Source organism: Rivibacter subsaxonicus (assembly GCF_004217215.1).
Lineage (GTDB): Bacteria > Pseudomonadota > Gammaproteobacteria > Burkholderiales > Burkholderiaceae_C > Rivibacter > Rivibacter subsaxonicus.
On record NZ_SHKP01000007.1, the window covers coordinates 279,411 to 335,729 of the forward strand.

Below are 56,319 nucleotides of genomic sequence, written 5' to 3' on the forward strand. Positions count from 1 at the left end.
GACGGCACCGCGATGCCGAAGATCGAACTCAGCGCGTGCAGTGCCTGCGCGGTGTCGCGCGCGGAGCTCTGGTAGCCCGAGCCGGTGACGGCGCCGGAGCCGGTCGCCATGTAGCCACCACCGCGCACCGAGTCGCGTGCCAGGTCGTTGCCGGGACCCTCGACCGTGCGCAGCGCCAGGTCGACCGGCTCGACGCCACGCGCCTTGAGGTCATCGATGATGGCCCGGTAGCAGGGGCGCATCAGCGGCGACAGCGTGTGGCCGAGCTCGCGCAGTAGCAGGCGACGGACGTCGGCATCGCGGCTGGCTACATCCATCGCGCGAAACAGCGCGCGCCCGATGATCTCGGGCCGCAGCGGATTGCGCTCGTGGTCGGGGCGACCGAAGGCGAGCAGCGAGCCGACCAGGCTGTCGAGCTCGCGCAGCTCCCACTCGCAGTCCTGCTCGATCTCCGAGGACAGCCGGTGCGCGGTGACGCGCTCGTCCTCGCTGTGGTCGTCGACCAGGCTCAGCGCCTCGAAGGTGGTGCTGGCCAGCGAGCGCGTGCTGTTGAGCGGGCGCGACTCGCTGTTGATGGTGTCGCGCAGCGTCTGGCTGAACTGCAGGTTGAAGCCGCCGACATTGATCTGCCAGTCCATCTGGGCGCGCCCGACCTCCATGCGCGGCAGGCGCTTGCACAGCTCGGTGGCCGGCGGCGCGAGCTGCTCGAGCAGGCGCTGCCCGGCCGCGCCGACGGCGGACTGGATCAGCAGCGCCGCGGCCTGCAGCGCATTCTGGGCAATCAGTGGGTTCACGGCGCCAACGACATTCGACGAGGGGGCTGCGGGCCGCGCTCCGCAGCACGCCAGCCCCGCATTATTTCTTTACGGCCAGCGCGTCGCGGATCTCGCGCAGCAGCAGCACGTCTTCGGCCGGTTCCGCTGGTGGCGCGGGTGGTTCGGCGCGCTTGAGCCGGTTGATCTGCTTGACCATCATGAAGATGATGAAGGCCAGGATGACGAAGTTGATCGCCACCGTGATGAAGCTGCCGTAGGCGAGCACCGCGCCGCCCTTGCGCGCCGCTTCGAGCGTGGTCTCGGTCTGTCCGGCGAGCGGGATGAAGTAGTTGGAATAGTCGAGGCCGCCGACGATCCTGGTGACCAGCGGCATGATGACGTCGCTGACCAGGGAATCGACGATCTTGCCGAAGGCGCCACCGATGATGACGGCGACCGCGAGGTCGACCACGTTGCCCTTGACGGCGAACTCCCTGAACTCGGTCATGAATCCCATGCTGGCTCCTGCGCGCGCAAACGATCTTCCGGCCGAGATGGCGCGGACCGGTCGAGTATTCCAGCGCGGGTCGCCAAGTCAAGCGGCGTGCTGTTGCCAATCGCGTCCGAGCGGCGGCCGAGTCACGATTACGCGGCGCGCCGGTCGAACCCGCCTTGGCGTCCATTAGAATCGCGGGTTGCCCCTGACTACGAAGCCAGTTCGAAGGATCCCGCCTCATGAGTGAACAGCAACTCGACCCGTCAAAGCGTACGTGGCTGATCGCAACAACCTGTGCCGGTGTCGCCGGCGGGGCGGTGGTCGCGGTGCCCTTTGTCAGTACCTTCGCGCCGTCCGAGCGCGCCCGCGCCGCCGGTGCACCGGTCGAGGCCGACATCAGTGGCCTCAAGGCGGGCGAGATGATGACGGTCGAGTGGCGCGGCAAGCCGGTCTGGATCGTGCGCCGCACGCCGGAGCAGCTCGAATCGCTGAACAAGACCGAGAACCTGGTGGCCGACCCGCGCTCCGAGCGCAAGGCCTCCGAGGTCACGCCGATGCCCGAGACGCGCAACCAGCATCGCTCGATCAAGCCCGAGGTTTTCGTCACGGTCGGCATCTGCTCGCACCTGGGCTGCTCGCCGAGCGAGCGCTTCACGCCTGGCGCGCAACCCTCGCTGCCGGGCGACTGGCAGGGCGGCTTCCTGTGCCCCTGCCACGGCTCGACCTTCGACATGGCGGGCCGGGTGTTCAAGAACAAGCCGGCGCCTGACAACCTCGAGGTTCCGCCCCACACCTTCCTCTCCGACAGCCGCTTGCTGATCGGTGAAGCGAAGAAGGCCTGATCGAGCGGAGCAGAGGACCATCATGGCTGATTTCAAGGAACTCCCCGCCGACGCACCGACCTCGGAAAAGGTGACGGTGTGGTTCGAGAACCGGTTCCCGACCGCGTTCGACGAGTACAAGAAGCACCTGACCGAGTACTACGCGCCGAAGAACTTCAACTTCTGGTACTTCTTCGGTTCGCTGGCGCTGCTGGTTCTGGTGATCCAGATCGTCACCGGCATCTTCCTGGTGATGAACTACAAGCCCGACGCGGCGATGGCTTTCGCCTCGGTCGAGTACATCATGCGCGACGTGCCCTGGGGCTGGTTGGTGCGCTACATGCACTCGACCGGCGCCAGCGCGTTCTTCGTCGTCATCTACCTGCACATGTTCCGCGGGCTGATGTACGGCTCGTACCGCAAGCCGCGCGAACTGGTCTGGATCTTCGGCTGCCTGATCTTCCTGTGCCTGATGGCCGAGGCCTTCATGGGCTACCTGCTGCCCTGGGGCCAGATGAGCTACTGGGGCGCGCAGGTGATCGTCAACCTGTTCGCCGCCGTGCCCTTCATCGGCCCCGACCTCGCGCTGCTGATCCGCGGCGACTACGTCGTCTCCGACGCCACGCTGAACCGCTTCTTCGCGTTTCACGTGATCGCGCTGCCGCTGGTGCTGATCGGCCTGGTCGTCGCGCACTTGCTGGCGCTGCACGACGTCGGCTCGAACAATCCCGACGGCATCGAGATCAAGGCCAAGAAGGACGCCAACGGCAAGCCGCTCGACGGCATCCCGTTCCATCCGTACTACACGGTGCACGACCTGGTCGGCGTCGGCGTGTTCCTGATGATCTTCACCGCGGTGATCTTCTTCGCGCCGGAACTCGGCGGCTACTTCCTCGAGTACAACAACTTCATTCCGGCCGACCCGCTGAAGACCCCCGCGCACATCGCGCCGGTCTGGTACTTCACGCCCTTCTACTCGATGCTGCGCGCGACCACCGACGTGATGGTCAACGTGCTGGCCGTGCTGACCGGCATCGGCGCGCTGCTGGCCATCGTGCGCGGCGGCTTCGGCGGCAAGGGCAAGGCGGCCATCGCGATCGGTGCGATCGTCGCGATCGCGCTACTCAAGGTGTTCGAGGCCAAGTTCTGGGGCGTGGTCGTGATGGGCGGCGCCGTCATCATCCTGTTCTTCCTGCCCTGGCTCGACCGCAGCCCGGTCAAGTCGATCCGCTATCGGCCGGGCTGGCACAAGATCGTCTATGGCGTGTTCGTGCTGTTCTTCGTCGTGCTCGGCTACCTCGGCATCCAGCCGCCGTCGCCGACCGGTGAACTGGTTGCCCAGATCGGCACCCTGGTCTACTTCGGCTTCTTCCTGCTGATGCCGTGGTGGACGCGTCTGGGCGAGTTCAAGCCGGTCCCCGACCGCGTGACCTTCGCCGCCCACTGACGAGCCGCTGGAGCACAACAACATGATCAAGAAACTGATTGCCGGCCTGCTCGCGGCCTTTGCCCTGGTCGGTGCGGTGCGCGCCGCCGAAGGTGGCATCGAGTGGGACCGTTTCCCCCAGGCCAAGCTCAACGACATGGCGGCGCTGCAGAACGGCGCGCGCCTGTTCGTCAACCACTGCCTGAACTGCCACTCGGCGGCCTACATGCGCTTCAATCGCCTCGGCGATATCGGGCTGAGCGACCAGCAGATCAAGGACAACCTCATGTTCACGACCGACAGGGTCGGCGAGACCATGAAGGCCAGCATCGATCCGAAGCAGGCCAAGGAATGGTTCGGTGGCGTGCCGCCCGACCTGACCGTGATCGCCCGCTCGCGCGCCGCGGCCGGCAAGGGCAGTGGCTCCGACTACCTCTACACCTTCCTGCGCACCTTCTATCGCGACGACACCAAGGCCACCGGCTGGAACAACCTGGCGTTCCCGAGCGTCGGCATGCCGCATGTGCTGTGGGAACTGCAGGGCCAGCGCAGTGCGCGCTTCGTCGAGGCCAAGGATGCGCACGACCCGAACCTCACGGTGCATCGCTTCGACGGCTTCGAGCAACTCACGCCGGGCCAGCTCTCGCCGCTCGAGTTCGACGAGGCGATCGGCGACCTGGTCGCCTACCTCACGTGGATGGCGGAGCCGGCCCAGGGCCAGCGCGTGCGCGTCGGCGTCTGGGTGCTGATCTTCCTGGCCTTCTTCACGCTGATCGCGTGGCGCCTGAACGCCGCGTACTGGAAAGACATCAAGTAACGAGCCACGCGCCAGGCCCCGTGGGGCCGGCGCCGTGCGGAGCGGGCTGCAAGGCACCCGCTCCGTTTTGCATTTTGTAGCCCGAGCCCAAGCTCAACACAGGAGCCCGCCGCCATGATGGTGCTTTACTCCGGAACGACCGACCCCTACTCGCACCGCTGCCGCTTCGTGTTGTTCGAGAAGGGCATGGACTTCGAGATCCGCGACGTGGATCTCTTCGCCAAGCCCGAAGACATCGCGCTGATGAACCCGTACAACGAGGTGCCGATCCTGGTCGAACGCGACCTGATCCTGTACGAGTCGCACATCATCAACGAGTACATCGACGAGCGCTTCCCGCACCCGCAGCTGATGCCGGGCGACCCGGTCGCACGCGCCCGCGTGCGCCTGTTCCTCTTCAACTTCGAGAAGGAACTGTTCGCCCACGTCAACGTGCTCGAGGGTCGCGGCATCAAGGCCACCGACAAGCTGCTCGAGAAGGCACGCAGCCAGATCCGCGACCGCCTCACGCAGCTGGCGCCGATCTTCCTGAAGAACAAGTACATGCTCGGCGACGACTTCTCGATGCTCGACGTCGCGATCGCGCCGCTGCTGTGGCGCCTCGACTACTACGGCATCGACCTGTCGAAGAACGCGCTGCCGCTGCTTAAGTACGCCGAGCGCATCTTCTCGCGCCCGGCCTACATCGAGGCGCTGACGCCGTCCGAGAAGGTGATGCGCAAGTAATGCAGTCGCCGGTGATCGCATGACCAACTCGGTGATGCCGCCGCCCGAGGCGCAAGGCACCTCGACGCGGCCGTACCTGATCCGTGCGCTGCACGACTGGTGCACCGACAACGGCTTCACGCCGTACCTGGCGGTCTACGTGGACGCCAGCGTCAAGGTGCCGCTCGAGTACGTGAAGAACAACGAGATCGTGCTCAACACCAGCTTCGACGCGACCAGCGGCCTGCAGCTGGGCAATGATTTCGTCAGCTTCAAGGCTCGCTTCGGCGGCGTGCCGCGCGAGATCGTGGTCCCGATCGATCACGTGATCGCCATTTACGCCCGCGAGAACGGCCAGGGCATGGCCTTTCCGGCGCCGACCGATGCCGCCACCACCGCGCCAACCGGTCCGCAGCCGGTCGCTGCGGCGCCGGCGGCCGAGGCCGCAACCGATGGGCGTCCGGCAACGCCGGCTCGCGCCGGTGGTGGCGGCCTGCGGTTGGCCACGCCACCTGCGGCAGCCGAGGTGCCCGAGCCGTCCGCGGCGCCTGCCGACGAGCCGCCCGAGCCACCCGAACCACCGGGTGGTGGCTCGCGGCCGACGCTCAAACGCGTCAAGTAGCTGCCGGGGCGAGGCGTGGCAGCGTGTTGCGGATGCCTCGCCTGCCCGCCTTGCTCCGTCATTCGCTGCCGGCCGTTGCGCTGGCCGGCTCGCTGATCGTGGGCTGCGCCGGCCTGCCGCCGCGCACCCCCGATCCGCCTTCCGAGGTGGCGGCGGTCGAGACGGCGCCCGAGGCCTCGCCGGCACGGGCACTGGAGGCACCGGCCGCCGACGAGGCCAGGGCTTCGCGCGTGCTCGCACTCGATGACGGGCTCGACGCCTTCGTCGCGCGGGTGGCGCTGGTCAGGCTGGCGAAGTCGCGCCTGGACCTGCAGTACTACATCTGGCGCGACGACGTCACCGGCGGCCTGCTCTGGCACGAACTGCTGCAGGCGGCCGATCGCGGGGTGCGGGTGCGGGCCTTGCTCGACGACCTGAACCAGCCCGGCGACGAACTGCTGGCTGCGCTCGACGCGCATCCGAATCTCGAGCTTCGGCTGTTCAACCCCTTTGCCCACCGCAACGCGCGCTGGATCGACGGTCTCACCGACTTCGGTCGCATCAATCGGCGCATGCACAACAAGCTGGTGCTGGCCGACGGCCGGCTCGCGATCACCGGTGGCCGCAACGTCGGCGACGACTACTTCGGCGCCGATCCCGACCTGGCCTTTGCCGACCTGGACGCGCTGCTCGCCGGCGCGGTGCTGCCCGAGTTCCAGGCCAACTTCGATGCCTTCTGGCACAGCCCGCACAGCTATCCGCTGGCGGCGCTTGGCCTGCCGGCGGCCGCGGCCGAGGCGCTCGCGGGGCAGCGGGAGCGGCTGGAGAAGCTGGCCGCATCGCCGGAAGCCGCACGCTACGTGGCTGCGTTGCAGCAGGCGCCACTGGCGGTGGCGCTGCGCGAGCGCGACGCGCGGGCCCTGGAGCGGGCGCCGGTCAGCGCCGTCAACGACCGGCCCGACAAGATCGACCAGCGGCCCGACCGGGCGCTGGCCGCCGGCATGCTGCCGCGCCTGATCGGCGCGCTCAAGCCCTTCGAGCGCGAGCTGTGCATTGTCTCGCCGTACTTCGTGCCGGGCGAGACCGGCGTCGCCGAACTCGCTCGCCTGGTCGGCTCGGGCGTGCGGGTGCGCGTGCTGACCAACTCGCTGGCGGCCACCGACGTGGCCGCGGTGCATGCGGCCTATGCGCCGTACCGGCGAGCGCTGCTGGCGGCCGGGGTCGAACTGTGGGAACTGCGACCCGACGCCGATCGTGGCCCGGCGTTGCAGCGTCCACGCACGCTCGGCGGTTCGTCGCGCGCCAGCCTGCACGCCAAGACCATCGCGGTCGACTCGGAGCGCGTCTTCGTGGGCTCCTTCAATCTCGACCCGCGCTCGGCGATGCTCAACACCGAGGGGGGCGCGGTGATCGAGGCGCGCGCCCCGGCCGCGCGCCTGTGCCGCTGGTTCGACGAGCAGGCGCCAAAGCAGGCCTGGCGCCTGCAACTGGCGACCGACGGCGGCCTCGAATGGGTCGGGCCCGACGCCGGCTACCGCAGTGATCCGCAGGCCGGCTGGTGGCGGCGCGCGCTCAGCCGCGTGCTGTCCTGGCTGCCGATCGAGGGCATGATGTAGCGCCTGCCGCGTCGGGAGCGCGCGTATCCGGAGAACCGCCATGTTCAAGCCACGTCATGCGATTTCGCTTCTGCTGCTTCTGCCGCCGCTGCTGGCCGTCGCCGGCAACTACAGCTTCATGGCCGATACGCCGATCTCGCGCTTCAACGATGCCGACCGTGCGTTGTACAAGGCGGCGATCGACAAGGCGCTGACAACCGACGCGCTCGGCCAGCCGGTCGAATGGAAGAACGACAAGACCGGCAGCAGCGGCAGCGTCACGCCGAAGGCGGCAGATGGTGAATGCCGGCTGCTGGCAGTCAGCACGCGCCACGCGGCGCTGCACAACGAGGGTGAGCACAAGCTCTGCCGGGTCAACGGCAAGTGGAAAGTCGCCAAATAGGGTGCTCGCGGGCGCGGCCTGCCGCTGGAGTCGAGGCTACAGCCGGTGACAAGTCCGTGACGGGCCCGCGCCTACAATTCCTGGCTCGCGCCGGCTTAGCTCAGTTGGTAGAGCAACTGTCTTGTAAACAGTAGGTCATCCGTTCGATTCGGATAGCCGGCACCAACCGCCACCTGCGCCGCGCCTTGCGCGCCGCGACATTCAACCGGCCTGGACCTTGATGCGGATCACCGCCGGCAACAGCCCGGCCTCCTTCAACGCGGCCTCGAGCCGCGGTTGCCAGTGACGCAGCTTGGCCGCCACCGGCGGGCTGGAGGCGAGCAGCACCCAGTTGCCGCTTTCGGCGTCGACCGGGCCGGCGCTGACGGCCCTCGCCAGCGGCGCGGGCAGCAACGGCCGCACGACGTCGAGCCGGGCCCGCGAGGCGGCGAGCATCGAGGCCAGGTGGGCCAGGGGCGCGCTGCGCCGCATCGCCTCGTCGAGGCTGAGCGGGGCGGGCACGGACGGGCCCTCGGCGGGGCTGCGGACGGGAGGCCTCATCGGCACGGGCGGCAGGGTGAAACGCGATCGGCCATGGAGCAGACCAGATGCAGATCATTGTGACCCACGAAGGCGCGGCGTCGGCCCGCGTCATGCAGTTCAGCCCGGCTCAGATGGCGCTCGCGGCGGTGGCGCTGCTGCTGTTCCTGCTGTCCATCTCGGGAGCGGTCTATCACTTCGTGTTCCTCAAGGCCGCGCGCGAGGGCTGGCCCGTGGTGAGCCAGATCGTGCGCCTGGTGGTGCGCGACGAGATCGCCCAGCGCGACCGCGTGATGCGCGACAACCTCGACGCCATGGCGCAGCGGGTCGGCGAGATGCAGGGCAAGCTGCTGAAGCTCGAGGCCGTGGGCGAGCGCGCCGCGGCGATGGCCGGCCTCAAGGCCGAGGACCTGCGCGGCATCGACCGCGTACCCGCACCGGCCGCGCCGGCGTCGGCGGCCGCGGCGCGCGCCGGCAACAGTGGCGGTGTCTACCTGCCGGCCGAGCCGCCGCTGGTGGCGGCCGGCGGTGCGGTGTCGGCGGCGGCACTGGAGCGCGCGCTCGAGAGCTTCGAGGCCCGCGCCGACTGGCAGGCCGACCTGTGGACGCTGGTCGAATCGCGCCTGCTCGAGAAGCGGCTGCGCGGCATGATGGTGCCGAGCATCGCGCCGGTCGACACCACGGTCGGCTCCGGCTTCGGCTTCCGGCTCGATCCCTTCACCGGCCGCAGTGCGCTGCATACCGGCCTCGACTTCCCGGCCGATTCCGGCACCCAGATCATGGCCGCGGCCGGCGGCGTGGTCGTGCGCGCCGAACCGCACGCCCAGTACGGTCTCACCGTCGAGCTCGACCACGGCGGCGGCCTGCTGACCCGCTACGCGCACGCCTCCAAGACCCTGGTCAAGGTCGGCGACCTGGTGCGACGCTCGCAGCCGATCGCCGAGGTCGGCAGCTCCGGCCGCTCGACCGGGCCGCATCTGCACTTCGAAGTGCTGGTCGAGGGCGTGCCGCAGGACCCGGCGCGCTTCCTGGCCCAGAACGCGGCGCCGGCGGCGGGCTCCTCGCGCCGGCGCTAGCGCTACCCGGCGGCGACCGGCTCGCGCACACCCGCTCGGTTAAACTGCAGGGTTTGATTCGGCAGCCGCGTCCCCATCTGGAAGGGAACCCTCGGCTGCCAGCCGGACGAAGCGCTCGTCCGGCCGACCGGCTCCTCATGCTCGGCCCCGCGCCGCCCCCAATTTCTGCTGCCGCGTCCCATGCTGCCCTCGCTTCTCACTTCGATCTTCGGTAGCCGCAACGAGCGCCTGCTCAAGCAGTTGCGCGCCTCCGTCGCCAAGATCAACGCGCTCGAACCCAGGTTCGAACAACTCTCCGACGACGAGCTGCGCGCCAAGACCGAGGAGTTCAAGCAGCGCCACGCCAAGGGCGAGAGCCTGGATGCGCTGCTGCCCGAGGCCTTTGCCGTGGTGCGCGAGGGTGGCAAGCGGGCGCTCAAGATGCGCCACTTCGACGTGCAGCTGATCGGCGGCATGGCGCTGCACAACCGCAAGATCACCGAAATGCGCACCGGCGAGGGCAAGACCCTGGTCGCGACGCTGCCGGTGTACCTGAACGCGCTGACGGGCAACGGCGTGCACGTGGTCACGGTCAACGACTACCTGGCCCGGCGCGACGCCGAGTGGATGGGCAAGCTCTACGGCTTCCTCGGCATGACGGTCGGTGTCAACGTGCCGGGCATGGGGCGCGAGGAGAAGCAGGCCGCCTACCGCGCCGATATCACCTACGGCACCAACAACGAGTTCGGCTTCGACTATCTGCGCGACAACATGGTCTACGAGGTCGAGGACCGCGTGCAGCGCGGCCTGGCCTTCGCGATCGTCGACGAGGTCGACTCGATCCTGATCGACGAGGCGCGCACGCCGCTGATCATCAGCGGCCAGGCCGAGGACCAGACCGAGCTCTATCTCAAGATCAACGCGGTCGTGCCGCACCTCAAGAAGCAGATAGGCGAGGCCGACACCCGCACCGGCGAGGGCGTGATCGACCCGGGCGACTTCACTGCCGACGAGAAGACGCACCAGGTCTACCTGACCGAGGCCGGCCACGAGAACGCCGAGGGACTGCTGACCCAGGCCGGGCTGCTGCCCGAGGGCGCCAGCCTCTACGACGCCGCCTACATCACGCTGGTGCACCACCTGTACGCGTCGCTGCGCGCGCACCACCTGTTCCACAAGGACCAGCATTACGTGGTGCAGAACGGCGAGGTGATCATCGTCGACGAGTTCACCGGCCGCCTGATGACGGGCCGCCGCTGGAGCGACGGCCTGCACCAGGCCACCGAGGCCAAGGAAGGCGTCGCGATCCAGGCCGAGAACCAGACCCTGGCCTCGATCACCTTCCAGAACTACTTCCGCATGTACGGCAAGCTGGCCGGCATGACCGGCACCGCCGACACCGAGGCCTACGAGTTCCAGGAGATCTACGGCCTCGAGACCGTGGTGATCCCGCCCAACAAGCCGACCCAGCGCCGCGACGAGCTCGACCTGGTCTACAAGACCTCGAAGGAGCGCTACGCCGCGGCGGTGGCCGACATCCGCGATTGCCACGAGCGCGGCCAGCCGGTGCTGGTCGGCACCACCTCGATCGAGAACTCGGAGCTGATCGCCCAGCTGCTCGAGCAGGCCAAGCTGCCACACCAGGTGCTCAACGCCAAGCAGCATGCACGCGAGGCCGAGATCATTGCCCAGGCCGGCCGGCCGGGCGTGATCACGATCGCCACTAACATGGCGGGTCGGGGAACCGACATCGTGCTCGGCGGCAACGTCGAGAAGCAGGTCCAGCTGATCGAGGCCGACGACAGCATCGCGCTTCAGGACAAGATCGTCCGCATCGCCAAGCTGCAGGGCGAATGGGCCGGGCTGAACCAGCAGGTCAAGTCGCTCGGCGGGCTGCGCATCGTCGCCACCGAGCGCCATGAGAGTCGTCGCATCGACAACCAGTTGCGCGGCCGCTCGGGCCGCCAGGGCGATCCGGGCAGTTCGCGCTTCTACCTTTCGCTGGAAGACCCGCTGATGCGCATCTTCGCCGGCGACCGCGTCAAGGCGATCATGGAGCGGCTGAAGATGCCCGATGGCGAGGCGATCGAGGCCGGCATCGTGACGCGCAGCATCGAGAGCGCGCAGCGCAAGGTCGAGGCGCGCAACTTCGACATCCGCAAGCAGCTGCTCGAGTACGACGACGTCAGCAACGACCAGCGCAAGGTCATCTACGCCCAGCGCAACGAGATCCTCGAGCAGAAGGACATCGGCGAGCAGATCGCCCACCTGCGTCGCGGCTGCATGGAAGATGTGGTGCGCACCTACGTGCCGGCCGAAAGCGTCGAGGAACAGTGGGATATCCCGGCGCTCGAGAAGACGCTGGCCGAGGAGTGGATGCTCGAGCTGCCGCTCAAGGCCAAGATCGAGAAGAGCGAATCGATCACCGACGACGAGATCGTCGAGACGGTGGCCGTGGCGGCCTCGGTCAGCTACAACGCCAAGGTCGAGACCGCCGGCCGCGACCAGTTCGCAAGCTTCGAGCGCATGGTGCTGCTGCAGTCGATGGACACGCACTGGCGCGAGCATCTTTCGGCGCTCGACTACCTGCGCCAGGGCATCCACCTGCGCGGCTACGCGCAGAAGAACCCGAAGCAGGAATACAAGCGCGAGGCCTTCGAGCTCTTCTCGCAGCTGCTCGACGTGGTCAAGCTCAACGTCACCAAGCTGCTGATGACGGTGCGCGTGCGCAGCGAGGAAGAGATCGCGCAGGCGGCCGAGGCCATCGAGGAGAAGGCCGAGCAGATCGCCAACGTGACCTACATCCATCCCAACGAGGACGGCTCGGTCTCGCAGGACACCGACCCCGCCACGCTGGTGGCCAAGTCGATGGCGGGCGACGTGCCGCGCGTGGGTCGCAACGATCCCTGCCCCTGCGGCAGCGGCAAGAAGTACAAGCTCTGCCACGGCAAGCTGGCCTGAAGCGGCCGATGTGAACGCGCAGGACCTGATCGGTGCCCCGCGCGAGTTGCAGACACCGCGCTTGCTGCTGCGTGCGCCGCGGCAGGACTTCGCGGCCGCCTTCGTCGAGAGCCTGAACCGGTCCTTGCCCGGCCTGCGCTGGATCGGCTGGGGCCAGTCGGCACAGACCGTCGAATGGGGTCGCGCGTTCATGGACAAGGGCCTCGCCTTCGTCGAGCGCGGCGACGGCCTGATCTTCTATGTCTTCGAGAAGGCGGACGGCGCCTACGTCGGCCGGATCGACCTGCACAGCTGGGATTTCGAGGCGCCGCGCTGCGAGGTCGGCTACGTCGGCGATGTGCGCAGCGCTGGCCGAGGGCTGATGCGCGAGGCGGTGCTCGCCTGCGTCGATCTGGCCTTCGCGCTTGGCGCCGCCCGCGTGCAGGCGCTCAGCGACGCCGGCAACGACGCGGCCTTGCGCTTTGTCGAGCAGGCTCTGGGCTTCACGCGTGAGGGCGTGCTTCGCTTCTACGAGCGCGACGCGCAGGGCCGGCTCGGCGAGCAGCTGATGTTCGCTGCCTACAATCCGGCGGCGCATTGAACAGCAGCAGGAAGTAGCGACCGCCATGCCCGTGAATCTGCAAGCACCCAAGGCCGAAGACCTGCACCCGGTGCCCGGCGTCGAGCTCGGCATCGCGATGGCCGGCGTGCGCAAGGCCAACCGGCGCGACCTGATGGTGCTGCGTCTGGCCGAAGGCTCGGCGGTGGCCGGCGTGTTCACGCAGAACCGCTTCTGCGCGGCACCGGTGCAGCTGTGCCGCAGTCATCTGCAGGGCGGCATGCCGATTCGCGCGCTGCTGGTCAACACCGGCAACGCCAACGCCGGCACCGGCGAAGACGGCCTGGCGCGCGCGCGCGCCACCTGCATCGCGCTGGCGCAACATCTCAAGGTCACGCCCGCGCAGGTGCTGCCGTTCTCGACCGGCGTGATCATGGAGACGCTGCCGGTCGATCGCATCGAGGCCGGGCTGCCGGCGGCGATCGCCGACCTCAAGCTCGCCAACTGGGCGCATGCGGCCGAGGCCATCATGACCACCGACACGCTGCCGAAGGCGGCCTCGCGCCAGATCACGATCGGTGGTGCGCGGGTCACCATCACCGGCATCGCCAAGGGCGCCGGCATGATCCGGCCGAACATGGCGACGATGCTCGGCTTCGTCGCCACCGACGCCAACATCGCGCCGGCGGCGCTGCAGGCGCTGGTGCGCGAGGCGGCCGACGCCTCCTTCAACCGCATCACGATCGACGGCGACACCTCGACCAACGACAGTTTCTTGCTGATCGCCAGCCGACGTGCTGCGCACGCCGAGATCGCCAGCCTCGATTCGGCCGAAGGTCGCGCGCTGCGCGAGGCGGTGATCGCGGTCTCGCAGCAACTGGCGCAGGCGATCGTGCGTGACGGGGAGGGCGCCACCAAGTTCATCAGCGTTGAGGTCGAGGGCGGTCGCGACGAGCACGAATGCCGCCAGGCGGCCTATGCGATCGCCCATTCGCCGCTGGTGAAGACGGCGTTCTTTGCCAGCGATCCGAACCTGGGCCGCATCCTCGCGGCGGTGGGCTATGCCGGCATCGGCGACCTCGACCAGTCGCTGATCGACCTGTGGCTCGACGATGTCCACGTCGCCACGCGTGGCGGTCGACATCCGGCCTATCGCGAGGAGGATGGCCAGCGGGTGATGAAGCAGAGCGAGATCACGGTGCGGGTCGGGCTTGGCCGGGGTGCTGCGTCGACGACCGTGTGGACCTGCGACCTGAGCCACGACTACGTGTCGATCAACGCGGACTACCGGAGCTGAGTTTTCTTCGGCGGCCGCCGAGGCCTAGGAGCGCAACGCCTCCCGCGCCGCCTCGATCGTCGCCTCGATATCCGCCGCCGTGTGCGCCGCGCTGACGAAGCCGGCCTCGTACAAGGCCGGCGCCAGATACACGCCGCGATCAAGCATCGCGTGGAAGAAGCGGTTGAAGCGCTCCTTGTCTGTGGCCATCACGACGTTGTAGTCCTGCGGTAGCGCGTCGGCGAAGAAGAAGCCGAACATGCCGCCCTCGCTGTCGCCCACCAGCGGCACCCCGGCGTCACGCGCGGCGGCGACGAGGCCGTCGACCAGCGTGCGGGTCGAAGCCGTCAGCGCCTCGAAGAAGCCCGGCCGCTGGATCTGGCGCAGCGTCTCGAGCCCGCAGGCGGTGGCGACCGGGTTGCCGCTCAGCGTGCCGGCCTGGTAGACCGGGCCCAGCGGCGCCAGATGGCGCATGACCTCGCGCGGACCGGCAAAGGCCGCCAGCGGCATGCCGCCGCCGATGACCTTGCCGAACACGCTGAGATCGGGTGCGAAGCCGGGAATCGCCTTGGCATAGACGCTCTGGGCGCCGCCGAGCGCGACCCGGAAGCCGGTCATCACCTCGTCGAACACCAGCAGCGCCCGGTGCTCGGTGCACAGCTCGCGCAGCCGGCGCATGAACGGCACCTGGGTCCGCACGAAGTTCATATTGCCGGCGATCGGCTCGATCATGACGCAGGCCAGCTCGGTGCCATGCGTCTCGAAGGCCTGCTCCAGCGCGGCGATGTCGTTGAACGGCAGCACGATCGTGTGCTGCACCACCTCGGGCGGCACGCCGGCGCTGGTCGGGTGGCCGAAGGTCGCCAGCCCCGAGCCCGCCTTGACCAGCAGCGCGTCGGCATGGCCGTGGTAGCAGCCCTCGAACTTGATCAGCTTGGGACGTCCGGTGAAGCCGCGCGCCAGGCGGATCGCGCTCATCGCGGCCTCGGTGCCGCTACTGACCAGGCGCACCTGCTGCGCCGAGGGCACCAGCTTGAGGATCTCCTCGGCCAGTTCGATCTCGCGCTCGGTCGGCGCGCCGAAGCTGAAGCCCTCGCGCACCGCCTTCTGTACTGCCTCGAGCACGGCTGGGTGGCCGTGGCCGAGGATCATCGGGCCCCAGCTGCCGATGTAGTCGATGTAGCGCTTGCCCTCTGCGTCCCAGAGATAAGCACCCTCGGCGCGGGCAATGAAGCGCGGCGTGCCGCCGACCGCGCGGAAGGCGCGCACCGGCGAGTTGACGCCGCCGGGAATGGATTGCTGGGCTCGTTCGAACAGGCTGGCGTTGGACATGAGTCGGGTCGGTTCAAGGTTTGCTGCGGCGGGCGTGCGCGAGTCGCGGGGCTCGCGTCCCGCGGCCCGTTGCGTGTCGAGTCGAGTGACCGGCCCGCGGGCCGCGGACGACTCTCAGTGCATTCGTCGCGACGGGGCTGCGGGCGCGCTTTGCGCCGCCTCGGGCGCGGGCTCGGCGTCCGTCGGCGGCTCGCCGTCTTCACCGGGCTCCTCGCCCTCGGGCGGCGGCAGCGCCCAGAAGAAGCGGTCGGGCACCACGTTGCCCATGCCGGGCCGGAAGCCCGCGTCGAGCGACTGGTCGAGGAAGTTCAGTGCCTCGCCGACCGCGAGGTGCAGTTCCTCGCCGCTGGCCATCAGCGCGGCGAGCGCGGCCGAGAGGGTGTCGCCGGCGCCGATGAAGGCGGTCTCGAAGCGCTCGAACTTCTCGCCGGTGATCGCGCCTTGCGGCGAGGCCAGGATGTTGTCGACAAAGCCCTCGGCGCCCTTGACGCCGGGCAGCTGCACGCCGGTGACCAGCACGAAGCGGGTGCCGTGCTCGCCGGCCGCGACCGCGAGCTCGCGCGCCGAGGGCGGGCGCTCGTTGTCCCAGTCGGGCAGCAGGAAGTCGACCAGCGTCTGCTGGTTGCCGACCAGCACCTCGGCCGCCGGCAGGATCAGCTCGCGCCAGGCCTCGTGGTAGGCCTGTTGCTCTTCCTCGTCGAGCCAGGTGATCGGCGCCAGGTAGGCCACCAGCGGCACTTCGGTGTAGTCGCTGAGCACCTCGGCGGCGGCGGCCACGCCATCGGCGCTGCCGAGGAAGCCGACCTTCCAGGCACTGATCGTCACGTCCTCGAGGATCGTGCGGGCCTGCTCGACGATCACGTCGGCATCGATGGTCGAGGACTCGAAGATCTCGGCGGTGTCGCGCAGCACGATGGCGGTGACTACCGGCAGCGGGTGGGCGCCCATCGCCGCGATGGTCGAGATGTCGCCGGCGATGCCGCCGGCGCCGCTCGGGTCGGTGGCGTTGAAGCTCATCACGCACGCCGGCGAGGTGGGTTCTTCGGCGTTGTCGGCGGGCGTGCCGACCATCGCGGAATCGGCCGTTGGGTTGCTCATGCGCAGGCTGGAAAGGAGGAAGGTGGAGGCGAAGGAGTGCACAAGCGCGAACGCTGTCACGCATGCAGGACGATCGTGCGGTGAAGGTGCGTAGATCGTGCAGAAATCGATGCGATTGTGGTGCCAGTGCCCACAACGGCTGTAGTCGGCGAGTTAGCGCTGGCTACAATCATTTGTCATTGTAGTGAGCCGATCGAACAAGGTGACTGATTCACGTACTTGGATGTGCCTGATTTGCGGGTGGATGTACGACGAGGCCGCTGGCGATCCTGAGCATGGCATCAAGCCGGGCACTGCCTGGGCCGACGTGCCGATGAACTGGGTCTGTCCGGAGTGCGGTGCCCGCAAAGAAGACTTCGAGATGGTGCAGATCTAGCTCGCCAGACGTTATTCGTTGGGAGGTCCTCCGTGAGTGAGGTAGTGGTGTCCGGGGCCCTGGGAGGCCCGCGTGTGCTGGTCATCGACGACAGCAACACGATCCGCCGCAGTGCGGAGATCTTCCTCAAGCAGGGTGGCTACACGGTCATGCTGGCCGAGGATGGCTTCGATGCGCTGGCCAAGGTCAGCGATCACGAGCCTGACCTGATCTTCTGCGACATCCTGATGCCGCGGCTGGATGGCTATCAGACCTGCGCCATCATCAAGCGCAACCCGAAGTTCGCCGGCGTGCCGGTGATCATGCTTTCCTCGAAGGATGGCCTGTTCGACAAGGCGCGCGGCCGCATGGTCGGCTCCGAGGACTACCTGACCAAGCCCTTCACCAAGGATCAGTTGCTGCAGGCCGTGCAGCAACACCGGCGCAGCGCCTGAGCGGCGCGCGATCCGGATCCCCGTACCGCAAGCAGCGGGCCCATCGTCGTTGATCGATGACGGGCGCGCGCAAGGAAGCTCCAAGATGACGATCGAGAAAATTCTGCTGGTTGACGACTCGAAGACCGAACTGCACTTCCTCACCGAACTGCTGAGCAAGCGCGGCTTCAAGGTGCGTACCGCCGAGAACGCCGAAGAGGCGATGAAGCGCCTGTCCGAGGAAAAGCCCGACCTGATCCTGATGGACGTGGTGATGCCGGGCCAGAACGGCTTCCAGCTCACGCGTGCCATCACCCGCGACCCGGCCTTCGCCGACGTGCCGGTGATCATGTGCACCAGCAAGAACCAGGAGACCGACAAGGTCTGGGGCATGCGCCAGGGCGCGCGCGACTACGTGGTCAAGCCGGTCGATCCCGACGAGCTGATCGCCAAGATCCGCGCCTTCGGCTGATCGCGGTCGCTCAACCCTTCTCAGGACCGAGCAGGCATGGCTAACAAGGAAGCGCTGCGCGAGTTGCAGACCCGGCTGGCGCGACGTCTGCAGGGCGCGCGCGAGCAGGCCGACACCGCCGCCAGCTGGCTGGCGGTCGAGTGTGCCGGCCAGGGTTTCCTGCTGCCGCTCGCGCAGGCGGGCGAGATCTTTCCGTGGGCGCCGGTGGTGCCGGTTCCGCACTCGCGCAACTGGTTCCTGGGCGTTGCCAACCTGCGCGGACGGCTGCACGGCGTGATCGACCTGGCCGGCTTCTTCGGCCTGCGCGGCGCCGATCCGGTGCGTGATCCGGTGCGCATGGTGGCGTTCAACCCGGCGCTGGGCATCAATGCCGCGCTGCTGGTCGAGCGCCTCGCGGGCCTGCGCTCGAGCGAGCAGCTCAAGCCCCACGCCGACAACGAACCGCGGCCGGCCTTCGTGGGCGGCCGCTATGCCGACGCGCAAGGGCGTGTCTGGCACGAACTTCAACTGGCCACCCTGGCCGAAGACGAGATGTTTCTGCGCATCGCGCACTGACGGGCCACCGGTCCGACGCAACGCAGCAACCCAGCAAGACGACACCGACAGGACGAAGAGGGATCTATGAGCTTTCTGAGCAAGTTCAAGCAGCGCGGCTCGCGCCAGGGCGTGGGCAAAGGCGACTCGCAGTCCTTCGACGACGCCTTCGACGGCGCCGATCTGGCGTTGCCGGGTGGCGGCGGCACGATCACGCTCGACACCGCAGCGATGGTGACCACGATGGGAACGCACGAGGCCAGTTCGATCATCTCGGAGGTCGCACCCTCCGAGCTGCCGGGCGACTTCAGCGAGACCCGCGTGCAGGAGGGCGATAGCGGCGCCGCCGCCGCTTCCGCTGCCGGCAGCGGCCTGCCGCTGATCGGCGGCTGGCCGATCGCCGACCAGCAGCGCGCGCTCGGCGGCCTGCTGTTCCTCGGCCTGATCGGCCTGGTCACGGTGGCCGTGATCTCGCTGAACTCGGCAACCCGCGGCGCGACCCAGGTGGCCGCCAGCGGCCAGGCGCTGACGCAGTCGCAGCGACTGGCGAAATCGGTCTCGCAGGCGCTGATCGGCAACGCCGCCGCCTTCCCCGAGGTCAAGGAAAGCGCCAGCATGCTGGCCAGCAACGTGCGCGGCCTGCAGGGTGGCAGCGACACCGTGGCCGCGGTGGCGGGTGCGGTGCAGGCCAGCCTCGAGCCGGTCGCGCCGCTGGTCGATCGCGCCGAGAAGAACGCCAACACCGTGCTCGGCCAGGAAAAGATCCTGACCCAGGTCGGACAGGCGCTGCGCACCATCAACCGCCAGTCCTCCGACCTGCTCGAAGTGGCCGAGACCGTCGCTTCGCTCAAGCTGCAGCAGGATGCCTCCGCGGCCGAGATCTCGGCCGCCGGCCAGCTGGTGATGCTGACCCAGCGCATCGGCAAGAGCGCCAACGAATTCCTGACCGTCGAAGGTGTGTCGCCCGAGGCGGTGTTCCTGCTCGGCAAGGACCTCAACGCCTTCCGCGAGATCGCCAAGGGCCTGCGCGACGGCAACCCCGAACTGCGCCTGCCGGCAGCCAAGGACCCGGCCACCAAGGAGCGCCTGGACGCGCTGCTCAAGCTCTACGACGAGACCCGCGAACAGGCCGGCGCCATTCTCGGCAACCTGCAGGGCCTGGTTTCCGCGCGCGAGGCGCAGGACGCGATCATCAAGGACAGCGAACCGCTGCGCCTCGGCCTCGAGACGGTGCAGACCGACATCCAGTCGCGCGCCGGCGTCTCGACCTTCAACGTGGCGCTGATGCTGATCTCGCTGGCCCTGGCCGGTCTCGGTGTCGCCGGCCTGGTGTCGGTCTCGTTCCGCGACCAGCGCCAGCGCGCCCGGGTTGCCGAATCGCAGCGCCATGAAGCGGAGCGCCAGGAGCAGGAAGCCAAGCGCGTCAACGACGCCAACCAGGCCGCCATTCTCCGGCTGATGAACGAACTGCAGACGGTGGCCGAAGGCGACCTGACGCAGCAGGCGACCGTGACCGAGGACATCACCGGCGCGATCGCCGACTCGGTGAACTACACGGTGGAAGAGCTCCGGATGCTGGTGTCTCAGGTGCAGGGCACGGTGGCCCGCGTGACCGAGACCACGCAGCAGGTGGAAGCGACCTCGACCGAGCTGCTCGCAGCCTCGGACGAGCAGCTGCGCGAGATTCGCGAAACCGGCGAATCGGTGCTGCAGATGGCGGGTCGAATCAACGACGTGTCGGCCCAGGCGCAACAGACCGCCGACGTGGCGCGCCAGTCGCTGAACGCCGCCGAATCCGGCCTGACCGCGGTGCAGAACACCATCGGCGGCATGAACACCCTGCGCGAGCAGATCCAGGACACCTCCAAGCGAATCAAGCGCCTGGGCGAGTCCTCGCAAGAGATCGGCGAAATCACCGAACTGATCTCGGACATTACCGAGCAGACCAACGTGCTGGCGCTCAACGCCGCCATCCAGGCCGCCTCGGCCGGCGACGCAGGCCGCGGCTTCTCGGTGGTTGCCGAGGAAGTGCAGCGACTGGCCGAACGCTCGGCCGACGCGACCAAGCAGATTGCCGCACTGGTGAAGACCATTCAGACCGACACCCAGGACGCCGTGGCCGCCATGGAGCGCTCGACGCAGGGCGTGGTCGAGAACGCCAGGCTGTCCGACAACGCCGGTTCGGCGCTTGGCGAGATCGACCGCGTGTCGCGCCAACTCGCCGAGCTGATCGCGCACATCTCGAACCAGGCCTCGCAGGAAGCGGTCTCCGCCAACGTGGTGGCGGCCAACATCCAGCACATCTTCGCGGTGACCGAACAGACCGGCGAAGGTACCCGTTCGACCGCACAGCTCGTGCGCGAACTCTCCAAGTCAGCCGAAGAACTGCGCACCTCGGTGGCGCGATTCAAGGTCAGCTGAGCGGTCCCGCTCGCCACTAGCCCGCAGCGACGGAACCCCTCCGGATGGACAACCGCAGCCCGAACGCGACCTCCCACGACGACCTGAGCGCATTGGCTTGGGTCCAGGAAGAACTGCGCAAGTCACTCGATGCCGCCCACAAGGGCCTGCGTCGCGCGCTGAAGGACGCCGAGGCCGCGAGCGGCTCCGATGTCGATGCGGTCGAGGCCGCGCCACTGCGCCAGGCGCGCACCCAGCTGCACCAGGCAGCCGGCGTGCTCGAGCTGGTCGGCCTGCCGGCAGGCGCCGCCGTGCTGCAGGCCGCCGAGGCGGCAGTGCAGCGCTACGTGGCCAAGCCGCACAAGCTCGACGCGGCCGCGGTCGACAGCGTCGAGCATGGCTCCTTCGCGGTGCTCGATTTCGTGGCCCGACGCCTGGCCGGACGCCAGGTTTCGCCGGTCGCGCTGTTCCCGCAGTACCGCGCCTTGCAGGTGCTGGCCGGCGCCGAGCGCGTGCACCCGGCCGATCTCTGGACCATCGACTGGCAATGGCACCGGCTGCCGGCGCAGACCGCCGCGCCGCGTGCGGTCGACGCCGCCGTCACCACCGAGTTCGAATCGCAGGTGCTGGCGCTGATGCGCGGCGGCGGCCCCAAGGTCGCGCGCCAACTCGCCGATCTCTGCGCCGGCCTGGCCGCCGGTGCCGAGGCCACCGACGTCGCCACGCTGTGGTCGCTCGGTGCCGCCTTCCACGAAGCGCTCGCGCTCGATCTGCTGCAGCCCGACATCTACGGCAAGCGCGTCACCGCGAGCCTGCTGGCCCAGCTGCGCACGCTGCAGCGCGGCGACAGCGCCGTCTCCGAACGGCTCGGCCAGGACCTGGCCTTCTTCTGCGCGATGGCACGTCCGGCTGCCGCGGCCGATGCGCCGCATCTGGCCGCCGCGCGCAGCGCCTACCAGCTCGATGACGCCGGCCTGCCAGCGCGCTACGACGAGCCCGCGCTGGGCCGCTTCGATCCGACGTCGGTGAGCCAGGCCGTCAAGCGGGTGGCTGGCGCCAAGGATGGCTGGTCGGCCGTGGCCGGCGGCGAGATGCACCGCCTCTCGGGCCTGAACGAACAGTTCTCGCTGGTGGCCGACTCGATCAAGCGCCTGCTGCCTTCCGGCGAGGCGCTGGCCGACGCGCTGAGCCAGTCGGCGGCGCTGACCGTTCAGCAGAAGGCCGCGCCGGCGCCGACGCTGGCAATGGAATGCGCCACCAGCCTGCTGTGGCTGGAAGCGATGCTCGAGGACGGCAGCTTCGACGCGCCGGAACAGGCTCCGCGCGTGCGGCGCCTGGCCGAACGCATCGACGCCGTGCGTGGCGGCGCCCAGCCGCAGCCGCTCGAGACGTGGATGGAGGAGCTCTATCGCCGCGTCGCCGATCGCCAGACGATGGGCAGCGTGGTGCAGGAGCTGCGCGGCTCGCTGAGCGAATCCGAGAAGCTGATCGACCAGTTCTTCCGTGCGCCCGACGATCCGCAGGTGCTGATGCCGGTGCCGGCGCAATTGCAGGCGATGCGTGGCGTGCTGTCGGTGCTGGGCCTCGACCCGGCCACGCACGCGGTGCTGCGCATGCGCGACGACGTCGACGCGCTGATCGCCGCCGGCCCTGCCGCGCGCGACGCGCACGCCGTCTTCGATCGCCTGGCCGGCAACCTGTCGGCCCTGAGTTTCATGATCGACCTGATCGGCGTGCAGCCGCAGGCCGCCAAGTCGCTGTTCGCCTTCGACGCCGCCAGCGGCCAGCTGCGCTCGCTGGTGGGTCAGCGCCGGCAGCCGGTGGCCGCGGCCGCTGTGGCCGACGCGCCCGCGATCGAGCAGGCACAACGCCTGGCCGATGCCGCGGTGCGCTCCGACGCGCCGCTGGCCGACATCTCGCGCGAGCTCGACCGCCTGGCCGCCGAGGCCTCTCCGGCCCTGGCCGCGACGCTGTCCGAGGCCCAGAGCGCGCTCGCCGACGCCGCCGAAACCACGCCCAACCTTGCGGGCGAATGGGCGGTGCGCGAGCAGGTCGGCGAGGCGCTGGCCGATTTCGTGGCCACTGCCTCGGGCCCGATCGGGCTCGACGAACTGCCCGCCGCCTCCTCGGCCCCGGTGCCGCTGATGTCGCTGGCGCCGATGCCGCCGCTCTCGCCGCCGACCCCGGCGCCGCAGGCCACCGGCCTCGAGGGCGACGACGAGATGCGCGAGATCTTCCTCGAGGAAGCGCGCGAGGTCATCGAAGGCGCCCGCGCGGCGCTCGCCGCGCTGGCTGCCGATCCGGCCGACAGCGAGGCGATGGTCACCGTCCGTCGTGCCTTCCACACGCTCAAGGGCAGTTCGCGGATGGTCGGCCTCACCGAGTTCGGTGAAGGCGCCTGGGCCTGCGAGCAACTGTTCAACACCTGGCTCGCCGGCCAGCAGCCGGCCAGTGCCGAACTGCTGCGTCATGCCGACGAGGCCATGGCCTGGTTCGAGCCCGCGGTCGACGAGATCGCCGCCGGCCGCAACGACGCCAGCAGCAGCCTGGCGCTGCGCCGCGCCGCCGACGCGCTGCGCATCGACGGCATCTACATCCCGGTTGCGGCCTCGGTCGCCGCGTCGGCACCCGAAGCCGTCAGCGCGCCGGTGCCGCTGGCCATCGAAACCCTGCTGCCGCCGGCGAGCGAGCTCGAGTTCGCGCCGACACCGGTCGTCGAGGCGCCCGCCGTGGCCGCAGCGGCACCGCTGGCCTTCGACTTCAACCTCTCCGCCGTGGCGCCGGAACCGGCCGCGCCGGTTGCGCCCAGCGCCGAGCCACTGCCCGAGTTCACGCTCGACCTCGCGGCCTTCGAAGCGCCCTTCGAGGTGGCTGCAGCGCCGGCAGAAGCGGTTCCCGCCGAGCCGATCGTGCTGGACAGCCTCGCGGCCTTCGACAGCCTGGAACTGGCAGTCACCGACGATGCATCGGCGCCGGCAGCGGAACTGCCCTCGCTCGACGAGGTGGTGGCCGAGGCAAGCCGCGACGAGCACGCGTTGACCGAACCGCTGGCGCTCGACTCGGTTGCGGCCGTGCTCGACGAGACGGTGATCAAGACCATCGAGCTGGACCTGCCGGCGCCGCCGGCCCCGGGCGTCGGCACCGAGTTCAGCGACACCGCCTTCGACGCCGAGGACCAGGGCTTTGCCCGTACCGATGCCGGCGCACTCGCGGCCGCCGCCGCGGTATCGCGCCCGATCGCGCTCGACATCGCGCCGGCCACGGCCGCCAACGACGAGCCCGAACCCGATCTGGACCAGGTCAAGGTCATCGGCGAGCTGCGCATCTCGATCCAGCTCTTCAACATCTACCTCAACGAGGCCGACGAGCTCTCGCGCCGCCTGGCGACCGAGCTTTCGGAATGGGCGCTCGAACTGCATCGCCCGGTCGGCGAGACCGCCGTCGCGCTGGCCCATTCGCTGGCCGGCAGTTCGGCGACGGTCGGCTTTGCCGACCTGTCGGGCCTGGCGCGCCAGCTCGAGCACGCGCTGATGCGCTCGCAGTCGCTGCGTCGCGGCACCAAGGCCGATGCGGCCCTGTTTGCCGAGGCCGGCGACGAGATCCGACGCCTGCTGCACCAGTTCGCGGCCGGATTCCTGAAGTCGCCGCCGCCGGAGTTGCTGGAAGCGCTGGTCGCCTTCGAGCATGCCGCCAGCGCGCGACTGCAGTCCGAAGGCAGCCACGATTCGGCCGACCTCGAGAGTGCGCTCGAGTCGGCGGTGGCCGATGCCGAAGACGGGATCGATGCCGGCTTCGCGGCCGAAGTGGCGCATGTCGAGGAACCGGTCGTCGAACCGGCCGTTGTGATCGAGCCTGTCGAGGCTGCGAGCGAGAACGCGGCGATCGTGACGATCCCGGCCGAACTGGCCGACGAGATCGCGGCACCCGTTGCCGCCGAGGCAGCGCCGGCGCTCGACGCTGGCGTCACCGTCGACGCAGTGGCCGAGGAAGTGCCGGTGGCCGACGTGCTGCCGGCGACCGAGACCGCGCTGATGGCCTTCGAGGTCGGCAGCGCCTTCGCCGATCTCGGCCAGGCCGAGTTCAAGACGCTGGCGCCGCTGGCCGCCGAGCCGGCCCGCGCGGTCGCGACCGTCGGCTTCGACGATGACGAGGACATCGACGCCGAGGATGCGGTCGACCCCGACCTGTTCCCGATCTTCGAGGAAGAAGCGCTCGAACTGCTGCCGGTGCTGGCCGGCCAGCTGCGCGACTGGAGCCAGCGTCCGGCCGACGATGGCCCGGCCAATGGCGCGATGCGCACGCTGCACACCTTCAAGGGCGGTGCCCGCCTGGCCGGCGCGATGCGCGTCGGCGAACTGGCGCACCGACTCGAGTCCTCGGTCGAGCGCCTGCTGGCGCGCGACGACCGCGGCGCGCACGAGGTCGAGACGCTGCTGGCGCGGGCCGATGCGCTGAGCACGGCCTTCGAGGCGGTGCGCCAGCGCGATGCCGCCGCCTACGAGGCGGCCAACCGCGAAGCCAGTGCCCACCAGGGCTTCGTCGACGCCGCGATCTCGGCGCCGATGCCGCTGCAGGCCGAGTTCCACACCTCGCTGCCGGCTCCGCTCGATGGACCGGTGCTGCTGCCCGCCTTCGAGCCGCTGCCTTCGCTGGCGCTGCCGACCGAAGCGGTGGCGGCGAGCGGCTCCTCGCTGCCCGATGGCCCGGCCGCCGCGCGCGGCTCGGCGGTCGACTGGTCGCGCTTTGCGCGCGCCGACGGCAGCGTGGCACCACGTTCGGTCAGTGGACTGGTCGGCGCCGCGCTGCGCACGATGAGCTCGGCCGCGGTGCGCGTGCGCGCCGCGCTGCTCGATCGCCTGGTCAACCAGGCCGGCGAGGTGAGCATCACGCGGGCGCGTCTGGAGACCGACGTCACCCAGATGCGCAGCGCGCTCAACGACCTGACCGACAACCTGGAGCGCCTGCGCGGCCAGCTGCGCGACATCGAACTGCAGGCCGAGACCCAGATGGGCTCGCGCATCGAGGCGGCCAAGATGGCTGCTCAGCAGTTCGACCCGCTCGAGTTCGACCGCTACACGCGCTTCCAGGAACTGACGCGGATGATGGCGGAGTCGGTCAACGACGTCGCCACCGTGCAGCGCAGCCTGCTGCGCACGCTCGAGTCGGCCGAGGACGAGCTCGCCGCGCAGGGCCGCCTCACGCGCGACCTGCAGGACGACCTGCTGCGTACCCGCATGGTCGAGTTCGAGGGCCTGTCCGATCGCCTCTACCGCGTGGTGCGCCAGGCGGCCAAGGAGACCGGCAAGCAGGTGCGCCTGGACATCGTCGGCGGCGCGATCGAAGTCGACCGCGGCGTGCTGGACCGCATGACCGGCTCCTTCGAGCACCTTCTGCGCAACAGCGTGACGCACGGCATCGAGTCGCCGCAGCAGCGCGTGGCGGCCGGCAAGGAAGCGATCGGCGAGGTCGTCGTGGCCCTGCACCAGGAGGGCAACGAAGTCGCCATCGAGTTCCGGGACGACGGTGCCGGTCTCGACTTCGAGCGCATCCGCGCCAAGGGCGTGGCGCTCGGGCTGCTGCCCGCCGACTCGCAGGCAGGCGAGGCCGAGCTGGCCAACCTGATCTTCGCCGCCGGTTTCTCGACCGCCGAATCGGTGACCGAGCTGGCCGGTCGTGGCGTCGGCATGGACGTGGTCAAGAACGACGTCAACGCGCTCGGTGGCCGCATCGAGACCGCGAGCGCGCCCGGTCGCGGCACCAGCTTCAAGCTGGTGCTGCCGCTGACCACCGCGGTGACGCAGGTCGTGATGCTGCGCTGTGGCGAGCAGACCGTGGCGGTACCGGCCACGCTGATCGAGATCGTGCGCCGCGCCACGGCCGTCGAGGTCGAGGCTTCCTACCGCAGCGGCGCCTACGTCTGGGCCGACCAGAGCCTGCCGTTCTTCTGGCTGGGTGCCTTGCTCTCGAGCAGCGCGCGCGGCGTCGAGATGGGCGGTCGTTCGCTGCCGGTGGTGGTGATCCGCTCGGCCCAGCAGCGCATCGCGCTGCACGTCGACGAAGTGCTCGGCAGCCAGGAAGTCGTGGTCAAGAACCTCGGTCCGCAGCTCTCGCGCCTGCCCGGCCTGGCCGGCATGACGCTGCTGGCCTCGGGCTCGGTGGCGCTGATCTACAACCCGGTCGCGCTGGCAACGGTCTACGGCGAAGGCGCACGAAGCGCGACGCTGGCGGCGCTGCATCACGCGCAGCACGGCACGCAGGCACAGCGCGAGGCGGCATCGGTCATCAACACCGCTCCGGTGGTGCCGCAGGCGCCGCTGATCCTGGTGGTCGACGACTCGCTGACCGTGCGTCGCGTGACCCAGCGCCTGCTGCAGCGCGAAGGCTATCGCGTGGCACTCGCCAAGGACGGCCTGGACGGCCTCGAGCGCCTGGCCGAGGAACGCCCGGCGGTGCTGCTGTCGGACATCGAGATGCCGCGCATGGACGGCTTCGACTTGGTGCGCAACGTGCGCGGCGACGCCAAGCTGCGCGACCTGCCGGTGATCATGATCACCTCGCGCATCGCGCAGAAGCATCGCGACTACGCGGTCGAACTCGGCGTCAACCACTACCTCGGCAAGCCCTACAGCGAAGAAGAGCTGCTCGGCCTGATCGCGCAGTACTGCGCAACGGTGGACGTGGTCTAGGGCCTCTCTGGGCTCCCCTTCGACGCGGCACTTCGGTGCCGCGTCGCGTTTGTGGGCCGGCTCGACGGGCCAAGCCCGCCGTTGCGGTCCAGGGCGGCACCCGTGCGGGTTCAGTCGGGTGCTTCTGGGGCTGCTGTTGGATCGGGCTTGCGGGCATCCAGTCCGGACGCCATCCAGTCTTCACCGAAGAGTTCGGACGGATGCAGCGCTACGACGCTCTTGCCGAGCGTCGCCGCCGCCAAGCTCGCCAGCTGGTGGCTGGCGGCTTGGCTGCTGGCGGGCGGCTGGCGTCGCATGGGCGCCGAGGTGCTGCTGTCCTTCGTCGGCAACCTGCGGCTTGGAGCTGGCGACCGCTGGCCTGCTGAACTTCAATGCACCGATCGCCTGTGCGTGAACCAGCTGCAGGACGATCAGCGCCGTGCCGGCGTCGGCCGGGTGCTGTGGGCACTGGCCCTGGTCGCGCTCGCCGCCGGGACTGGGTCCTGGCCATCGCGACCGGGAGACCGCGATTGGCTTGGAGCCAAGACGGCCGCACGAACCCACCATGCGACGAAGGCATCAACGTTGAGCACGTGTTCGCGCTCGAGGCAGCCGTAGAGGAACCAGGTCAGATGGTGGCAGCGCTGGGCCTGGTGGAGCGTCAGGTTGATCCAGGGCGTGATGGGCGAGATCATGGGAGCCTCCTGGACAAGGAACGTTCGGCGGTCTCGGGCCACTGGGCAGGTGTCAATGCTCCTGCGAGGGCTGCGGCACTTCGCGCGAGGGCGGCGGTGTCCACTTGTCCTGCCGGCTCTGCCAGCCGCATCTGCGGCGACGTGGCATGCGCAAGAGGCTTCTTGCAAGGTTGCGGGACGATCAGCATGTCGCAACTGGACTCGGCCAGGACGCGGCGGCTGACGCTGCCCAGAAGGAATTCGCCGAGGGTCGATCGGCCCTGCTTGCCGGCAACGATAAGGTCAGCGCCGAGCCAGCGAGCATGCCTCAGAGTCGACCACACCGGATGGCCGTGGGCCACGGCAAAGCCCATCCTGGTGCTGTCCAGGCCGAGTCTTGCGGCCTGGCGGCGCATGCGCGCGATGGTGCCGGCATCCCGCCGCAGGCGGGACTCGCGGATGACGTGCTCGGGCATGTCGGTTTCGCGCAGCACGGCTTCCCGGTGAGAGTTGATCGAATGAAAGACATGCATGCTGCTGTCGCGCGCCAACCGGGCCGCGACCTGGACTGCGGCGAGCGAGGGAGCCGTAAAGTCGACCGGCACCAGCACGCGCCGATACGCCCCCTCGACCGACGTCTTAACGACGAGCACCGGGCGCCGGCAGGTCCTGAGCAAACGATCCACGGTCCGGCCGACCAGCAAGGCCTGGAAGCGGCTGTGACCGCGCCGGCCGAGGACCAGCAACTCCGCGCGCTCCGACGCCTGCATCAAGGATTCGAGCAGCTCGCCGACCACCACCTCGACGGTTGCGGTCACGTCGTAGCGGCCGGCGATCTCGACAGCGAAGCGGCGCAGCGACTCCCGTGCCTGCGCGGCCTTGAGGTCTATGTCGATCGAAGGTGAAAACCAGTCCCGCAGCGGCTTGCATCCGGTCGGGTCCAGCACGTGGACGAGCTTCAGCCGCGCGCCGTGTTCGTGTGCCAGCAGCGCCGCCCGGCGCACGGCGTTGTTTCCATCGATCGAGAAGTCGGTGGCCACCACTATGGATGTGATCGGTGTCATCTGCGTTGCCCTCATGACCAGGGTTGTTCGGGAGGCGCCGGACGAACATGTGCATCGACTGCAGGGCCGGTCGCACTTGAGCGAAGGCTCTTGGAGGCGCTGGTTGTGTGTCGTGCAGCGCCCGCTGGCTGCACGCGCCGGCTACATCGCGTAGTCGCCGCTGGCCTCGGGCTGGAAGAGGATGGCCAGGATCTCGGCCGCCCGCGCCTCTCCCGCCGGGGTGGACCAGCGCGTCACGCACCCGACCCTCAGTCCGAGCAGGCTGGCGCCCACGGGTGACAGCACCGACACGAATCCCGCCGCGGGCTCCGCGTCCGCCGGGTAGCACAGCGTGAGCTTGCTGCGCAGGCCAGTGTCGAGGTCCTGCAGCACTACCTGCGAGTACATGGTCACCACGTCGGGCGGGGCCTGGCGGGATGCCACGATGGCGCAGGCGTCGAGGACATGCTCGATCGCCAGTCGAGGTGCGGAGGAGCCGTCGCTGCGCCTGTCGCGGCGCACGAGGTTCAGGAGTCGAACATGGTCGAGTTCAGTGAGCGTACGCTCGTGTGCTAGGACTTCCACGAGGCATTCCTTCAGTCGTCGGGCACCTGCCGGCCAGTCGCCGACACACGCCATCGCGCGGGCTGTGGGCCCGGCGATCTGAGGTTTGCGCAAAGAGGGTGGAAGTGATCGCCGGGCTTAGTGATGTGCGGCCGGCAGACAGGTGCGTGTCCCCGCCCGGGCCCGCAGGGCGGGCCTATGCAGCCAGCAAACGACCGAGGTGGCCGCTTGGCAAGGTGCACCGCGAAGGGCGGCTGTGAGGAGGATCGAACCCATGCTGAGACTCTAGTGGTATCTCTTCAATCGTGCATTGCATGGACGGCAAGTCGCACTGCAGCGTGGGCGTATTGCGTGAACAGGGCCGCAGTTTGGGCACGACGCACCCGGCAGATTCATGGGTCTTGACGGCTCGAAGGCTGAGTGCCAACAGCGCCGCCTCGGACATCATCGAGCGGTCCGGAGGTGCGTCGAGCACGACGTCCACGGCAGCTTCGCCCAGGTGCGGCCGGGCCAGCAACTTGTCGCAAACTTTGTCGGTGATTCAACAGATTTGAGCGGGGCGATCACCAGCTTCCTGCACCCCGGTTCGACAATGGAGTCTTGATGGTGGTGTGTTCCCCTGCGGCGCGGAGCATCACAGAGTCACAGCCCGACCGCGCCGCGCAGCGACCAGATGGCGCGGTGCCCGGAGCTCGGATGGGCTGAATGTGGGCGTTTGCCATGCGAGCGTCTGCTGTCAAGCCTCCCGGTCTGACGCGCCTGGTGCCTGGTACTTCTTCGGGTCGCAAACAGGCAGCGCCACCCGCTAGGCTCCGCCCGCGTAGCCCAACTGGCGCCAGGCCTCGAACACCGCGACCGCGACCGCGTTGCTCAGGTTCAGGCTGCGCTGGCCGGCGCGCATCGGCAGCCGCACGCGCCGGTCTTCGCTGAACACGATGTCGCGCAGCGCCGGAGCTAGCCCCTTGCTCTCGCTGCCGAACACCAGCCAGTCGCCGGGCTGCCAGCTCACTTCGGCCAGCGGCCGGCTGCCGCGCGTGGTGAATGCGAACAGCCGCGCCGGATCGGGCGCAGCGTCGGCGACGAAGGCCGCCCACGAGGCATGGCGCTGCACCTGCGCGTACTCGTGGTAGTCGAGGCCGGCGCGCTGCAGCAGCTTGTCGTCCATCGAGAAGCCCAGCGGCTCGACCAGGTGCAGCGTGCAGCCGGTGTTGGCGGCGAGCCGGATCACGTTGCCCGTGTTGGGCGGAATCTCGGGTTCGACGAGGACGATGTTGAACATGGCGGGCGCGATGCTAGCGGAGCCCAGGGCCGCGGCTGCGCTGCCGCTCACGGCGTGCGCGCGAGCACCCAGACCTGCACCTCGCTCGCGCCGGCGGCCAGCAGCACCCGGCTCGCCTCGGCCAGCGTGGCGCCGGTGGTGAGCACGTCGTCGACCAGGGCAACGTGGCGCCCCTGCAGCTCGCCGCGCACCGCGGCGGCGACGCCGAAGGCGCCGCGCATGTTGGCCGCGCGCCGATCGCGCGGCAGCGTGATCTGGTGCGGGGTGTCGATCAGGCGCTCGAGCAGGCCGGGCCGCGCCGACAGCGCCAGTTCACGCGCGATGCCGCGGGCGAGTTCCCAAGCCTGGTTGTAGCCGCGCTCGCGCAGCCGGGTCGTGGCCAGCGGCACCGGCAGCACGAGGTCGACGGCCGGGGCCGGCTGCGCGCGCACCGCGTCGGCCAGCATGCGGCTGGCCCACGGCAGCAGGTCGAGCCCGTCGTGGAACTTCAGCGCGGACAGCAGCGCGTCCCATGGGTAGTCGTAGTCCAGCGCCGCGACCGCCGAGACCCAGGGTGGCGGCGCGCGCAGGCAGCGTCCGCACCGCACTGCCGCGTCGGTGCCGGCGGCGGCCACGTCCTGCAATCCGATCGCGCAGCCACGGCAGCGCAGGCGCAGTGGGGCAAAGCGCGCGCTGCAATCGACGCAGACGCGACCACTGCGGCCGCGACTGCTCGCAGCGCAGACCGCGCATCGGTTGGGCCACGCCGACAGCAGCGGCGGTCGCGGCAGCGTCATCGCGGGTGGGCGGGGCGGAGCATGCCGCGCTTGTCGCATGCCATCGGCGCGCCGCGCCATCCACGGTGCACGGGGTCGGTCGTGGCACGCTCCCTATACTCGCGCGCCGCGAGCGCCTGCCTGACGGCGCGATGCCCGACCCCTTGCCATTCCCGCGACCGTGAGCGCTGCCGCCGATCCCCGTCACCCCGATCCCGCCGCGCTGGACGCGGGGCTGCGCCGCGCGCAGCGGCAGCCCGAGCCCGCCTGGCTGCATCGCGAGGTCGCCCGGCGCATGGCCGAGCGGCTGGCACTGATCCGCAACCCGCCGACGCTGGTGCTCGACTGGCGGGCCGCGACCAGCGGCTCGCGCGAGTTGCTGGCGGCGCGCTATCCGGCCGCGCGCATCGATGCGGTCGAGGCCAGCACGGCGCTGGCTGCGCGCAGCGAGGAACAGCTGCGCGCGCCCTGGTGGCGGCGGCTGCGCGGCACGCCAGCGCAGGTCTGGCGCGAGGATGCGGTGCCGCCCGACGCGGCCGGCATGCTGTGGGCGAACATGGTGCTGCACCAGGCCAGCGACCCGGCGCTGGCGATCGCGCGCTGGCACGCGGCGCTGGCGGTCGACGGCTTCCTGATGTTCTCGACCTTCGGCCCCGACACGCTGCGCGAACTGCGCGCGCTCTACGCCCGTCTCGGCTGGGGCGCGCCGGGGCCTGAGTTCGTCGACATGCACGACATCGGCGATGCGTTGGTGCACGCCGGCCTTGCCGATCCGGTGATGGACATGGAGCGGTTGACGCTGAGCTGGCCCGATGCCGATGCGCTGCTGGCCGAGTTGCGCACGCTCGGCGGCAACGCCGCGCGTGCGCGCTTTGCGGGTCTGCGCACGCCGCGCTGGAAGGCGCGACTGGTCGCGGCACTGCGCGAGGAACTGGCCGGCGACGACGGGCTCCTGCGACTGAGCTTCGAGATCGTCTACGGCCATGCCTTCAAGCCGCTGCCACGCCTGCGCGTGGCGCCGACCACCACGGTCGGCGTCGAGCAATTGCGACAGCTTGCGCGTCGTCCTCGCGCCACTATGGCGCCTGGCAAGTCCGGGCCTCGGGATTGAGCCGGACCCTCGGCTAGAATCCCGCGGCTTTGTCACTCTCTCGGCGCGGTCCCGGTGGTACCGCGAAGGGTGGGCAGACGGGCTGGCGTGAGGAGCAGTCGCGACATGTCAGCACCCCCTTCGGCGTCCAACGCACCGGTCCGGCTTCGCTTCGGCCGCTGGCGCGCGGTCTCCGACGATCGATCGACAGCCGGTGTCGTCGAATGGGTGTTGCAGCGCAATTGCTCCACCACGCCAGCGCAGATGACGGCCTTCTATGGCTCGCTGTGCGTCGTGTCGCTGGGGATCGGCTCGTTCTTCTGGGCCTTCGGCGCGACGCTGGTGATGCCGTTTGCGTGGGCCGAACTGCTGTTGGTCGGCGCTGCCCTGGTGGTCTGGGCGCGCCATGCCACGGATCGCGAGCGCATCGCGCTGGCACCGGGGCGGCTGACGGTGGAGTGGCAAAGCGGTGGGCGCGTCGAGCGCGCGGAGTTCCAGCCCGACTGGGTCCGCGTCGAGCCGTGCCACGACGATCGCTCGTTGATCGAGTTGTCGGGCCAGGGGCGCAGCATCGCCGTCGGACGCTACGTCCGGCCCGAGTTGCGGCGCCAGCTGGCCGAGGAATTTCGCGCCGCGCTGAGGTCCTGGCCTCAGGAGCGGCGACCGGCCGCGGCGGTGAGCGACGCGGTCTGATGGGATTGGTTGGTTTGGTGGAAGCGAGCAAAAAGATGAGGATCAACGTCCTGTGGAACTCGGCACGCCGTGAGGTGGCCCGCCTGAGTCTCGGTGCAGCGGCCTGGACGGCCACCACTGCGGCGATGGCGCGCAACGCGGTCAACGACCTGCCCGGCGGGCCGGCGGTGCGCCAGCTCGACCTGCATCCGCCGGTGACGCGGATCGCCGAGTCGCAGATCTGGCTGCACTACCTGATGCTCGCCATCTGCACCGTGATCTTTGTCGCCGTGTTCGGCGTGATGTTCTATTCGATCCTCAAGCATCGCAAGAGCAAGGGCGCCAAGTCGGCCACCTTCCACGAGAGCGTGGGCGTCGAGATCGCCTGGACCGTGGTGCCTTTCCTGATCGTGATCCTGATGGCGCTGCCGGCCACCAAGGTCGTGGTCGCGATGAAGGACACCACCAACTCCGATCTCACGATCAAGGCCACCGGCTACCAGTGGAAGTGGGGCTACGACTACCTCAAGGGCGAAGGCGAGGGCATCGGCTTCGTCTCGACGCTGGACGCTTCGCATCGCGAGATGTCGGACGCCGGCCAGCCGGCTGGCGACAACTACCTGTTCAAGGTCGACAACCCGTTGGTGGTGCCGGTCAACAAGAAGATCCGCATCATCACGACCGCCGACGACGTGATCCACGCCTGGATGGTGCCGGCGTTCGGCGTCAAGCAGGACGCGATCCCCGGCTTCGTGCGCGACACCTGGTTCCGCGCCGAGAAGACCGGCGACTTCTACGGCCAGTGCGCCGAGCTGTGCGGCAAGGAACACGCCTACATGCCGATCCACGTGAAGGTGGTGACGCAGCAGGAGTACACCGCCTGGGTCGAGGGCGAGCGCAAGAAGCTCGCCGCCAAGGCCGACGATCCGAGCAAGGTCTGGACCCAGGAAGAGTTGCTGGCCAAGGGCGAGAAGGTCTACGCCGCCAACTGCGCCGCCTGCCACCAGGCCAACGGCAAGGGCGCCGGCCCGATCAAGGCGCTCGACGGCTCGCCGGTCGTGCTCGACGCCGACAAGGCGCACCAGATCGCCATCGTGCTCAACGGCCAGAACAACGGCGCGATGCCTGCATGGAAGCAGCTCTCGGACTCCGAGATCGCCGCCGTGATCACCTTTACCAAGAACAGCTGGTCGAACAAGACCGGACAAATCGTGCAGCCGGCCGACATCGTCGCCGCCCGCAAGTAAGTCACGGCACCAGCACAGAGGAACGAACATGAGCGCAGTTCTGGATCCCCACGGACATGCCGGCCATGCCGGCCATGGCGATCACGCCCACGACGACCACCACCCGCACGGCTGGCGCCGCTGGCTGTTCGCGACGAACCACAAGGACATCGGCACGATGTACCTGGTGTTCTCGCTGACGATGTTCATGATCGGCGGCGTGCTTGCGCTGGGCATCCGCGCCGAGCTGTTCCAGCCCGGCCTGCAACTGGTCAACCCGGAGCTGTTCAACCAGCTCACCACGATGCACGGCCTGATCATGGTGTTCGGCGCGATCATGCCGGCCTTCGTCGGCTTCGCGAACTGGATGGTGCCGCTGCAGATCGGCGCGGCCGACATGGCCTTCGCGCGGATGAACAACTTCAGCTTCTGGCTGCTGATCCCGGCCGCGCTGATGCTGGTCGGCTCGTTCTTCATGCCCGGCGGCGCGCCGGCCGCCGGCTGGACGCTCTACGCGCCGCTGACGCTGCAGATGGGCCCGTCGATGGACGCCGGCATCTTCGCGATGCACATCCTCGGCGCCAGCTCGATCATGGGCTCGATCAACATCGTCGTCACCATCCTCAACATGCGCGCGCCCGGCATGACGCTGATGAAGATGCCGCTGTTCTGCTGGACCTGGCTGATCACGGCCTACCTGCTGATCGCGGTGATGCCCGTGCTCGCCGGCGCCATCACGATGACGCTGACCGACCGCCACTTCGGCACCAGCTTCTTCAGCCCGGCCGGCGGCGGTGACCCGGTGATGTACCAGCACATCTTCTGGTTCTTCGGTCACCCCGAGGTCTACATCATGATCCTGCCGGCCTTCGGCATCGTCAGCGCGATCATCCCGGCCTTCGCCCGCAAGCGCCTGTTCGGCTACACCTCGATGGTCTACGCCACGGCGTCGATCGCGATCCTGTCGTTCATCGTCTGGGCCCACCACATGTTCACGACCGGCATGCCGGTGACGGGCCAGCTGTTCTTCATGTACGCGACGATGCTGATCGCGGTGCCCACCGGCGTGAAGATCTTCAACTGGATCGCCACCATGTGGCGCGGCTCGATGACCTTCGAGACGCCGATGCTGTTCGCGGTCGGCTTCATCTTCGTGTTCACGATGGGTGGCTTCACCGGCCTGATCCTGTCGGTGGCGCCGATCGACATCCAGCTCCAGGACACCTACTACGTCGTCGCCCACTTCCACTACGTGCTGGTGGCCGGTTCGCTCTACGCGATGTTCGCCGGCTTCTACTACTGGGCGCCCAAGTGGACCGGCGTGATGTACTCCGAGACGCGCGGCAAGATCCATTTCTGGGGCTCGCTGATCTTCTTCAACGTCACCTTCTTCCCGATGCACTTCCTGGGTCTGGCCGGCATGCCGCGTCGCTATGCCGACTACCCGATGCAGTTCACCGACTTCAACATGCTCGCCTCGGTCGGCGCCTTCGGCTTCGGCCTGATGCAGGTTTACTTCGTGCTGTTCATCGTCATCCCGGCGATGCGCGGCAAGGGTGAGAAGGCGCCGCAGAAGCCGTGGGAAGCGGCCGAGGGCCTGGAGTGGGAAGTGCCGTCGCCGGCGCCCTTCCACACCTTCGAGACGCCGCCCAAGCTCGACGCGAGCGCGACCCGCATCGTCGGCTGAGATCCGAGGCCAGGCCATGACCCCCGAGCAACGCAAGAACAACCTGCGCCTGGCGCTGATCCTGGCGAGCGTCGCGGCCGCCTTCGCGGTCGGCTTCGTCGCCAGGATGGTCCTGCTGGGCGCCTGAGTCCGACGCGATGTCGCAGCAACCCGAGTCCGGCTCCCGACCCGCAAGCCGCGTGCGCGGTGACAACCGCCGCATGCTGGGCAAGCTCGCGCTGATCGTGGCGCTGATGTTCGGCTTCGGCTACGCGCTGGTGCCGATCTACAAGCACATCTGCGAGAAGCTCGGCATCAACGTGCTGTCGCTGTCGGAGCGGGTGGTCAACGGATCGAGCACCACCCGGCCGGCCAACACCCAGGTCGACCGCAGCCGCACCATCACCGTCGAGTTCGACGCCAACTCGCGCGGGCCCTGGGAGTTCAAGCCGATGGTGCGCTCGCTCGAGGTCCATCCGGGCGAACTGACCACCGTGATGTACGAGTTCGTCAACGTCCAGAACCGCACGATGGCGGCGCAGGCGATCCCGAGCTACGCGCCCAAGCAGGCCACCGCGCACTTCAACAAGATCGAGTGCTTCTGCTTCAACGAGTACACGCTGGCACCGGGCGAGCGCAAGCAGTGGCCGGTGGTGTTCTACATCGACCCCAAGCTGCCCGGCGACGTGCGCACCATCACGCTGAGCTACACCTTCTTCGAGGTCGGCGGCAAGAAGGTGGCGAGCCCGTCCGCTGTCGTGCCGCTCCTGGGGAGTGCATCGTGAGCGACGATCTCAAGGCCGCCGCCCAGCGCGAGGGCTCGTTCTTGCGGACCGCCAAGGCGATCGCATGGGCCTTCTTCGGCGTGCGCAAGGATTCGAGCTACCACGAGGATCTCGCCAAGCTCAATCCGGTCCACGTGCTGGTCGCCGGCGTGGCCGGCGCCGCGCTCTTCGTGCTGGCGCTCGTGCTGCTGGTGCGCTGGGTGATCGGCAGCGGCGTCGCCACCGGCTGAGCCCTCGTTTCGTCAAGATCAAAGAATTCAACCGCACAGGTTTTCAGGAGCAACCATGTCGGCAGCCAGCCACCAAGGCACCACGCCCTACTACTTCGTCCCCGGCCCCTCGCGGCATCCGGTCCTGGCCTCGGTCGGCCTGTTCTTCGTGATCCTCGGCGCGGGCCAGTGGATCAACGGCCATGGCTGGGGCGCGTACTCGCTGCTGTTCGGCCTGCTCTGGTGGGCCTTCGTGCTGCAGCAGTGGTTCCGCGAGGCCATCGGCGAGAGCGAGGGCGGGCTCTACGGCGACCGCGTCGATGTCTCGTTCCGCTGGAGCATGAGCTGGTTCATCTTCAGCGAGGTGATGTTCTTTGCCGCCTTCTTCGGCGCGCTGTACTGGGCCCGTGTGCATGCGGTGCCCAGCCTCGGCAGCCTCGACAACGCGGTGCTGTGGCCCGACTTCAAGGGCGGCTGGCCGAGCGCGGTGCCGGGCGCCACGGCCTCGCCGGCCGGGATCGTCGAGCCCTTCTACACGATGGGTCCGTGGCCGCTGCCGACCATCAACACCGCGCTGCTGCTGACCTCCGGCGTCACGCTGACCATTGCCCACCATGCGCTGGTGGCCGGCCAGCGCAGCAAGACGATCCTCTGGATGTGGATCACGGTGCTGCTCGGCATCACCTTCCTCGGCGTCCAGGCCTACGAGTACTGGCATGCCTACAACGAGCTGAACCTCAAGCTCAGCAGCGGCATCTACGGCTCGACCTTCTTCATGCTGACCGGCTTCCACGGCTTCCACGTGTTCGTCGGCATGCTGATGCTGCTGTTCATCACGATCCGGCTGATGAAGGGCCACTTCACGCCGGAGCGGCACTTCGGCTTCGAGGGTGCCGCGTGGTACTGGCACTTCGTCGACGTGGTCTGGCTCGGCCTGTACATCGTCGTCTACTGGATGTAGCGGGCGTGGCGGCCACGCCGCCATGCCCCTGTGCAAAGAGCGCCGCGTCCGGCGCTCTTTCTACTTTCCGGCCTGCAGTCCGGTCGGCTGGATCCAGCCGAACTGCCAGGCCAGCAGCACCATCAGGAACAGCGCGACCGACAGGCCGACCCGCCACGCCAGCGCGTTGGCCATGCGATGGCTCTTGGGTTCCCCCGGCTTGCCGTTCTTGAGCATGGCGCGGCCGGCGCCGAACAACGCCGCCAGGATGGCGACGAACATCAATGCAATCACGAACTTCATGCTCTCACTGTAGGCGATCGGCGCCGCGACCCACGCACCCTGATGCCTCGTCCACCGTTGGCCAATGAGTGAAAGCAGTCGCCGCTGGATCGTGCTCGCCGCCACGCTGCTCGTGATGGCGCTGACGGCGCGGCTGGGCGTCTGGCAGCTCTCGCGCGCGACGCAGAAGGAGGCGCTGCAAGCCAGCGTCGACAGCCGGCGCGCGCTGCCGCCGCTGGCCGCCGCCGACCTGGCGCGCGACGCGACCGCCGCGGCCGATCAGCGTCACCGGCGCATCGGCGTCAGCGGCCGCTGGCTGCCGCAGCACACGATCTATCTCGAGAATCGCCAGCGCCAGGCCCGGCCCGGCTTCGAGGTGCTGACCCCGCTCGAGCTGGCGCCGGGCGACGTGGTGCTGGTGCAGCGCGGCTGGGCGCCGCGCGACCTGCACGATCGCACCCGCGTGCCAACGGTGGCGACGCCGGCCGGCGTGATCGCCATCGAGGCACGCATCGCCCCGGCGCCGGCGCGGCTGTACAGCTTTGCGTCCGACGAACGCGGCCCGCTTCGGCAGAATCTCGACCTCGACGCCTTTGCGCGCGAGACCGGCCTCGCGTTGCGGCCGCTGTCGCTGCAGCAGCTCGACGCCGCCGCCGACGGCCTGTCGCGCGACTGGCCGGCACCGGCGGTCGACGTGCACCGGCACTACGGCTATGCCTTCCAATGGTTTGCTCTCTGCGCGCTCGTCGCCGCACTCTATGTCTGGTTCCAACTCATCCGCCCGCGCCGACGCCGCTGAGCAGCCGCTCGGCATGACGGTGCACGGTCTGCAGCCCGCGGTGCTCGACGAACCGCGCGACCCGCAGGCCGCGCGCCGCGGCCGCATGAAGATGCTGCTCGTGCTGCTGGTTTGTGCGGCCCCGGTGATCGCGTCCTACTTCACCTACTACGTGATCCGGCCGCAGGGCCGCGTCAACCACGGCGAGCTGGTCGAGCCGCAGCGCAGCCTGCCGCCGGCGGCCGCCTTGCCGCTGACGGCGCTCGACGGCAGCCCCTTCGATGCGGCTCAGCTCAAGGGCCAGTGGCTGCTGGTCGCGGTCGGCGGTGGTGCCTGCGACGCGCAGTGCGAGCAACAGCTCTACCTGCAGCGCCAGTTGCGCGAGGCGCTCGGCAAGGAGAAGGAGCGCGTCGATCGCGTCTGGCTGGTCGACGACGCCGCGCCGGTGCGCGCCGAACTGCTGCCCGGGCTGCAGGGTGCCACCGTGCTGCGCGCGCCGCCCGCGGCGCTGGCAGCCTGGCTGCCGGCGGCGCAGGACGACACGCTGCGGGCGCACTTCTTCGTGGTCGACCCGCTCGGCAACCTGATGATGCGCTTCCCGGCGCCGAGCGACGGCAAGAAGATCCAGCGCGACCTCGGCAAGCTGCTGCGTGCCTCGGCCGGCTGGGACAAGCCCGGACGCTGAAGCGACCATGCTCGCAACCTCGCTCGTGAACCTGGCGCCGCTGGCGCAGATGGCGCTGCTCGGCTGCCTGATCGCGCTCGGGCCGCTGGTCTGGGTCTGGGCCCGTCACCGCGGTGCCGACGCGGCCGGCAAGCGCCGCGCATTGACGCTGCTCACGCTGTTCCTGACCTTCGATCTGGTGCTGTTCGGCGCCTTCACGCGCCTCACAGATTCCGGCCTCGGCTGCCCCGACTGGCCCGGCTGCTACGGCAGCGCCAGCCCGCTCGGCGCCGCCGAGGAGATCCACGCCGCCCAGAGCGCGCAGCCGAGCGGGCCGGTCACGCAGCGCAAGGCCTGGATCGAGATGGTGCATCGCTACCTCGCCACCGCGGTCGGCGTGCTGATCACGGTCGGCATGGTGCTGGAGTGGCTGGCCTGGCGGCGGGAACGGCGCGAGCGGCACGGGCCACGGACAGCGGCGCCGGGCTGGGCCACGCTGACCTTTGTCTGGGTCTGCGTACAGGGTGCCTTCGGTGCGCTGACGGTGACGCTCAAGCTCTACCCGGCCATCGTCACCGCGCACCTGCTCGGCGGCATGGTGCTGCTGGCCTTGCTGGCGGCGCAGGCCAGCGCGGTACATCGCGACAGCATCCCGGTCACGCGCGGGCTGCGCCTAGGCCTCGCGCTGGTGGCGTTGCTGACGGCGGGCCAGATCGCGCTCGGCGGCTGGGTCAGCACCAACTACGCAGTGCTGGCCTGCACCGGCTTCCCCACCTGCCAGGGCCAGTGGTGGCCGTCCGGCATGGACTGGGAGCACGGCTTCTCGATCCTGCGCCCGCTGGGCGCCGGCATGGGCGGCGAGGGCTACCTGCCGTTCGGGGCGCTGGTCGCGATCCACATGGTGCATCGGGTCGGCGCGCTCATCCTGCTGCCGCTGCTGGTCGCGCTGGGCCTCATGCTGTGGCGCACGCGGGCGGCGTCGCTGCGGCCCTTTGCGCTCGGCCTGTGGGGCGTGGCGCTCTGGCAAAGCGCCAGCGGCATCTCCAATGTCGTGCTCGGCTGGCCGCTGGCGGCCGCGGTCGCCCATACCGCCGGCGCGGCGGCGCTGGTGGTCCTGCTGACGACGCTGTGGGTGCGCGTCGGCGTCGCGGCGCCGGCGATCGCGGGCCGGCCAGCGGTGGCGCCGGTCGAGCCGCGCCTGGCGCGGCGCTAGACGACAATTCGCGATCGACCGCCCGCGCGCCCGCCACCTGTTTCAACCGCTTCCCGTCCTGCCCGAGTCCAGCGTGTCCGCGCCTGCTTCCACCGTCACCTCGCCCGCGAGCCAGTTGCCCGCGCGCTGGCGCCAGTTCCTCGTGCTGACCAAGCCGCGCGTGGTGCAGCTGATCGTGTTCTGCGCGCTGATCGGCATGCTGCTGGCGGTGCCCGGCTGGCCCAATGCCGGCGAGTGGGGCACGGTGCTGGCCGCCAGCGTCGGCATCTGGCTGGTGGCCAGCGCGGCGGCTGCCTTCAACTGCCTGGTCGAGGAGCGCATCGATGCGCGCATGAAGCGCACCGCCTGGCGGCCCACCGCGCGCGGCCAACTGAGCCGGACCCAGACGCTGAGCTTTGCCGGGCTGCTGTGCGCCGCCGGCAGCCTGCTGCTGTGGCTGGCGGTCAACCCGCTGACGATGTGGCTGACCTTCGGCACCTTCGTCGGCTATGCGGTCGTCTACACCGTCATCCTCAAGCCGCTGACGCCGCAGAACATCGTCATCGGCGGCGCCTCCGGCGCGATGCCGCCGCTGCTGGGCTGGGCCGCGATGCGCGGCGAGGTCGGCCCCGAGGCGCTGATGCTGTTCCTGATCATCTTCCTCTGGACGCCGCCGCATTTCTGGGCGCTGGCGCTGTACCGCGTCGAGGACTACGCCCGCGCCGGCCTGCCGATGCTGCCGGTGACCCACGGCAACGAGTTCACGCGGCTGCAGATCCTGCTCTACACGCTGGTGCTGTTCGCGGCGACGCTGCTGCCCTTCGTCTACGGCATGAGCGGCTGGATCTACCTGCTGGCGGCGGTGCTGCTCGGCGCCGGCTTCTGCTGGTACGGCTTTCGGCTCTGGCGCGCCTACAGCGAGCCGCTGGCGCGCCAGACCTTCCGCTTCTCGATCTGGCACCTGTCGCTGCTGTTCGCGGCGTTGCTGCTCGACCACTACCTGCTGCCCGCATGAACAACGCCATGATCCGACGCTACCTGCTGCTGGTCGCCACCGGCCTTCTCACCGTTGCCCTGGCCGGCTGCGACAAGCTGCCCGGCGTCTCCGCACCCAAGGCCGAATTCAAGGCGGTCGACATCACCGGCACCGAGATGGGCAAGGGCCTCGTGCTCAGCGACGTCGATGGCAAGTCGCGCACGATGGCCGACTTCAAGGGCAAGGTCACGGTCGTGTTCTTCGGCTTCACCCAATGCCCGGACGTCTGTCCGACCACGCTGGCCGAGTTCGTCGCGATCAAGAAGGCGCTCGGCGCCGATGGCGCCAGGCTGCAGCCGGTGTTCATCAGCGTCGATCCCGAGCGCGACACGGCCGAGATCCTCAAGGCCTACATGGCCGCCTTCGACCCGGGCTTCGTCGCGCTGCGCGGCACGCTCGACCAGACCGCGGCCGCCGCCAAGTCCTTCAAGGCCTTCTACCAGAAGGTGCCGGGCAAGACGCCCGGCAGCTACACGATGGACCACACCGCCGGCAGCTACGTCTTCGATGCCGACGGCCGGGCACGGCTGTTCGTGCGCTATGGCCAGCCGGTGGAAGACTGGGTCAGCGACCTCAAGCAGCTGATGAGCTGAGCCTGCGACTTGCGCAATGAAAACGGGCCCGCATTGCGGGCCCGTCTTGCCGGAGCTGGCGAAGCAGCCGCGGGTTCAGGCAGCCTCTACCGCCAGTGCGGCGCGCATCTTCTTCATCGCCGCCACCTCGATCTGGCGGATCCGCTCGGCGCTGACACCGTACTCGGCGGCCAGGTCGTGCAGCGTCAAGCCGCCCGAACCGTCGTCCTTGACCTGCAGCCAGCGGCTCTCGACGATGCGCCGGCTGCGCGGATCGAGCGACTCGAGCGCGCGCGCGATGCCGTCGCCGGCCAGCGCGTCGCGACGCTTGGACTCGATCAGCCGGCTCGGCTCCTCGCGCTCGTCGGCGAGGTAGGTGATCGGGCCGAAGGCGTCCTCGCCATCGTCGGGCGTCGGGTCGAGCGCGACCTCGCCGCCGGCCATGCGCGTCTCCATCTCGATGACTTCCTCGCGCTTGACGTTGAGCTGCGCGGCCACCAGGTCGATCTCGGCGGAGGAGAGCGACTGGCGATGCACGTCGGCGTCGGCCGCGCCGTTCTTGAAGTCGCGCTTCATCGAGCGCAGGTTGAAGAACAGCTTGCGCTGCGCCTTGGTCGTCGCGACCTTCACCAGGCGCCAGTTCTTGAGGATGTACTCGTGGATCTCGGCCTTGATCCAGTGCAGCGCATAGCTCACCAGACGCACGCCCTGGCCCGGGTCGAAGCGCTTGACGGCCTTCATCAGGCCGACATTGCCTTCCTGGATCAGGTCGCCGTGCGGCAGGCCGTAGCCCAGGTACTGGCGCGAGATCGACACCACCAGGCGCAGGTGCGACAGCACCAGCCGGCTGGCGGCCTCGAGATCGTTGTGCTCGCGCAGGCGGGTCGCAAAGCGCAGTTCTTCTTCGGGCGTCAGCAACGGCAGGCGGTTGGCGGCGCTGATGTAGGCGTCGAGATTGCCCAGCGACGGAACCATCGCCCACGGATCGCGCGCCGCCAGCGCGCGCGGGCTCGCGAGCGCCGGGGTCAGGGGCAGGGATGCGGTAGCAGCGGTCATGAATGTCGTCCTCTTCGGCGAATATTAGCACTCCATCTGACCGAGTGCTAAAGCCGCAGGGTTTCTGAGTGAATGCGCAGAAACAAGCCGATTCTTTGGCACATATGACAGCGTGCGCACACATTCTAGCGATGTGGGATTGTGCACGTGCTGGCGGCCCCGCAGCTGTCAGGATCGAAGAGGCCGGCACGCGGCGCTAGACTGCTTCCATGGCCGGGGCCTGTCTGTCCCGAGCATGAGGATCCGGGGGAGCCATTGATGTCCGTTGCCGTCCTGCGGGGGAACGCCCTGCCGCCATCGATCGCCGGCGACGGGGCCTTTGTCTGATGGGTAGCCGTACGCTGCACGTCCTGCTCGCCGAGGACGACCCCGCGCTTGCCGAGTCCACCGCGCGCGCGCTGCGCTCGCAGGGCTGGGAGGTGGACCACACACCGCGCGGCGAGCCGGTGCCCGGCTCGCTCGCCGCCGATCCCTACGATCTGCTGATCCTCGACATCGGCCTGGCCGGCATCGACGGCTTCGAGACCCTGCGCCGCGTGCGCGAGCAGGGGCTGCAGACGCCGGTGCTGATCCTGACCGCGCGCGACGCGGTGGAAGACCGGGTCCGCGGCCTCGAGTCGGGTGCCGACGACTACCTCGTCAAGCCCTTCGCGTTGGCCGAACTGATCGCACGCGTGCGCGTGCTCACGCGTCGCCACCGGGTGCGCGCCGGCAGCGAACTGTCGATGGGCAGCCTGCGCATGGACCTCACCGCGCGTCGGGCCTGGATCGGCGAGCAGCCGCTCGAGCTCTCGGTGCGCGAATGGTCGGTGCTCGAGTACCTGCTCGGTCGCGTCGGCCATGTGATCGGCAAGGAGCAGATCCTGCAGGCGATCAGCGGCTGGGGCGACGCGCTGTCGGAAAACGCGGTCGAGGTCTACGTCTCGCGGCTGCGGCCCAAGATCGAGCCGGCCGGTCTGCGCATCCGCGCCGTGCGCGGTTTCGGCTACCTGGTGGAAGAGGCCGCCACGACGACGGCTGCCGAGCCGGATCGATAGCGCCGGCGACCGGCCGCCCCGATGCTGCGCAGCCTCAAGGCCACCCTACTGCTGTCCGTGTTCCTGCTGACGGTGCTGATCGCGCCGGTGCGGGTCTGGCTCAACGCGCGCCAGGAGATCTCGCGCGGCGTCGATGCATTCGACCAGGCATTGACCGACACCGCCTTCGGGCTCGGTGCGCAGATCCTGCCGGCGTCAGGCCCCGAGCCGAAGCCGGGCTTCGAGTTGCATCCGCAGGCCGAGGCGCTGCTGCGCGCGAACCAGACCGAACGGGTCTGGTACGCGGTGCTCGAGCCGGGCGGAGGCCTGATCGGCGGCGATGCCGCGCTGGCGGCGGTGCCGACGCCCGGCGGCCCGGGCGACGCGCGCCGCGCCGTCGACGTGGCGATCGGCACCGAGCCGGCGCGCATGGTCAGCCTGGCGGTCGACTGCGGGCTCGAACTGCCGTGCGAGGTGCGCGTGGCCGAGTCGATGGGCCGGCGCGAAGCCGCGCGCAGCGAGGCGGTGCGCGGCATCGTGTTGCTGTCGGTGGCGGCGGTGCTGTGCTTTGCCCTGGCGATCTGGGCGGTGGTGAGCTACGCGATGCGGCCGCTGAAGTCGATCAACCGCCAGCTGTCCGAGCGTTCGCTCGATGACCTGCGCCCGCTCGCGCGCGGCCGCGCGCCGAGCGAGGTGCGACCCTTGCTCGACGCCATCGACCAGTTGCTGCGACGCGTGGCCGGCGAATCGGCACGTCAGCGCCATTTCATCGCCGACGCTGCGCACCAGCTGCGCACGCCGCTGACGGCCCTGCGCACCGAGGCCGAGCTGGCGCTGCTCGAAGCGCATCCGCACGAGATCGACGCGACGCTTCGGCGCGTGCATCGCAGTGCCGAGCGCGCGGCGCGGCTGGCCGAGCAGTTGCTCGCGCTCGCCCGCAGCGAGGCCAGCCGGCGCGATCCGGTGGCCGGCGAGCCGGTGGATCTCAAGGCGATGGCGCAGGAAGCCGCCCAGGACTGGGTGCCGCGTGCGCTCGAGCGCGGCGCCGACCTCGGCTTCCAGCTCGCGCCGGTCATGGTGCGGGCGCGCGCCGAGCTGCTACGCGAACTGCTCGGCAACCTGGTCCACAACGCGCTCGAGTACGCGCAGGGCGCGGAAGGCGGCGCCCGCATCACGGTGCGCACGCGCGCCGATGGCGGCCGGGCGGTGCTCGAGGTCGAGGACAACGGCCCCGGCGTGGCGGTGGCCGACCGCGAGCGCGTCTTCGAGCGCTTCTACCGCGCCGCCGGCGCGCCCGGCAACGGCAGCGGGCTGGGCCTGGCCATCGTGCGCGACATCGCCGGCGCGCATGGCGGCACTGTCGAACTGCTCGATGCGAACGAGGGCGGCGGGCTGCTGGTGAGGGTCAGCTTCGCGCGGCTGTAGCGCGGTCGCCGGGCGCCGGGCCGCCCCAAGCCTGGCACGCCCCCTCGGGGGGCAGCGCCGCGGCGCCGCCGCAAGCGTGGGGGCTCAACACCCTAGACGTTGAACAGGAAGTTCAGCACGTCGCCGTCCTTGACGACGTAGTCCTTGCCTTCGGCGCGCATCTTGCCGGCGTCCTTGGCACCCTGCTCGCCCTTGTAGGCGATGTAGTCCTCGTAGGCGATGGTCTGGGCGCGGATGAAGCCGCGCTCGAAGTCGGTGTGGATCACGCCGGCCGCGTTGGGCGCGGTGTCGCCGATGTGGATGGTCCAGGCCCGCACTTCCTTGACGCCGGCCGTGAAGTAGGTCTGCAGGCCGAGCAGCTTGAAGGCGGCGCGGATCAGGCGGTTCAGGCCCGGCTCGTCCTGGCCCATCTCGGCCAGGAACATCGTGCGGTCCTCGTCCTCCATGTCGGCCAGCTCGGCCTCGGTCTTGGCGCAGATCGCCACCACCGGTGCGTTCTGCGTCAGCGCGTACTCGCGCAGCTTGTCCAGGTGCGGGTTGTTCTCGAAGCCGGTCTCGCTGACGTTGCCGACGAACATCGCCGGCTTGGCGGTGATCAGGCACAGCGGCTTGAGGATCACCAGCTCTTCCTTGCTCCACTCGATGCCGCGCACCGGTTTCGCCTGGTCGAGGGCGGCCTGGCACTTCTCGAGCACCTTGACCAGCGCCGCGGCCTCCTTGTCGTTGCCCGAGCGCGCCGCCTTGTTGTAGCGGTGCAGGCTCTTCTCGACGGTGCCGAGGTCGGCCAGGCAGAGCTCGGTCTGGATCACCTCGATGTCGGCGATCGGGTCGATCTTGTTGGCGACGTGGATGACGTTGTCGTCCTCGAAGCAGCGCACCACGTTGACGATCGCGTCGGTCTCGCGGATGTGGCTCAGGAACTGGTTTCCGAGGCCCTCGCCCTTGCTGGCGCCGGCCACCAGCCCGGCGATGTCGACGAACTCGACGATCGCCGGCAGCACCCGCTCCGGCATGACGATCTCGGCCAGCTTCTGCAGCCGCGGATCGGGCAGCTCGACCACGCCGACGTTCGGCTCGATCGTGCAGAAGGGATAGTTCTCGGCCGCGATGCCGGCCTTGGTCAGGGCGTTGAAAAGGGTGGACTTGCCGACGTTGGGCAGGCCCACGATGCCGCATTGGAGGCTCATGGCAGGCTGGGATCGAGGGGAGGAGGGCCGCGCCGCGCAATCTGCGGGTCCGGGGCGATGCTGCGATTTTAAGGCCCCGCCTGCAGCGGCGCCCGGGCCGCGCGACACTGGCGCCCATCGCCACGGTCGAGGTCTGCGTCATGAGCCTGCAACTGCTGCAACCCCACGAGAAGGACCTCGGCGGCGGCTTCAAGGTGCGCCGCCTGCTGCCGGCGGCTGCGCAACGCGCGGTCGGCCCCTTCGTCTTCTTCGACCACATGGGCCCGGTGCGCGCCACCGCCGCCGACAACCACGACGTGCGCCCGCATCCGCACATCGGCCTGGCGACCGTGACCTACCTCTACGAGGGCGCGATGATGCATCGCGACTCGACCGGCGTCGTGCAACGCATCGAGCCCGGCGCGATCAACCTGATGGTGGCCGGCCGCGGCGTGGTGCATTCGGAGCGCACCCCGGACGATCTGCGCGCGCTCACCCGCACCAGCCAGGGCCTGCAACTGTGGCTGGCACTGCCGGCCGAGCAGGAGGAGTGCGAGCCGGCCTTCTTCCACATCGACGCTGCCTCGATCCCGAGCCTCGAGATCGATGGCGCGCGGGTCCGGGTGCTGATGGGCGAGGCCTTCGGCCTGCGCTCGCCGGTGCCGAGCCTGTCGCCGACGCTCTACCTCGACATCGCGCTGCCGGCCGGCGGCGAACTCGAGTTGCCGGACGCGGCCGAGGAGCGCGCGATCTACCCGATCGACGCCGCCGTCACGCTCGACGGCGAGCCGGTCGCCGCCAACCGGATGGCGGTGCTCTCGCCCGGCAGCAGGCCGCGGCTGGCGGCCGCCGACGGCGCGCGCGTGGCGCTGGTCGGCGGTGCACCGCTCGGGCCGCGCTTCATCTGGTGGAACTTCGTCTCCAGCCGCAAGGAGCGGGTGCTGCAGGCGGGCGCGGACTGGGCCGCCGGGCGCTTTGCGAGCGTGCCGGGCGACGACGTCGAGTTCATTCCGCTGCCGGCCTCGCGGCCGGCGTAGTCAGAAAGCCAGCGTTGCCTGGCCGACGTCGCCGACGCGCAGCACGCGCTCGACGCCCTCCAGGATCACGGCGTTCATGCCGAAGGTCAGCGCGCCGTCGAGCCGTGCATCGGCGCGGTAGCTGGCCAGTGCCGCGGTCACCGCACGCGCCGGATCGGCGACGCCGGTGCCCGGCTCGACATCGGGAATCGGGCAGCGCGCGCAGGGCTTCACCAGCTTGAGCCGCACCGGAGCGTCTTCGGTCCCGAATCGCAGTTCATCGAGGTGGTCCTCGAGATGCTCGCGCAGCGCCGCATCGTCGGCGTCGATCACGATGTTGGGACGAAAGCGCGCCATCGTCACCGGGCCGGACGCGCCCTGCGCCGCGAGCCGCTGGTTGAACTGCTCGAGCCCGCCGACCGAGGCGACCAGGATCGGAAAGCCGTCGCTGAACTGGTTCAGCGCCTCGACGCCGGCGCTCCACTTCGGGCTCGACAGGCGCCGCTGCTCCGGGTCGAAGCGCGCCAGTCGCGCCGTCACGCCGAGGAAGTCGCTGAACCATTGCGCCGCCAGCGCGCCCATGTCGTACGCCGGCAGGCGGTCGTCCCAGACCTGGACGCTGCACGGCTCCTCGGCCGCGTCGAGCGCGATGTGCAGCGCCAGCATGCCGGGCGCGCGCAGCACCAGGTCGGCGGCGCGGCGCTGGCAGCGCACCAGTGCCAGCCGCGGCTGCTCGCGCTGGCTGATGAACTCGCCCTGCGCGTCGACCACCATCCACTGGCGATCGAGATCGAAGCCGGTCTCGACCAGCAGCGCCTCGGCCACGTCGAGCACCGCGCAGGACTTCACCGGGTGCAGGTGAAGGGAGGCGATGCGGATCGGCAGGGTATCGGTCATGCGCCGATTATCGGCAGTCGCGGGGTGCGGCTCAGCGGCCGAACAGGCCCTTGAGTGCGCCCTCGACCGCGTTGTCGGGCTTCTTCGGAGCCGCCGAGGCGGCGCTGGCGGGTGCTCCGGCGGCGCCCGGCGTGAACAGGCCGCCGACGCCCTTGAGCACCGCCGCCGTCCCGCCGACGGCGCCGCCGACCACGTTGGGCACCGAGTGCACCGCCAGGGTCGCGCTGACCACGGCCCATTGCACGCTCCAGTCCGGTCGCTGCAAGGAACCGCTGAGCTGCACCGGCACCGTGACCCGGTTCAGCATCACCAGTTCCGGGCCGGCCTGGCCGAGGTTGGTGTTGACGATGGTGGCGTGCGCCAGGTAGTCGACGCGCTGCCGCGCGAGGTCGAACGAGCCTTCGCCGCGCACGCGCATGAACGGGCCCTGGCCGTCGAGGTCGGTGTTGCGGGCGACGCCGTCACGGATGTCGAAGCTGGCACCGAGCTGGCTGAACTCGGTCCTGCGGCTCATGTCGCCGGCCTCGGTGGCGGTGCCCGCGGCGGCGACGGCGGTGCGCCAGCCGCGCAGTGTCTGCGCGAGGTCGATGCCATGCACCGCACCGTCGCGCAGGGCGAAGGCCGCCTTGCCGCCGAGCCCGGCGCGCAGCGCCTCGATCGTGGTGCCGGCGCTGGACAGCTCGGCGCTGACGCGGCCGCGACCGGTCAACGGCGCGCGACCGGTGGTGTCGCGCAGCAGCGCGCCGAGATCCACGCCATCGGCGGCCAGGCGCAGGCCGAACTGGTGGGTTACGGCCTCGGCGCGGCCGCTGGCGTCGATGCGTCCGCCCCAGGCCCGCCCCGCGAGGCGCTTCACCTCGAGCACGCCGTCGGCCAGCGTCGCCTGCAGTTCGATGGCGTCGATGCGGAAGGGCGGATAGACGAGCCGGTCGGCGCTGAAGTCGAGGCGGGCGTCGAGGGTTCCCAGCGGAGCGAGGTCGATGCTCCGCTCGGCCGGCGGAGCTGGCGCCTGCGGCGCGTCGGCCACGGGCGCGGCGAAGCGCGTCAGGTCGAGCGTGCCAAAGTGCGCCGTCGCCTCGACGAGCGGCGGCGACCGGTCGAGCTCCGTCTTGAACTGCGCCTCGAAGCGCTGGTCGTTGATCGCGCCGCCGAAGCGGCCGCTGCCCGCGTCGGCCGACAGCCTGGCGTTGCCGTCGAGCTGCAGCGTGCCCGGTGGCAGCGCCGGACCCTTGACGTGCAACTGCAGCTTGAGGCCATCGAGTTCGGCCGCGAAGGGGCGCGGCGCCAGCACGAGCTGGGTGGTGGCCTCGCCGGCAAACTGGCGCGGGCCGGTCTGGCCCTCGACCGCGACGCGCACGCCCGGCAGGCTGATGCGCTCGAAGCTGCCGCTCGGAGCTCCGGAGGCCAGCTTCAGCGTGAGCTGGCGGTCGCCGCCCAGCACCAGCTTGCCGTCGAGTGCGCTGCCCTTGAGCGCATCGCCGCGCACTTCGAGCGCGGGCCAGGCGAGCCGGGCGTCGAGCGTCGTGCCGTCCCGGCGGCCCAGCAGTTGCAGCGCGAGCTGGTCGATCTCGAGCGTGCGCGCCGCCGCGTCGAGCCGCAGCCGGCCGAGACTGAGCATGCTGTCCTTGAGGATCAGCGCCCGGTGCGCGCCCGAGAGCTGCAGCCGCAAGCCGGCCAGCGCGGCCCGGCCGTCACCGTGGCCGAACTCGATCGACCGCAGCTCCGCGCTGGCGTCGAGATCGTGCATGCCGAAGCCGCGGCCCTGCGCGTGCAGCGTCGTGCCGTCCAGCGTGACGGTGAGCGGCTGCGCCGGGTCGAGGCCGAGGCCGAGCTCGGTATCGATCTTCAGCGCGGCATCCAGCGGTGGCGTCTCGAGCCGTGCGCGTCCCTCGAAGTGCAGCGCCGATCGCTGGCCCGCGGCCAGCCGGCCGAGCTGCAACTGCTGCACCTCGAACACGCCAGCGATGCCCGCCGGCGCGTCCTCGACGCTGAGCTGCAGGTCGCTCAACTCGATGCCGCCGATGTCGAGTGTCATGGGGTGCTGCCCGGCTCGCTGAGCAGCGTCGTCGCCGTCGGCGGAGGCGGTGCGCAGAAGGTCGTGGATGTTGCTCCGACCCTGGGCGTCGCGTCGCAGGTTCAGCCGCAGGCCGCGCGCGACGATGCGATCGACCACGATCTCGCGCCGCGCCAGCAGCGGCCACAGCCGCAGCGACAGCGCCACCTCGTCCAGCGTCGCGAAACGCTTCTGCGGTTGCTGGCGTTCGGACAGGCGCACTTCGCGCAGCGAGATGGCCAGTCGCGGGAACAGGCTCAGGCCGACCGGTCCGTCGATCGCCAGTTCGCGTTCGTAATGCTGGTCAACCCAGTCGACGGCCGAGCGCTTGAGGTGCTCGGTGTCGACGCTGGCCACCAGCCATGCAGCGACCGCGGCGCCGATCAGGGCTGCGGCGGCCAACGCGAACAGGCTTCGGCGCAACCAGGTGGGCATGTGTTCCAGGCAGCGTTGGCGGCGCCAAGAGTGGTCGCGGCGGACCAATGCAGGCATTCTGCGCCGTGCCCGGCCACGCACGGCTCGCTGCCTACAATCTTCGGCATGAATGGCTTCGATGTGTGCGTGCTCGGGCGGGGCGCGGTCGGGCAGGCGCTCGCGCTGTCGCTTGGCCGGCTCGGCCTGTCGGTGGCGCTGGTGGCACCGGCGCGGCCGGACACCGGGCCGGGTGCGGCCGACGTGCGCACCTACGCACTCGGCGCGTCTTCGATCGCCTTGCTCGACCAGCTCAAGGTCTGGGACGCGGTGCGCGCGGCGCGGCCGAGTGCGGCCACGCGTGTGCTCGACATGCAGGTGCGCGGCGATGGCGCCGGCGCCGGGGCGCTGAACTTCAGTGCCTGGCAGCAGGGCGTCGGCGAGCTGGCCTGGATCGTCGATGCCGCGGTGCTCGAGCGCGAACTGGCCAACGCGCTGCGCTTCGCGCCGCATGTGCAACTGCTCGATGCGGCGGTCGAGGCACCGCTGACCGCGATCTGCGAAGGCAAGGACGGCGCCACCCGCGCCGCGCTCGGCATCGAGACCGAGCGCTTCGACTACGGCCAGACCGCCGTCGCGGCGCGCCTGGGCAGCGAGCGACCGCACCAGGGCATCGCACGCCAGTGGTTCGGCGCGCCCGATGTGCTGGCGCTGCTGCCTTTCGATCTCGCCGACGGCCCCGGTTACGGCCTGGTCTGGTCGCTGCCGGACGAGCGCGCGCGCACGCTGCTGGCGGTCGAACCGGCGGCATTCGAGGCCGCGCTGGCCGAGGCCACGCAGGGCGCCGCCGGTCCGCTGCGGTTGCAGGGCGAGCGCGCCGCGTGGCCGCTGCGCGTGGCCAGCGCGCGCCGCTGGCACGGTCGCTGGCCGGGCCGCGCCGACGCCGCCTGGGTGCTGCTGGGCGACGCCGCGCATGTGGTGCATCCGCTTGCCGGACAGGGCCTCAACCTCGGCCTGGCCGATGTGCGGACGCTGGCCGAAGTACTCGCCGAGCGCCAGCGCGGAGCCGCGTGGCGACCCTTGTCCGACGAGAGGCTGCTGGCGCGCTACGCGCGCCGCCGCATCGCGCCGACCTGGGCGATGACCCGGCTCACGGACGGCCTGCAGAAGCTGTTCGCCGAGCCCGCCCCGCTGCTGCGCCAGGCGCGCAACCGCGGCTTGAGCGTGGTCGAGTCGCTGCCGCCGCTCAAGCGCTGGCTCGCCGCGCGGGCGCTGGCCGACTGAGCCGCATTGCCAGACCCGGGCGGCGTGCTGGCCGGCTGGGGTGCAGGCCCTACCTGTTTTCGCCGACACTCGGGGCATGAAGCTTTACACACGATTCGCCGTTGTCGCGGCTGTCCTGGCCGCGACCGTGGCGGTCGCGCAGCCGGTGCCGCAGGAGGCCTCGATCCGCAAGGGTCTTGCCGCCAACATGAGCAACCTGCCCAAGATCGACGAGATCAGGTCGACCCCGATTGCCGGGCTGTTCGAGGTGCGGGTCGGCTCCGAGCTGTTCTACACCGACGCCGAAGGCGGCTACGCCTTTCGTGGCGAGATCTTCGACCTGAAGACGCGCCGCAACCTCACCGAAGAGCGGGTCAACAAGCTCAACGCGATCGATTTCGCGCAGCTGCCGCTCAAGGACGCGATCGTCTGGAAGACCGGCACCGGCAAGCGCCGGATCGCGGTCTTCGCCGATCCCAACTGCGGCTACTGCAAGCGCTTCGAGGCCGAACTGGGCAAGGTCAAGGACCTCACGGTCTATACCTTCCTGATGCCGATCCTCGGCGGCGATTCGCCGCAGAAGAGCGAGGCGATCTGGTGCGCCAAGGATTCGACCACCGCATGGCGTGCCTGGATGGTCGAGGGCACCGCGCCGCCAAAGGCCGCGGCCAAGTGCAGCACGCCGATCGAGCGCAATCTCGAACTCGGCCGCAAACATCGCGTCGACGGCACGCCGGCGATCGTGTTCGAGGACGGCAGCCGCGTGCCGGGCATGTTGACCGCGCCGCAACTCGAGCAGCGCCTGGCCGCGCCCGCCAAGGCTTCCTGAGCCACGCGCATTCGATCCGCAACGGCCGCTGCCGCAGCCCCGACGGGCTGCGGCAGCGGCCGTTTCCTCTGGTGCGCCCAGATCGCTTCAGCGACGCGCAGCCACCGAGGTCGAGGTCGCGGCCGGCTGCATCACGCCGTAGGTTTCGGCGGTGGCCCAGTCCAGTTCGCCGTTGGCTCGGGCGCGCGCCAGTTCGGCCTTGACCTCGTAGCGGCTCTTGGCGTTGGCCGTGGCCAGCGGTGCCGCGACGGGCGCGGCTGCAGCGCGGGTCTGCACCGACGCTGCGGCCGGGCCGCCGATCTCCTGCGCGGCGTGGTCGAGTTCGCCGGCGCTGCGCGCGCGCTGCAGTTCGGTGGTCACGGCGTTGCGGCTCAGACCGGTGTCGGTTTGGGCCTGGGCAGCGATCGAGACGAAGGCCGCGGCGGCGAGGACGGTGAGGGTGGCAATGGTCTTCATGAGGCTTCCTTTCAACAACGGGTTGGTGCGGTGCAGTGAAATCTAGTGACGACACTGGATTGCATAAACGGGTGAATCGGCAATGGACTGTTTCTCCTGAATCAACAGACACACTTGCAACCTGCGGGTGATCCCTTGCTCTTTCTGGATCAGGCAGGTGGTGTCCGCGGAAAGCCTTACGCAGGGCGGTAGCAGTTCGGATGCATCGAGCCGGCACGAGACCCTGGCCGAGGTGGGGAATGCCAGGCGCCGGGTTCGCGTCGGCGCGCGCGCGCTGCGGCGACAATTCCGGCCATCGTTGCCGCACCTGTTGTCCACCGTGACTGCCAGCCGACCTGCCACCGCCCCTGCCGCTCCGAACCCGGTTGCCTTGCGCCTTGGCTATGCGGGGCTCATCCCCTTCGTGCTGGGCGCCGCGCTCGTGTGGCTCTTGCCGCCCTATTCGGACGAGCATGTGTTCGCGCTCGAGGGCATGGCCAAGTACGCCGCGCTGATCGTCTCGTTCCTTGGCGGCATCCACTGGGGTCTGGGCTTTCGCGCCACGGTGCCCTCGCCGGGGCCGTTCGCCTGGGGCGTGGTGCCCGCGCTGCTGGCCTGGATCGCGGTGCTGATGCCGGCCTACGCCGGGCTGGTGGTGCTCGGCGCGCTGCTGATCGTCTGCTACGTGGTCGACCGCAAGGCCTACCGGGCGCACGACGCCGAGGCCTGGTTGACGCTGCGTTTCCGGCTCAGCGCCGTGGCGGCCCTGAGTTGCTTCCTCGCGGCGGCCGGCAGTTGAGCGCGCACCCCGGGTGCGGTGCTCCTCGCCGGTCGGCCCTGCCGATGTCTTCGCCGCTCGCGCGGCCCACTCTGAACCTCCTTCGATGATCCGCTACCGAATCGACGTGGTCGATGTCCACGCCCATCTCTACGACATCACGCTCACCGTTGCCGAGCCCGACGCGGAGCAGCGCCTGAGCCTGCCGGTGTGGATCCCCGGCAGCTATCTGGTGCGCGAGTTCGCGCGCCACCTGCAGGGCCTGGTGGCCACCCAGGGCAGTCGCGCGATCGATCTGGAACAGCTCGACAAGTGCACCTGGCTCGCGCGCTGCAGCGGTCGCGGCGCGCTGACGCTGCGCTACCGCGCCTATGCCTTCGACGCCTCGGTGCGCACCGCCTGGCTCGACAGCCAGCGTGGCTTCTTCAACGGCACCAGCCTGTGCCTGCGCGTCGAAGGCCGCGAGCGCGAGCCGCACGAACTGCAGATCGGCACGCTGCCGCGCGAGTGGCAGGTCGCGACCGCGATGGGCGCCGTCAAGGTCGATGCGCGCGGCCGTGGCAGCTACCTCGCGGCCGACTACGACGAACTGGTCGACCATCCCTTCGAGCTCGGCCGTTTCTGGCGCGGTCGCTTCAAGGCGCATGGCGTGCCGCACGAGTTCGTCGTGGCTGGCGCGCAGCCGGGCTTCGACGGCGATCGCCTGCTGGCCGACAGCAAGCGCATCTGCGAGGCCCAGATCGCGCTCTGGCATGGCGAGAGCGATGCCGGCGGCAAGCTGCGCGTGAAGAAGCCGCCCTTCGGCCACTACCTGTTCATGCTGAACGCGACCGACGAGGGCTACGGCGGCCTCGAGCATCGCGCCAGCACGGCGCTGATCGCGCCGCGGCGCGACCTGCCGCGCGCCGAGACGCCCAAGGCCACGCTGCCCGACGGCTACCTGCAACTGCTCGGCCTGATCAGCCACGAGTACTTCCACACCTGGAACGTCAAGCGCCTGAAGCCGGCAGCCTTCACCGCCTACGACTACACGCGCGAGAACCACACCGAGCTGCTCTGGTTCTTCGAGGGCTTCACCTCCTACTACGACGACCTGGTGCTGGTGCGCGCCGGGCTGGTCGACCAGACGCGCTACCTGCGCCTGCTCGCCAAGACAGTCAACCAGGTCCTCGGCACGCCGGGACGCGCGGCGCAGAGCGTGGCGCAGGCCAGCTTCGACGCCTGGACCCGCTACTACCGCCCGGACGAGAACAGCGTCAACTCGACGGTGAGCTACTACACCAAGGGCT

54 protein-coding genes and 1 tRNA gene (2 of these 55 running past the window's edge) are annotated in these 56,319 nt (G+C 69.6%); 38 read left to right on the forward strand and 17 right to left on the reverse strand.

Annotated features, from left to right (window positions below; translation table 11 throughout):
- Positions 1 to 794, reverse strand: the 5' end (the start) of a protein-coding gene (locus tag EV670_RS14570) for a DUF1631 family protein (RefSeq protein WP_130433354.1). Its footprint begins 1,855 nt before the window's first position; 794 of the gene's 2,649 nt are visible here — the first part of the coding sequence; it begins with the start codon at positions 792 to 794; its stop codon lies beyond the left edge, outside the window.
- A gap of 61 nt (positions 795 to 855) precedes the next feature.
- On the reverse strand, positions 856 to 1,272 hold the full coding sequence (mscL, locus tag EV670_RS14575; RefSeq protein WP_130433356.1) for a large conductance mechanosensitive channel protein MscL: 417 nt from the start codon (positions 1,270 to 1,272) through the stop codon (positions 856 to 858).
- Positions 1,273 to 1,490: 218 nt separating this feature from the next.
- Here mscL and petA point away from each other — a divergent pair, with 218 nt between their 5' ends.
- From petA to EV670_RS14615, 8 genes are all read left to right on the forward strand, one after another.
- Positions 1,491 to 2,093: a ubiquinol-cytochrome c reductase iron-sulfur subunit gene (gene petA / locus EV670_RS14580; protein ID WP_130433358.1), complete on the forward strand. Its 603-nt coding sequence runs from the start codon at positions 1,491 to 1,493 to the stop codon at positions 2,091 to 2,093.
- Positions 2,094 to 2,115: 22 nt separating this feature from the next.
- Positions 2,116 to 3,519, forward strand: coding sequence for a cytochrome b (locus EV670_RS14585; RefSeq protein ID WP_130433360.1), 1,404 nt, complete (start codon positions 2,116 to 2,118; stop codon positions 3,517 to 3,519).
- 25 nt (positions 3,520 to 3,544) lie between these two features.
- Complete coding sequence (locus EV670_RS14590; RefSeq protein WP_130433819.1) at positions 3,545 to 4,315, forward strand: cytochrome c1; 771 nt, start codon at positions 3,545 to 3,547, stop codon at positions 4,313 to 4,315.
- Between the two features lie 114 nt (positions 4,316 to 4,429).
- Positions 4,430 to 5,041 (forward strand): glutathione S-transferase N-terminal domain-containing protein, encoded by a 612-nt coding sequence (locus EV670_RS14595; protein WP_130433362.1) that lies wholly within the window; start codon positions 4,430 to 4,432, stop codon positions 5,039 to 5,041.
- 19 nt (positions 5,042 to 5,060) lie between these two features.
- A complete protein-coding gene (locus tag EV670_RS14600) occupies positions 5,061 to 5,642 on the forward strand; it encodes a ClpXP protease specificity-enhancing factor (protein ID WP_242616983.1) in 582 nt (193 codons plus the stop codon).
- Between the two features lie 50 nt (positions 5,643 to 5,692).
- Positions 5,693 to 7,237, forward strand: coding sequence for a phospholipase D family protein (locus EV670_RS14605; protein WP_165393330.1), 1,545 nt, complete (start codon positions 5,693 to 5,695; stop codon positions 7,235 to 7,237).
- A 40-nt stretch (positions 7,238 to 7,277) separates the two neighbouring features.
- Positions 7,278 to 7,619: an RT0821/Lpp0805 family surface protein gene (locus EV670_RS14610; protein ID WP_130433366.1), complete on the forward strand. Its 342-nt coding sequence runs from the start codon at positions 7,278 to 7,280 to the stop codon at positions 7,617 to 7,619.
- Between the two features lie 89 nt (positions 7,620 to 7,708).
- Positions 7,709 to 7,784: transfer RNA gene (locus EV670_RS14615), tRNA-Thr, on the forward strand.
- 36 nt (positions 7,785 to 7,820) lie between these two features.
- Here the strand turns inward: EV670_RS14615 and EV670_RS14620 are convergent.
- Entirely contained in the window at positions 7,821 to 8,120 is a 300-nt protein-coding gene (locus EV670_RS14620) for a hypothetical protein (RefSeq protein ID WP_242616984.1), read from the reverse strand.
- 86 nt (positions 8,121 to 8,206) lie between these two features.
- Between EV670_RS14620 and EV670_RS14625 the strand changes: the two genes are divergently transcribed.
- The 4 genes from EV670_RS14625 (at position 8,207) to argJ (ending at position 13,989) form a co-directional block, all read left to right on the forward strand.
- Complete coding sequence (locus tag EV670_RS14625) at positions 8,207 to 9,214, forward strand: M23 family metallopeptidase (protein ID WP_130433368.1); 1,008 nt, start codon at positions 8,207 to 8,209, stop codon at positions 9,212 to 9,214.
- 180 nt (positions 9,215 to 9,394) lie between these two features.
- Entirely contained in the window at positions 9,395 to 12,154 is a 2,760-nt protein-coding gene (gene secA, locus EV670_RS14630; RefSeq protein ID WP_130433370.1) for a preprotein translocase subunit SecA, read from the forward strand.
- Positions 12,155 to 12,164: 10 nt separating this feature from the next.
- The gene (locus EV670_RS14635) at positions 12,165 to 12,734 is read left to right on the forward strand and encodes a GNAT family N-acetyltransferase (protein WP_165393331.1); all 570 of its coding nucleotides are present in this window, start codon (positions 12,165 to 12,167) and stop codon (positions 12,732 to 12,734) included.
- A gap of 25 nt (positions 12,735 to 12,759) precedes the next feature.
- Entirely contained in the window at positions 12,760 to 13,989 is a 1,230-nt protein-coding gene (argJ, locus tag EV670_RS14640; protein ID WP_130433374.1) for a bifunctional glutamate N-acetyltransferase/amino-acid acetyltransferase ArgJ, read from the forward strand.
- A gap of 24 nt (positions 13,990 to 14,013) precedes the next feature.
- On the opposite strand, the gene hemL is transcribed toward argJ, so the two are convergent.
- Together hemL and thiD are read right to left on the reverse strand one after the other, a co-directional pair.
- A complete protein-coding gene (gene hemL / locus EV670_RS14645) occupies positions 14,014 to 15,300 on the reverse strand; it encodes a glutamate-1-semialdehyde 2,1-aminomutase (protein WP_130433376.1) in 1,287 nt (428 codons plus the stop codon).
- A 114-nt stretch (positions 15,301 to 15,414) separates the two neighbouring features.
- On the reverse strand, positions 15,415 to 16,398 hold the full coding sequence (thiD, locus tag EV670_RS14650; protein ID WP_341274609.1) for a bifunctional hydroxymethylpyrimidine kinase/phosphomethylpyrimidine kinase: 984 nt from the start codon (positions 16,396 to 16,398) through the stop codon (positions 15,415 to 15,417).
- 223 nt (positions 16,399 to 16,621) lie between these two features.
- On the opposite strand from thiD, the gene EV670_RS14655 reads away from it, so the two are divergent.
- From EV670_RS14655 to EV670_RS14680, 6 genes are all read left to right on the forward strand, one after another.
- Positions 16,622 to 16,774, forward strand: a complete 153-nt coding sequence (locus tag EV670_RS14655) for a rubredoxin (RefSeq protein ID WP_130433378.1) — start codon at positions 16,622 to 16,624, stop codon at positions 16,772 to 16,774.
- Positions 16,775 to 16,806: 32 nt separating this feature from the next.
- Positions 16,807 to 17,208, forward strand: coding sequence for a response regulator (locus tag EV670_RS14660; protein ID WP_130433380.1), 402 nt, complete (start codon positions 16,807 to 16,809; stop codon positions 17,206 to 17,208).
- An 85-nt stretch (positions 17,209 to 17,293) separates the two neighbouring features.
- Positions 17,294 to 17,659: a response regulator transcription factor gene (locus EV670_RS14665; protein WP_130433382.1), complete on the forward strand. Its 366-nt coding sequence runs from the start codon at positions 17,294 to 17,296 to the stop codon at positions 17,657 to 17,659.
- Positions 17,660 to 17,695: 36 nt separating this feature from the next.
- Positions 17,696 to 18,214, forward strand: coding sequence for a chemotaxis protein CheW (locus EV670_RS14670; RefSeq protein ID WP_130433384.1), 519 nt, complete (start codon positions 17,696 to 17,698; stop codon positions 18,212 to 18,214).
- 66 nt (positions 18,215 to 18,280) lie between these two features.
- Positions 18,281 to 20,614, forward strand: coding sequence for a methyl-accepting chemotaxis protein (locus EV670_RS14675; RefSeq protein ID WP_130433386.1), 2,334 nt, complete (start codon positions 18,281 to 18,283; stop codon positions 20,612 to 20,614).
- Positions 20,615 to 20,658: 44 nt separating this feature from the next.
- The gene (locus tag EV670_RS14680; RefSeq protein WP_130433388.1) at positions 20,659 to 27,279 is read left to right on the forward strand and encodes a hybrid sensor histidine kinase/response regulator; all 6,621 of its coding nucleotides are present in this window, start codon (positions 20,659 to 20,661) and stop codon (positions 27,277 to 27,279) included.
- Positions 27,280 to 27,389: 110 nt separating this feature from the next.
- Here the strand turns inward: EV670_RS14680 and EV670_RS14685 are convergent, their stop codons facing one another.
- From EV670_RS14685 to EV670_RS14710, 6 genes are all read right to left on the reverse strand, one after another.
- Positions 27,390 to 27,575 (reverse strand): hypothetical protein, encoded by a 186-nt coding sequence (locus EV670_RS14685; protein ID WP_130433390.1) that lies wholly within the window; start codon positions 27,573 to 27,575, stop codon positions 27,390 to 27,392.
- Positions 27,576 to 27,689: 114 nt separating this feature from the next.
- Entirely contained in the window at positions 27,690 to 27,953 is a 264-nt protein-coding gene (locus EV670_RS14690) for a hypothetical protein (RefSeq protein WP_130433392.1), read from the reverse strand.
- Positions 27,950 to 28,972, reverse strand: coding sequence for a universal stress protein (locus tag EV670_RS14695; RefSeq protein WP_165393332.1), 1,023 nt, complete (start codon positions 28,970 to 28,972; stop codon positions 27,950 to 27,952). Before EV670_RS14695 ends, EV670_RS14690 begins: the two co-directional genes overlap by 4 nt.
- A 165-nt stretch (positions 28,973 to 29,137) precedes the next feature.
- Positions 29,138 to 29,560, reverse strand: coding sequence for a GreA/GreB family elongation factor (locus EV670_RS14700; RefSeq protein ID WP_242616985.1), 423 nt, complete (start codon positions 29,558 to 29,560; stop codon positions 29,138 to 29,140).
- A gap of 784 nt (positions 29,561 to 30,344) precedes the next feature.
- Positions 30,345 to 30,818: a tRNA (cytidine(34)-2'-O)-methyltransferase gene (locus EV670_RS14705; RefSeq protein ID WP_130433396.1), complete on the reverse strand. Its 474-nt coding sequence runs from the start codon at positions 30,816 to 30,818 to the stop codon at positions 30,345 to 30,347.
- Between the two features lie 47 nt (positions 30,819 to 30,865).
- On the reverse strand, positions 30,866 to 31,594 hold the full coding sequence (locus EV670_RS14710) for a ComF family protein (RefSeq protein ID WP_130433398.1): 729 nt from the start codon (positions 31,592 to 31,594) through the stop codon (positions 30,866 to 30,868).
- Positions 31,595 to 31,754: 160 nt separating this feature from the next.
- Between EV670_RS14710 and EV670_RS14715 the strand changes: the two genes are divergently transcribed.
- The 8 genes from EV670_RS14715 (at position 31,755) to EV670_RS14745 (ending at position 38,182) form a co-directional block, all read left to right on the forward strand.
- The gene (locus EV670_RS14715; protein ID WP_242616986.1) at positions 31,755 to 32,684 is read left to right on the forward strand and encodes a methyltransferase domain-containing protein; all 930 of its coding nucleotides are present in this window, start codon (positions 31,755 to 31,757) and stop codon (positions 32,682 to 32,684) included.
- A gap of 105 nt (positions 32,685 to 32,789) precedes the next feature.
- A complete protein-coding gene (locus EV670_RS14720) occupies positions 32,790 to 33,356 on the forward strand; it encodes a DUF2244 domain-containing protein (RefSeq protein WP_130433402.1) in 567 nt (188 codons plus the stop codon).
- Positions 33,357 to 33,391: 35 nt separating this feature from the next.
- Entirely contained in the window at positions 33,392 to 34,582 is a 1,191-nt protein-coding gene (coxB, locus tag EV670_RS14725) for a cytochrome c oxidase subunit II (RefSeq protein WP_130433405.1), read from the forward strand.
- 28 nt (positions 34,583 to 34,610) lie between these two features.
- Positions 34,611 to 36,248, forward strand: coding sequence for a cytochrome c oxidase subunit I (ctaD, locus tag EV670_RS14730; RefSeq protein ID WP_130433407.1), 1,638 nt, complete (start codon positions 34,611 to 34,613; stop codon positions 36,246 to 36,248).
- Positions 36,249 to 36,264: 16 nt separating this feature from the next.
- A complete protein-coding gene (locus EV670_RS18880; protein ID WP_242616987.1) occupies positions 36,265 to 36,375 on the forward strand; it encodes a cytochrome oxidase small assembly protein in 111 nt (36 codons plus the stop codon).
- Positions 36,376 to 36,385: 10 nt separating this feature from the next.
- Positions 36,386 to 37,012 (forward strand): cytochrome c oxidase assembly protein, encoded by a 627-nt coding sequence (locus EV670_RS14735; RefSeq protein WP_130433409.1) that lies wholly within the window; start codon positions 36,386 to 36,388, stop codon positions 37,010 to 37,012.
- Positions 37,009 to 37,242, forward strand: a complete 234-nt coding sequence (locus EV670_RS14740) for a DUF2970 domain-containing protein (RefSeq protein WP_130433411.1) — start codon at positions 37,009 to 37,011, stop codon at positions 37,240 to 37,242. Before EV670_RS14735 ends, EV670_RS14740 begins: the two co-directional genes overlap by 4 nt.
- Positions 37,243 to 37,297: 55 nt before the next feature.
- Positions 37,298 to 38,182, forward strand: coding sequence for a cytochrome c oxidase subunit 3 (locus EV670_RS14745; protein ID WP_130433413.1), 885 nt, complete (start codon positions 37,298 to 37,300; stop codon positions 38,180 to 38,182).
- A gap of 60 nt (positions 38,183 to 38,242) precedes the next feature.
- On the opposite strand, the gene EV670_RS14750 is transcribed toward EV670_RS14745, so the two are convergent.
- Positions 38,243 to 38,464: a DUF2909 domain-containing protein gene (locus EV670_RS14750; protein ID WP_130433415.1), complete on the reverse strand. Its 222-nt coding sequence runs from the start codon at positions 38,462 to 38,464 to the stop codon at positions 38,243 to 38,245.
- 64 nt (positions 38,465 to 38,528) lie between these two features.
- Here EV670_RS14750 and EV670_RS14755 point away from each other — a divergent pair, with 64 nt between their 5' ends.
- The 5 genes from EV670_RS14755 (at position 38,529) to EV670_RS14775 (ending at position 42,706) form a co-directional block, all read left to right on the forward strand.
- On the forward strand, positions 38,529 to 39,242 hold the full coding sequence (locus EV670_RS14755) for an SURF1 family protein (protein WP_130433417.1): 714 nt from the start codon (positions 38,529 to 38,531) through the stop codon (positions 39,240 to 39,242).
- Positions 39,202 to 39,906 (forward strand): SCO family protein, encoded by a 705-nt coding sequence (locus tag EV670_RS14760; protein ID WP_130433419.1) that lies wholly within the window; start codon positions 39,202 to 39,204, stop codon positions 39,904 to 39,906. The genes EV670_RS14755 and EV670_RS14760 overlap by 41 nt, the downstream gene beginning before the upstream one ends.
- A 7-nt stretch (positions 39,907 to 39,913) precedes the next feature.
- Positions 39,914 to 41,098 carry a COX15/CtaA family protein gene (locus EV670_RS14765; RefSeq protein ID WP_130433421.1) on the forward strand — a complete coding sequence of 395 codons (1,185 nt, stop codon included), beginning with the start codon at positions 39,914 to 39,916 and terminating at the stop codon, positions 41,096 to 41,098.
- A 73-nt stretch (positions 41,099 to 41,171) separates the two neighbouring features.
- Positions 41,172 to 42,092, forward strand: a complete 921-nt coding sequence (cyoE, locus tag EV670_RS14770) for a heme o synthase (protein ID WP_130433423.1) — start codon at positions 41,172 to 41,174, stop codon at positions 42,090 to 42,092.
- Positions 42,089 to 42,706, forward strand: a complete 618-nt coding sequence (locus EV670_RS14775; RefSeq protein ID WP_242616989.1) for an SCO family protein — start codon at positions 42,089 to 42,091, stop codon at positions 42,704 to 42,706. Before cyoE ends, EV670_RS14775 begins: the two co-directional genes overlap by 4 nt.
- Positions 42,707 to 42,781: 75 nt before the next feature.
- Here the strand turns inward: EV670_RS14775 and rpoH are convergent, their stop codons facing one another.
- The gene (gene rpoH, locus EV670_RS14780) at positions 42,782 to 43,741 is read right to left on the reverse strand and encodes an RNA polymerase sigma factor RpoH (protein ID WP_130433425.1); all 960 of its coding nucleotides are present in this window, start codon (positions 43,739 to 43,741) and stop codon (positions 42,782 to 42,784) included.
- A 326-nt stretch (positions 43,742 to 44,067) separates the two neighbouring features.
- On the opposite strand from rpoH, the gene EV670_RS14785 reads away from it, so the two are divergent.
- Both EV670_RS14785 and EV670_RS14790 read left to right on the forward strand, forming a co-directional pair.
- Positions 44,068 to 44,778 carry a response regulator gene (locus tag EV670_RS14785; protein ID WP_207225080.1) on the forward strand — a complete coding sequence of 237 codons (711 nt, stop codon included), beginning with the start codon at positions 44,068 to 44,070 and terminating at the stop codon, positions 44,776 to 44,778.
- A 21-nt stretch (positions 44,779 to 44,799) separates the two neighbouring features.
- The gene (locus EV670_RS14790) at positions 44,800 to 46,182 is read left to right on the forward strand and encodes a sensor histidine kinase (protein WP_130433427.1); all 1,383 of its coding nucleotides are present in this window, start codon (positions 44,800 to 44,802) and stop codon (positions 46,180 to 46,182) included.
- 92 nt (positions 46,183 to 46,274) lie between these two features.
- Here the strand turns inward: EV670_RS14790 and ychF are convergent, their stop codons facing one another.
- A complete protein-coding gene (ychF, locus tag EV670_RS14795) occupies positions 46,275 to 47,369 on the reverse strand; it encodes a redox-regulated ATPase YchF (protein WP_130433429.1) in 1,095 nt (364 codons plus the stop codon).
- Positions 47,370 to 47,509: 140 nt separating this feature from the next.
- Between ychF and EV670_RS14800 the strand changes: the two genes are divergently transcribed.
- Positions 47,510 to 48,385 carry a pirin family protein gene (locus EV670_RS14800; RefSeq protein WP_130433431.1) on the forward strand — a complete coding sequence of 292 codons (876 nt, stop codon included), beginning with the start codon at positions 47,510 to 47,512 and terminating at the stop codon, positions 48,383 to 48,385.
- Here the strand turns inward: EV670_RS14800 and EV670_RS14805 are convergent, their stop codons facing one another.
- Together EV670_RS14805 and EV670_RS14810 are read right to left on the reverse strand one after the other, a co-directional pair.
- A complete protein-coding gene (locus EV670_RS14805; protein WP_130433433.1) occupies positions 48,386 to 49,261 on the reverse strand; it encodes an MOSC domain-containing protein in 876 nt (291 codons plus the stop codon).
- Positions 49,262 to 49,292: 31 nt separating this feature from the next.
- Positions 49,293 to 51,716: an AsmA family protein gene (locus tag EV670_RS14810; protein ID WP_165393333.1), complete on the reverse strand. Its 2,424-nt coding sequence runs from the start codon at positions 51,714 to 51,716 to the stop codon at positions 49,293 to 49,295.
- A gap of 138 nt (positions 51,717 to 51,854) precedes the next feature.
- Between EV670_RS14810 and EV670_RS14815 the strand changes: the two genes are divergently transcribed.
- Positions 51,855 to 53,009 carry an FAD-dependent monooxygenase gene (locus tag EV670_RS14815; protein WP_130433437.1) on the forward strand — a complete coding sequence of 385 codons (1,155 nt, stop codon included), beginning with the start codon at positions 51,855 to 51,857 and terminating at the stop codon, positions 53,007 to 53,009.
- Between the two features lie 76 nt (positions 53,010 to 53,085).
- Positions 53,086 to 53,817, forward strand: a complete 732-nt coding sequence (locus EV670_RS14820) for a DsbC family protein (protein ID WP_130433439.1) — start codon at positions 53,086 to 53,088, stop codon at positions 53,815 to 53,817.
- An 87-nt stretch (positions 53,818 to 53,904) separates the two neighbouring features.
- Here the strand turns inward: EV670_RS14820 and EV670_RS14825 are convergent, their stop codons facing one another.
- Positions 53,905 to 54,273 (reverse strand): DUF4148 domain-containing protein, encoded by a 369-nt coding sequence (locus EV670_RS14825; RefSeq protein WP_130433441.1) that lies wholly within the window; start codon positions 54,271 to 54,273, stop codon positions 53,905 to 53,907.
- A 319-nt stretch (positions 54,274 to 54,592) separates the two neighbouring features.
- On the opposite strand from EV670_RS14825, the gene EV670_RS14830 reads away from it, so the two are divergent.
- Complete coding sequence (locus EV670_RS14830) at positions 54,593 to 55,051, forward strand: DUF3429 domain-containing protein (RefSeq protein ID WP_341274610.1); 459 nt, start codon at positions 54,593 to 54,595, stop codon at positions 55,049 to 55,051.
- A gap of 85 nt (positions 55,052 to 55,136) precedes the next feature.
- Positions 55,137 to 56,319 carry the 5' portion of a M61 family metallopeptidase gene (locus tag EV670_RS14835; RefSeq protein WP_130433445.1) on the forward strand. 608 nt of this gene lie beyond the right edge of the window, so the window shows 1,183 of its 1,791 coding nt (coding positions 1–1,183); the start codon lies at positions 55,137 to 55,139; the stop codon falls past the right edge of the window.

Bases quoted from the DNA above. Each gene is read 5' to 3' on its own strand.
- mscL (WP_130433356.1), bottom strand. From the start codon at position 1,272: ATGGGATTCATGACCGAGTTCAGGGAGTTCGCCGTCAAGGGCAACGTG.
- petA (WP_130433358.1), top strand. From the start codon at position 1,491: ATGAGTGAACAGCAACTCGACCCGTCAAAGCGTACGTGGCTGATCGCA.
- EV670_RS14585 (WP_130433360.1), top strand. From the start codon at position 2,116: ATGGCTGATTTCAAGGAACTCCCCGCCGACGCACCGACCTCGGAAAAG.
- EV670_RS14595 (WP_130433362.1), top strand. From the start codon at position 4,430: ATGATGGTGCTTTACTCCGGAACGACCGACCCCTACTCGCACCGCTGC.
- EV670_RS14600 (WP_242616983.1), top strand. From the start codon at position 5,061: ATGACCAACTCGGTGATGCCGCCGCCCGAGGCGCAAGGCACCTCGACG.
- EV670_RS14610 (WP_130433366.1), top strand. From the start codon at position 7,278: ATGTTCAAGCCACGTCATGCGATTTCGCTTCTGCTGCTTCTGCCGCCG.
- EV670_RS14625 (WP_130433368.1), top strand. From the start codon at position 8,207: ATGCAGATCATTGTGACCCACGAAGGCGCGGCGTCGGCCCGCGTCATG.
- secA (WP_130433370.1), top strand. From the start codon at position 9,395: ATGCTGCCCTCGCTTCTCACTTCGATCTTCGGTAGCCGCAACGAGCGC.
- argJ (WP_130433374.1), top strand. From the start codon at position 12,760: ATGCCCGTGAATCTGCAAGCACCCAAGGCCGAAGACCTGCACCCGGTG.
- hemL (WP_130433376.1), bottom strand. From the start codon at position 15,300: ATGTCCAACGCCAGCCTGTTCGAACGAGCCCAGCAATCCATTCCCGGC.
- thiD (WP_341274609.1), bottom strand. From the start codon at position 16,398: ATGAGCAACCCAACGGCCGATTCCGCGATGGTCGGCACGCCCGCCGAC.
- EV670_RS14655 (WP_130433378.1), top strand. From the start codon at position 16,622: ATGTGCCTGATTTGCGGGTGGATGTACGACGAGGCCGCTGGCGATCCT.
- EV670_RS14665 (WP_130433382.1), top strand. From the start codon at position 17,294: ATGACGATCGAGAAAATTCTGCTGGTTGACGACTCGAAGACCGAACTG.
- EV670_RS14670 (WP_130433384.1), top strand. From the start codon at position 17,696: ATGGCTAACAAGGAAGCGCTGCGCGAGTTGCAGACCCGGCTGGCGCGA.
- EV670_RS14675 (WP_130433386.1), top strand. From the start codon at position 18,281: ATGAGCTTTCTGAGCAAGTTCAAGCAGCGCGGCTCGCGCCAGGGCGTG.
- EV670_RS14680 (WP_130433388.1), top strand. From the start codon at position 20,659: ATGGACAACCGCAGCCCGAACGCGACCTCCCACGACGACCTGAGCGCA.
- EV670_RS14685 (WP_130433390.1), bottom strand. From the start codon at position 27,575: ATGCGACGCCAGCCGCCCGCCAGCAGCCAAGCCGCCAGCCACCAGCTG.
- EV670_RS14690 (WP_130433392.1), bottom strand. From the start codon at position 27,953: ATGATCTCGCCCATCACGCCCTGGATCAACCTGACGCTCCACCAGGCC.
- EV670_RS14705 (WP_130433396.1), bottom strand. From the start codon at position 30,818: ATGTTCAACATCGTCCTCGTCGAACCCGAGATTCCGCCCAACACGGGC.
- EV670_RS14710 (WP_130433398.1), bottom strand. From the start codon at position 31,594: ATGACGCTGCCGCGACCGCCGCTGCTGTCGGCGTGGCCCAACCGATGC.
- EV670_RS14720 (WP_130433402.1), top strand. From the start codon at position 32,790: ATGTCAGCACCCCCTTCGGCGTCCAACGCACCGGTCCGGCTTCGCTTC.
- coxB (WP_130433405.1), top strand. From the start codon at position 33,392: ATGAGGATCAACGTCCTGTGGAACTCGGCACGCCGTGAGGTGGCCCGC.
- ctaD (WP_130433407.1), top strand. From the start codon at position 34,611: ATGAGCGCAGTTCTGGATCCCCACGGACATGCCGGCCATGCCGGCCAT.
- EV670_RS18880 (WP_242616987.1), top strand. From the start codon at position 36,265: ATGACCCCCGAGCAACGCAAGAACAACCTGCGCCTGGCGCTGATCCTG.
- EV670_RS14735 (WP_130433409.1), top strand. From the start codon at position 36,386: ATGTCGCAGCAACCCGAGTCCGGCTCCCGACCCGCAAGCCGCGTGCGC.
- EV670_RS14745 (WP_130433413.1), top strand. From the start codon at position 37,298: ATGTCGGCAGCCAGCCACCAAGGCACCACGCCCTACTACTTCGTCCCC.
- EV670_RS14750 (WP_130433415.1), bottom strand. From the start codon at position 38,464: ATGAAGTTCGTGATTGCATTGATGTTCGTCGCCATCCTGGCGGCGTTG.
- EV670_RS14755 (WP_130433417.1), top strand. From the start codon at position 38,529: ATGAGTGAAAGCAGTCGCCGCTGGATCGTGCTCGCCGCCACGCTGCTC.
- EV670_RS14760 (WP_130433419.1), top strand. From the start codon at position 39,202: ATGTCTGGTTCCAACTCATCCGCCCGCGCCGACGCCGCTGAGCAGCCG.
- EV670_RS14765 (WP_130433421.1), top strand. From the start codon at position 39,914: ATGCTCGCAACCTCGCTCGTGAACCTGGCGCCGCTGGCGCAGATGGCG.
- EV670_RS14775 (WP_242616989.1), top strand. From the start codon at position 42,089: ATGAACAACGCCATGATCCGACGCTACCTGCTGCTGGTCGCCACCGGC.
- rpoH (WP_130433425.1), bottom strand. From the start codon at position 43,741: ATGACCGCTGCTACCGCATCCCTGCCCCTGACCCCGGCGCTCGCGAGC.
- EV670_RS14785 (WP_207225080.1), top strand. From the start codon at position 44,068: ATGGGTAGCCGTACGCTGCACGTCCTGCTCGCCGAGGACGACCCCGCG.
- EV670_RS14790 (WP_130433427.1), top strand. From the start codon at position 44,800: ATGCTGCGCAGCCTCAAGGCCACCCTACTGCTGTCCGTGTTCCTGCTG.
- ychF (WP_130433429.1), bottom strand. From the start codon at position 47,369: ATGAGCCTCCAATGCGGCATCGTGGGCCTGCCCAACGTCGGCAAGTCC.
- EV670_RS14800 (WP_130433431.1), top strand. From the start codon at position 47,510: ATGAGCCTGCAACTGCTGCAACCCCACGAGAAGGACCTCGGCGGCGGC.
- EV670_RS14805 (WP_130433433.1), bottom strand. From the start codon at position 49,261: ATGACCGATACCCTGCCGATCCGCATCGCCTCCCTTCACCTGCACCCG.
- EV670_RS14815 (WP_130433437.1), top strand. From the start codon at position 51,855: ATGAATGGCTTCGATGTGTGCGTGCTCGGGCGGGGCGCGGTCGGGCAG.
- EV670_RS14820 (WP_130433439.1), top strand. From the start codon at position 53,086: ATGAAGCTTTACACACGATTCGCCGTTGTCGCGGCTGTCCTGGCCGCG.
- EV670_RS14825 (WP_130433441.1), bottom strand. From the start codon at position 54,273: ATGAAGACCATTGCCACCCTCACCGTCCTCGCCGCCGCGGCCTTCGTC.